Source organism: Microbacterium sp. bgisy207 (assembly GCF_057706855.1).
The window spans coordinates 1-57,671 of record NZ_JBYIPB010000014.1 but is presented as its reverse complement, the minus strand read 5'-3'; the positions used below and the strand labels follow the sequence as shown (position 1 = coordinate 57,671).

The following is a 57,671-nucleotide window of genomic DNA, read 5'->3' as shown; positions in this document are numbered from 1 at the left end:
TGCGGGCTCCGGAGCATTTCGCCCCGGAAACGAAAGAGGATCACATCCCACCCGCGCTTGCCGCTCAAGGCTACCGGGTCCACGCACTCCGCTCCGTCTCGCACCATGTGTGTTCGACGGGGTAGCGCTCGACATCCACGGTCGAGCGGGAGGGTGCAGAAAGCCGGTGCAGCGCGCCGTGCGGGTGGAGTGCTCTGATCTCACCCGCGGCGCACCCCGTGTCGCGGTGCCTTCCACCCGCACGAAGAGGAGTTCCGCATCAGCGATCCCCGCATCAACGAGCGCATTCGCGTGCCCGAGGTCCGCTTGGTCGGTCCCGGCGGCGAGCAGGTCGGTGTCGTTCGCATCGAAGTCGCGCAGCGTCTGGCACAAGAGGCCGATCTCGACCTGGTCGAGGTTGCCCCGAACTCGAAGCCGCCCGTGGTCAAGATCATGGACTACGGCAAGTTCAAGTACGAGGCTGCGCAGAAGGCGAAGGAAGCGCGACGCAACCAGGCCAACACGGTTCTCAAAGAGGTCCGGTTCCGCTTGAAGATCGAACCGCACGACTACGAGACCAAGCGCAAGCACGCGGAGTCGTTCCTCAAGGCCGGTGACAAGGTCAAGGCGATGATCCTGTTCCGCGGGCGTGAGCAGTCGCGTCCCGAACAGGGCGTGCGTCTGCTGCGTCGGTTCGCGGAGGATGTCGCCGAATGGGGCACCGTCGAATCCAACCCCACGATCGACGGCCGCAACATGACGATGGTGATCGCGCCGCACAAGAACAAGTCCGAGGCGAAGGCCGAGCAGAACGCTCAGCGCGCAGCCACCAAGGAGGCCGCGCGCCAGTCCGCCCGAGGCGACAGCACCGAGCCGACGGCCGCTCCCGCCGAGTAGGCCCCCCAGACTCCCGCCCGGCGGGAACACACAACGAAGGATAAGAAGATGCCGAAGCAGAAGACCCACTCGGGTGCCAAGAAGCGCTTCAAGGTCACCGGAACCGGGAAGATCAAGAAGCAGCAGGCGAACCTCCGCCACAACTTCGAAGGCAAGCCCACCAAGCGCACGCGCCGTCTGTCGGCGGACAAGATGCTCGCCCCCGGTGACGCGAAGGTCGCCAAGAAGCTTCTGGGCATCTGAGCGCCCCGGCACGAACAGGAACGAAACGAAATGGCTAGAGTCAAGCGGGCTGTCAACGCCCACAAGAAGCGTCGCGTCATCCTCGAGCGCGCATCCGGCTACCGCGGACAGCGTTCGCGCCTGTACCGCAAGGCGAAGGAGCAGGTCACCCACTCGCTCGTCTACGCGTACCGCGACCGCCGCAAGCGCAAGGGCGACTTCCGTCGCCTGTGGATCCAGCGCATCAACGCGGCGAGCCGCCAGAACGGTCTCACCTACAACCGCTTCATCCAGGGTCTGAACCTGGCGGGCGTGCAGGTCGACCGCCGGATGCTGGCAGAGCTCGCCGTCAACGAGCCGAAGGTCTTCGCCTCGCTCGTGGACACCGCCAAGAAGGCACTGCCCAGCGACGTCAACGCACCCAAGTCCGCCTGAGCGGCCGAACAGTGCGCGAAGGGCGCCTCCGGATCGGAGGCGCCCTTCGCGTGCGTGAGGGGACGGTACCCCTAAACTGGGCGCGTGCTGGAGAATCCGCGATCGCCGCGCGTGCGCGCGGTCGCGAAGCTGTCCAAGCGCAGCGCCCGGCAAGAGACCGGACTCTTCCTGCTCGAGGGACCGCAGGCTGTCCGAGAAGCCCTCACGTATCGTCCCGATGCACTGGTGGAGCTCTACACGACGCCCGCCGCGCTCGACCGTCACACAGACATCCGTGAGGCCGCACGCGAGTCGGGTCTGGACATCGATCTCGCCAGCGAAGCGGTCCTCGACGCCATGGCCGACACCGTCACCCCCCAGGGGATCGTCGCCGTCGCCCGGCAGACCCCGTCCACCGTGGCGGAGGTGTTCGACGCACTGCCCCGGCTGGTCGCCATCTGCGAGCAGGTGCGTGATCCGGGCAACCTCGGCACCATCATCCGCGCCGCCGACGCCGCCGGTGCGGACGCCGTCGTCCTGACGGGCAAGTCCGTCGACCCGTACAACCCGAAGGTCGTGCGTTCGACGACGGGTTCGCTGTTTCACCTGCCGATCGCGGTCGGTGTGGAACTGCCCGAGGCGGTGGAGCGGGCACATGCTGCCGGCATCCGGGTCGTTGCCGCAGATGTGGACGGCACCGACTTCCTGGCCTCGCGGGACCTGCTGGCGGAGCCGACGGCGTGGCTGTTCGGCAACGAGGCGCGCGGTCTCGAGGAGGATGCCCTCTCGCACGCGGACCTGTCGCTGCGTCTGCCGATCTACGGCAAAGCCGAATCGCTCAATCTCGCGACGGCGGCGAGCGTGTGCCTGTACGAGACGGCCTTCGCGCAGCGCTCGGTCCGCGTGGGTGCGCCCGGCTGATCGCCTCCTGGCGCGTCGGTAGACTCGTCTCTCGTGTCTGATGCTGCCGGCCCCGAGGCTTCTCGCCCTCCCGTGATCACCCCCGAGGCGGTGGAGTCCGCTGTCTCCGATGCGCTGACAGCGATCGCCGCCGCCGACGACACCGCCTCGCTCAAGGCTGCTCGCGCGGCCCATGTCGGCGAGGGGTCGCCGCTTGCCCGCCTCAATGCGACGCTTCGCGATGTCGCCCCCGACCGCAAGGCCGAGTTCGGAAAGCTCATCGGGCAGGCGCGCGGTCGAGTCACGCAGGCGCTCGGTGCCCGCGAAGCGGAGGTCGAGGCCGCCGAACTGCGGGCCCGACTGGAGGCAGAGGCCATCGACGTCACCGCGCTGCCCACGCGCGCCCGCGTCGGCGCCCGGCATCCACTGACCCTTCTCCAGGAGGAGATCGCGGATGTGTTCGTCGGGATGGGCTGGGAGGTCGCCGAAGGCCCCGAGCTCGAACACGAGTGGTTCAACTTCGACGCCCTGAACTTCGACGTCGACCACCCCGCGCGCCAGATGCAGGACACGTTCTTCGTCGACCCCGTGGATCGGCATCTGGTCATGCGCACACACACGAGCCCCGTGCAGGTGCGTTCGATGCTCGACCGCGAGCTGCCCGTCTACGTCGTGTGCCCCGGGCGGGTGTACCGGACCGACGAGTTCGACGCCACCCACCTGCCGGTCTTCTCGCAGGTCGAGGGCCTCGTGATCGACAAGGGCATCACGATGGCCCACTTGAAGGGCACTCTCGACCACTTCGCGCGCGTCCTGTTCGGACCCGAGGCCAAGACCCGCCTGCGCACGAACTACTTTCCGTTCACCGAGCCCTCCGCCGAGCTCGATCTCTGGCACCCCACCTTCAAGGGTGGCGCCCGCTGGATCGAGTGGGGCGGGTGCGGCATGGTCAACCCGAACGTCCTGCGCGCGGCGGGCATCGACCCGGAGGAGTACTCCGGCTTCGCCTTCGGCATGGGGATCGAGCGCACGCTCATGTTCCGCAGCGACGTCAAGGACATGCGGGACATGGCCGAGGGTGATATCCGCTTCAGCGAGCAGTTCGGGATGGTGGTGTGATGCGCGTTCCGCTGTCGTGGCTGCGTGAGTTCGTCGAGGTTCCCGCCGAGGCGACGCCGGAGGACATTCTGGCCTCGCTCGTGTCGGTCGGGTTCGAGGAGGAGGACATCCACCGCTTCGAGCTGTCCGGCCCGATCGTTGTCGGCGAGGTGCTCGAGTTCGTCGCTGAGCCCCAGTCCAACGGCAAGACGATCCGGTGGTGCCAGGTCCGGGTCGCCGACGGCGAGGGCACGGATGCCGAGCCTGCCGTCCGCGGCATCGTGTGCGGCGCCAGCAACTTCTTCGTCGGCGACAAGGTCGTCGTGACCCTCCCGGGTGCGGTGCTTCCCGGACCCTTCCCGATCGCGGCGCGCAAGACCTACGGGCACGTGTCGGATGGGATGATCGCTTCGGCCAAGGAGCTCGGACTCGGGCAGGACCACTCCGGCATCCTTCGGCTGGTCGAACTCGGCATCGATGCTCCCGTCGGGTCGGACGCGATCGCGCTGCTGGGACTGGACGATGAAGCGGTCGAGATCAACGTGACTCCCGACCGCGGCTACGCCCTGTCGATCCGCGGTGTCGCCCGGGAATACGCACACGCGACCGGCGCTGCGTTCCGCGACCCGGCCGACCGGCCGTGGCCGGAGGTCGACCCGGGAGAGGGTTTCCCGCTCAGCGTCGAGGACGCGAGTCCCATTCGTGGTCGGGTCGGTGCCACTGAGTTCGTTGCCCGCCTGGTGCGCGACGTGGATGCCTCCAAGCCCACTCCGCCGTGGATGATCACCCGGCTGGCCCTGGCCGGCATCCGTCCCCTCGGCATCCTGATCGACATCACCAACTACGTGATGCTCGAGCTGGGAAACCCCATCCACGGCTACGACTACGACGCCCTGCGCGGGGGCATCACCGTCCGCCGCGCCCGTGCCGGCGAGAAGCTCGAGACACTCGACGGGCAGGTCCGCACGCTCGACCCCGAGGACCTGCTCATCACCGACGAGTCCGGACCCATCGGGCTGGCGGGTGTCATGGGCGGAGCAACCACCGAGATGGGCCCCGCCACCCGCAACGTCCTGATCGAGGCCGCGACCTTTGACCCCGTCTCGATCGCGCGTACGGCCCGCCGCCACAAGCTCCCCTCGGAAGCGTCGCGCCGTTTCGAACGGGGCGTCGATCCCGCCATCCCGTTCGTCGCCGCACGCCGCGTCGCCGATCTCATGGTGCAGCTGGCCGGGGGGACACTCGATGAGTCGTTCGGCGGCGCCCTTCGCGCAGGCCATGAGCAGCCGGCGATCGAGCTGCCCCGTGGATTCGTGTCCGGGCTCATCGGTGTCGACTACACCCCGGATCAGATCGTCGAGGCACTGCGTCTGATCGGCTGCGACCTCGAGGACGCCGGGGTGGACCCGAGCGCGCCCTGGCTCGTCTTCCCACCGTCGTGGCGCCCGGACCTCACCGACCGGTGGACACTGGCCGAGGAGGTCGCGCGGATCCACGGGCTCGACCAGGTGCCCTCCGTCCTGCCGACGCCGCCCTCCGGCCGCGGGCTGACGCCTGCCCAGCGTGCGCGGCGCCGCGTCTCCAACGCCCTGGCCGCGGCCGGCTACGTCGAGACGCCGTCGTTCCCGTTCGCGACCGCCGAGGACAACGACCTCCACGGCAGTGCCGACGGTTCGCGCCTCCCGAGCGTCAAACTCGCCAATCCGCTCGACGGCCAGCTTCCGTTCCTGCGCCGCTCGCTCATTCCGGGACTGCTTCAGGTCGCCCACCGCAACCTCTCGCGCGGTCTCGTGGATCTTGCCCTGTTCGAGACCGGCGTCGTGTTCCTGCCGTCCGAGGGAGTCGAGTACGGCACACCGTTCGTTCCGCCCCTGGGCGTTCGGCCGGATGCGTCCACGCTCGCCGCGCTCGACGCCTCGATCCCACCGCAGCCGCGTCACGTCGCGATTCTGCTGACGGGCATGCGCGTCGCGAAGCAGCCCGGGCAAGCTCCGGAACCGGCAGACCTCGCCGACGTCGTCGATGCGGTTCGCACCGTGGCCGCGGCGGCCGGGGTCGACGTGCACATCGTGCAGACGCGGCGCGCGGCGCTGCATCCGGGCCGTGCGGGCGAGGTCCGGGTCGGCGATGTCGCGATCGGCTACGTCGGCGAACTCCTGCCTTCCGTCGCGGCCGCCGCCGACCTGCCCGGTCGCGTCGTCGTCGCCGAGCTCGATCTCGACGCGGCGCTGTCCCTCGCGGGGGAGCGGGTCGTGGCGGCCTCCCTGTCCGGTTTTCCCGCCGCGACGCAGGATGTCTCCCTCGTGGTGTCGACGCAGATCCCGGCCGGAGACGTCGAGGCTGCGCTTGTCGCGGGCAGCGGCGACCTGCTCGAGGCGGTCCGGCTCGTCGACGACTACCGTGGGACCGGCATCCCGGAGGGGACGAAGAGCCTGACCTTCGCTCTGCGCTTCCGTGCGCCGGATCGCACCCTCACGGCAGCGGAGGCGACGGAGGCAAAGCTCGCCGGCGTCGCCGTCGCTGCGGAGCGCGTCGGAGCCCGCATCCGCGAGTGACGCATCGCGCGCCCGCCTCCGGTGGCGCGGCGACGCGGAAGCCAGATCCCACGGCAGCATGATCGGCCCGCTACGCTGGCGGACGGGTCTGGGCACGGGTGCCGGGCCCCCCTTTCGACGACGACCTGGACAGGAGTTGTGGCGATGTCCTCGTTCTTGTACCGGGTAGGACGCTTCGCCGCCCGCCGACGATGGACGGTCATCCTGGTGTGGCTGGCCGTCGTGGTCGGCGCCTCGGCGCTGGCCGGTGCCTTGGGCAACCACCTCCAGTCGAGCTTCACCGTTCCGGGCACCCAGGCGCAGTCCGCCCTGGATGCCCTCGAGCAGCGATTCCCGCAGATCAGCGGCGCGAGTGCGAAAGTCGTCGTCGCGGCGCCGTCGGGCGAGGATGTCTCGACGAGCCAGGATCTCGTCGTGGCAGCCTGTGAGGACATCGCCGCGCTCGAGGACGTCGTGGCCGTCACCTGCCCGTACCCGATGGCCGCAAGCGGGTCGACTGCCGCGTCGGATGGTGCCGCATCGCAGATCTCCGCGAACGGCGACATGGCGTTCATCTCGGTGCAGCTGTCGGTCGCCGCAACAGATATCCCCGATACGCTCGTGAGCTCCGTGTCGGCGGCCACGGAGCCGCTCGCGAATGCCGGACTGACCGTTGCGGTGTCGGGGTTGGCTGCCAGTTCGTCATCCGGAGTCGACTGGACCGAACTCATCGGGATGGGTGTCGCGTACCTTGTCCTGGCCATCACGTTCGGATCCCTCATCGCCGCGGGCATTCCGCTGGTGACCGCGGCGCTGGGCGTCGGGCTGTCCGCGAGCGCCATCACGATCGTCGCCGCGCTCGCGCCCGTTTCGTCGACGGCGCCGGTCCTCGCGACGATGCTGGGGCTTGCCGTCGGCATCGATTACGCGCTCCTGATCACCTCGCGGCACCGTGACAATCTGCGCGAGGGGATGGATCCCGCCGAGTCGGTCGCGGTCGCGATCGCGACAGCGGGCACCGCCGTCGTCTTCGCCGGAATGACCGTCATGATCGCTCTGGTCGGGCTGGGAGTGGCGGGCATACCGTTCCTCACCGTCATGGGGCTCGGTGCTGCCGGCGCCGTCCTGACCGCGCTCCTGGTCGCGGTGACGCTGCTCCCGGCGATCCTCTCGCTCCTGGGACACCGACTGGTTCCGCGAGGTCGCGCCGCGCGCCACGGCACTGCTCCGGTGCGTACCGCGCGGTGGGTGAAGATCGTCACCGCTCAGCCTCTGCTCACGGCGATCGGTGTTGCGGCGGCACTGGCGGTGCTCGCCATTCCGGCATCCGGACTGCGGCTGACCCTCCCGGATGCCGGGTACGACCCGCCGGGGTCCGAGGCACGGGTCGCCTACGACCTGCTCGACACCGGCTTCGGCCCCGGATTCAACGGGCCGCTGCTCGTGACGGCCGATATCTCTCGGACGCTTCAGATCGAGCAGGCGCTCGACGCCCTCGACGATGCGTTCCAGAACGTTCCCGGCGTTGCTGCGGTATCGCAGGCGTTCCCCAACGAAGCGCTCGATATGGCTGTCGTGACGATCACTCCCGACAGTTCGCCCTCCTCCGACCAGACCGCCCAGCTCGTCCAGACCCTGCGCGACCAGGCACCGGCGTTCGAGGCGGCCCACGGATTCACGTACGAGATCACGGGTCAGACAGCTCTTGCGATCGACATCTCCGACCGGCTCGCGGCCGCGATGCTGCCGTTCGCGATCGTCGTCGTCGGCTTGAGCCTGGTCCTGCTCACAATCATGTTCCGCTCCCTCGCGGTGCCGATCACGGCGACGTTCGGGTACCTGCTGACCGTGGGCGCAGGCCTGGGGGTTGCCACTGTCGTCTTCGAATGGGGGTGGGGCGCGTCGCTGCTCGGAGTCGGCAAGGTCGGACCAGTCATCAGCTTCATGCCGATCCTCGTCATGGCGGTGCTGTTCGGACTCGCCATGGACTACCACGTGTTCCTCGTCTCCCGGATGCGGGAACGATTCGTCGACTCCGGGGATGCGCGTGCGTCCGTTCTCGACGGCTTCTCGGCGTCGGCGCGTGTCATCACCGTGGCCGCGCTCATCATGTTCTCGGTGTTCTTCTCCTTCGTGCCCGGCGGAAACGCCATCATCCAGCCGATCGCCCTTGCGCTGGCCATCGGCGTGCTCATCGACGCCTTCGTCGTGCGGATGACGCTTATTCCCGCGCTCATGGCACTGCTGGGCGCGCACGCCTGGTGGCTTCCGCGGTGGCTCGACGCTCTCCTCCCGGATGCCGATATCGAGGGTGAGGCGGTTCGTCGGATGCTCGACCAGCGGGCGTGGCGCGAGGCCGACAGGGACGTCCGCGGCGACGGCATCCACGCGCACGAGGCAACGTTCGGCGACTCCGCACCGGTCACCGTGGATCTTCCGCGGGCCGGCGTGCTGGTCGTTCACGGCCCCGAGGCCGCGGCAGTATGCGCGGGCCTGGCCGGGCGCCTGCCCGACATCCGTGGCGATCTGGCCGTGGGCGGCCGCCTCATCCCGTTCGAGCGTGAACCGCTCTCACGCGTATCGACCCTCGTCCCCGCGATTCCGGCCCCGACCGATGCGAGCACTCTCGCGGAGCACGTGCGCCGCCTCATCCGACTCGACGGGGGAAAGGGCGATCGGCGGGCGCGCGCGCGTCGCGCGATCGAGATCTGGAGCGACTTGCGTGCTGACCCACGGGTGCTCGAGCAGATCGACGTGCCGATGTCGCTGCTCGACGAGAGCCAGCGCTGGACGCTCGATGCCGCCGCAGCGCTTGCGTGCGCAGCCGACGTGACGGTGCTGGACATGCGCCGCCGGCCCGACCAGGCGGCGCTGCTGGAGAGCGTCCTGCGGGCCGCATCCTCGTCGACGACGCTCGTGCTCGCCGTGGACGACGCCCTCGTCGACCTGGCCGCCCTCCCTGCCGTCGCAACGTCGGTGCGACGCGAAGTGCGCGTTGTTCGAGCGCTGCATACCGCGAGCAGCCGCGGCGCCCTCGAACCTGCGAGCGAGGTGATCGTGTGACCGGGTTATCGAGCCTGCTGGTCGGTGGGGGACGCGGAAGGGCGATCGCGCTCGCGGTCTTCGCGATCGTCATCCCGCTGCTGGTGATGCTGACGCTCCTGCCGCGTCCGACCCAGGAACAGGTGCCGGTCGCGGTCGTGAACCTCGATGTCCCGATCGAGAACGGCGGTACTCCCGTGGCCGCCGGCAAGCTCGTAACCGAGAATCTGCTCACCGCAAACGACGGCATCGCCTGGACCCTGACGGATGCGGCGACAGCCGATCAGGGTCTCGCCATGGGCACGTACCTCGCGGTCGTCACGATTCCCGCAGACTTCTCGAAGGATGTCGCAACTCTCGGCACCGATGCGCCGACTCAGGCCCAGCTGAGCGTGCAGACCAGCACCCGCCACGGATATCTCTCGGGTGTGCTCGCCGAGGCCCTGGCCGCGGGCTTGCCGCGGGGCGTCGAGGCTCAGCTGACCTCCGGGTACGTGACGGGCACGCTGGATGCGTTCGCCGAGCTACACAGCGGCATCAGCCAGGCCGCCGGGGGAGCGGGAGAGCTCGCGACCGGCATCCGGGGCGCCGCCGACGGCGCGCAGATCCTGACACAGGGACAGCGAGAGCTCGTCACGGGCTTGGAGGGCATCGGTACGGTCCTGCGCGCCCTGCCGGACGGGGTCCGCGATCTGGGTGCGCTCAGCGCGGCAGCCGGGTCGGATGCCGCGGCCCTGGCCGGCTCACTGGCCGGCGCCGCGCTCGAGGCGGAGGCACTCTCGCTCGCGCAGGATCTCGGAGTCGCCGACCTCGACGTGATCGCCGCGCTGATCTCGGCCGACCCGACCGCCCCCGCGGGCGATCTGCTCGACGATATCCTCGCGCTGCGCGCCGGTGCGGCAGCGATCGCCGCCGACCTGGACGGCCAGGCCGGCGCTCTGGCGAGCGATGCCGTCGACGCGGCAGAGCTTGCCGTCGGCGCGGATGTCGTCGCCGACCTGGCAGGCCCCGCGGCATCGGCACTCACAGAACTCGCCACCGCGCAACAGGCCGCGGTGGCGGGCGCGTCGGATCTGGCAACGGGCATGGCCGACCTCGCGAGCGGACTCGACGCCGCCGCGGCCGGGGCTGCCGACCTGGCGGGCGGACTGGATGCTGCGGCATCCGACATCCCCGACTACTCCGCCGCCCAGCAGCAGAGCATCGCGAACGTCGTCGCCTCACCCATCGGGGTCACGACCACGAGCATCGGGGGGCCCGACACCGCGCTCGCCGCCGCGGTCGCCGCACTGGCGCCGGTATCGCTGTGGCTCGGCGCGCTCGCGACGTTCCTGGTGGTCGCGCCGTTCGCGCGGGCCTCGCTGATCACCCCCGCGACCCCGGCGCACCTCGCGGCGGACGCCGCGCTCGTGGTGATCGGCGTCGCCGCCGTGCAGTCGCTGCTGGTCTGGCTCGGCATCGCCGTCCTGGGCGTCGCCCCCGACCGCATCGCGGTGGCCTTCGCGCTCACGCTTGCCGCGGCCGTGTCTTTCGCCCTGTTCCACCAGGCCCTCACGGCGCTGTTCGGCCGCGCCGGACTCATCGTGTCGGTGCTGGCGCTGGGCATCCAGCTCGTGGCCGCCGGCACGCTGCAGCCGGTCACCGACGGGTCGCTCGCCGCCACGCCGTTCTCGATCCTCCCGCTGAGTCTTGCCTTGCAGGGGGCGGACGCGCTGGTCGGAGGGTCGCTGCACGAGGTCCTCGGAACGGCGATCGGTCTGCTCTTGTGGAGCGTGCTCGCGTTCGTTGGCACGATCGTCGGTGTCCGTCGCGCGCGGGCGCGGGCGGTGAGCGCGCTGCTGCCGGCGTGACCTATGACCTAGACCCGTGTCGATTTGCGGCGCGGGCGCCCGGATCGGTACTCTCGCGACATGTTCTCGGCACGGCACGGCTTCGTCGCTCCCGCGGCGACAGTCGCCATGCTGCGCCGACGCCTGGGCGGTCGCCGACTCTAGGCGACCCCGCTGCGCGCGCGTGCGTGAGCGGCGTCGCCACCTCCGGCTCAGACCCCGTGCTTCGATGCACGACAGACCCAGACAATAAGGTGGAAGCCATGACCTACTCGGTCGCCGTCTCGGGCGCATCCGGATACGCCGGCGGCGAGATCCTGCGGCTGCTGGCCCAGCATCCCGATGTCGAGATCCGCACCGTCACCGCCCACTCCAACGCGGGACAGCCGCTTGCCGTCCATCAGCCGCACCTGCGGTCGCTGGCGCACCTGACGCTGCAAGAGACCACCCCGGAGGTTCTCGCCGGCCACGACATCGTCGTGCTGGCACTGCCGCACGGGCAGTCCGGTCAGTACACGGATGCCTTGGACGAGGTGCCGCTGGTCATCGACGCCGGTGCGGACCACCGATTGCGCGACGCGTCAGCGTGGCAGCAGTTCTACGACGGCCCGCACCACGCCCCGTGGACGTACGGAGTCCCGGAGCTTCCCGTCGGAGGAGGCAAGATCCGCGACAGCCTGGTCGGTGCGACCCGGATCGCTGCTCCCGGCTGCAACGCGTCGACCGTGAGCCTGTCGCTTGCCCCCGGCGTCGCGGCGGGCGTCATCGATTCGAGCGACATCGTCAGCGTCCTCGCGGTGGGGCCGTCGGGGGCGGGCAAGAGCCTCAAACCGCACCTCCTGGCCAGTGAAGTGCTCGGCAGCGCGAACCCGTACGCGGTGGGCGGCACCCACCGGCATATCCCCGAGATCCGTCAGGCGCTCGAGGATGCGGGAGCCGCTGACGTGCGGATCTCGTTCACCCCCGTCATCGTGCCGATGGCGCGGGGGATCCTCGCGACCTCGACGGCTCCCCTCGCGGCGGATGCGACGGATGCCGACATCCGCGCGGCGTGGGAGGCAGCGTACGCCGACGAACCGTTCGTCCAGCTCCTGCCTGACGGCCACTTCCCTCGGACAGCGGACGTCGTCGGGGCCAACACGGCGCTCCTCGGTCTTGCCGTCGACAGATCTGCGGGTCGAGTGGTGGTGGTCGCGGCAGTGGACAACCTCGTCAAGGGAACCGCAGGCGCCGCCGTGCAGTCCATGAACATCGCGCTCGGCCTCCCGGAAGGCCGCGCCCTCACCATGAACGGAGTCGCGCCGTGAGCGTCACCGCGCCCGCAGGGTTCCACGCGGCGGGGGTCGCCGCCGGGCTCAAGTCCACCGGCAATCCCGACGTCGCCGTCGTCGTCAATCGCGGCCCGCGGAAAGTCGGGGCGGCGGTGTTCACCAGCAACCGTGCCAAGGCGAACCCGATCCTCTGGTCCCAGCAGGCGATCCGGGACGGCGTGGTGGAAGCGATCGTGCTCAACTCCGGCGGCGCGAACTGCTTCACCGGATCGTTCGGTTTCCAGACCGCTCACCTCACTGCGGAGCGGGCTGCCGAACTGCTCGGGGTGAGCGCGGGGGACATCCAGGTGTGCTCGACGGGTCTGATCGGCACGGGCGACCAGGCCTTCCGCGATCGGGTGCTCGCGGGAACCGAGGCCGCGATCAGCGCGCTCTCGGCCGACGGCGGCGGCGACGCGGCCCGGGCGATCATGACGACCGACTCGCGGCCGAAAGAGTCGACCCACCGCGGCGAGGGCTGGACGATCGGCGGCATGGCCAAGGGGGCGGGGATGCTCGCGCCGGGGCTGGCCACCATGCTCGTGGTGCTCACGACCGACGCGGTGCTCACCGCTGACGAGGCCGACCGGCACCTGCGGGCCGCGACCCGCGTGAGCTTTGACCGGCTCGATTCCGACGGCTGCATGTCGACGAACGACCAGGTCACGCTGATGGCCAGCGGCGCCAGCGGCGTCGTGCCGGATCCCGATGCCTTCCGGGCCGCGATCATCGCCGTCTGCACGGACCTGGCGATCCAGCTCCAGTCCGACGCCGAGGGCGCCAGCCATGACATCGCCATCGAGGTGATCCACGCGGCATCCGAGGACGACGCGGTCGAGGTAGGGCGCGCGGTCGCCCGGAACAACCTTTTCAAGGCGGCGATCTTCGGCAACGACCCCAACTGGGGGCGGGTGCTCGCGGCGATCGGTACGACGGCTGCCGAGTTCGACCCCTACGCCGTGGACGTCACGATGAACGGCGTCCGCGTCTGCTCGGCCGGAGAGCCCGACCAGCCGCGGGAGCTCGTGGACCTCACGCCGCGCGCGACGACGGTGCTCATCGACCTGAAGGCCGGCGAGGCCTCGGCGACCATCTACACGAACGATCTGACCCACGACTACGTCCACGAGAACAGCGCCTACTCGTCATGACCGACCTGCAAGAGACCACTCCCGATGAAGCCGCCGAGAAGGCGGCCGTCCTGATCGAGTCGCTCCCGTGGCTCAAGCGCTTCCGCGACCAGATCGTCGTGGTCAAGTACGGCGGCAACGCGATGGTGTCCGAGCAGTTGCAACGCACTGTGGCCGAGGACATCGCCTACCTCCGATATGTCGGCGTCAAGCCTGTCGTCGTGCACGGCGGCGGCCCCCAGATCTCGCGGATGCTCGATCGCCTCGACATTCCGAGCGAGTTCCAGGGTGGTTACCGCGTGACGAGCACCGAGGCGATCTCGGTCGTGAGAATGGTGCTGACCGGGCACATCAACCCGCAGCTGGTCTCGCAGATCAACGCGCACGGTCCGTTCGCCAGCGGTCTGTCCGGGGAGGACGCGGGGCTGTTCGGGGGGCGTCGGCGCGGCGTGGTCGTCAACGGCGAAGAGGTCGACCTCGGTTCGGTGGGCGATGTCGTCGAAGTGAATCCCGCAGCCGTCCTGGATCATCTCGCCGCCGGTCGAATCCCCGTCGTCTCTTCCATCGCTCCCGACCTTGACCGGCCGGGGCACACACTCAACGTGAACGCTGACGCTGCCGCCGCCGCGCTCGCTGTCGCGCTCGATGCCGCCAAGCTCGTCATCCTCACCGATGTCCCGGGCCTGTACGCGGACTGGCCCAACCGTGACTCGCTCGTCTCGCACCTCACGTCGACGGAACTGCGGCGGATGATGCCCAGCCTCGAGTCGGGGATGGTGCCCAAGATGCAGGCGTGCCTGGATGCGGTGGACGGGGGAGTGGATACTGCCGCGATCATCGATGGTCGTGTGCCTCACTCCCTGCTGATCGAAGTGTTCACGAGCAAAGGCATTGGAACCGAAGTGGTGCGCGGATGAGCGGGCACCCGAGACGAGGAGAAGCGCAATGACCGACGGAACGATGACACAGGCGTCGTGGCTGCACGATGCCCGCCGTGATCTTCTGGCCAACGCCGGTGACCGTCTCGCCCTGTTCGTTCGCGGCGAGGGTGCGTATCTGTGGGATGACACCGGCAAGCGCTACCTGGACTTCCTCGCAGGCATCGCGGTCAACTCTCTCGGACACGCGCACCCGGCGTTCGTCGAGGCGATCGCGGCGCAGGCGGCGACGCTGGCTCACGTGTCGAACTACTTCGCGACCCCGCCGCAGCTCGCGCTCGCGGCTCGACTCAAGCGCCTCGCCGGCACGGGCGAGTCCGGGCGCGTCTACTTCTCCAACTCCGGCGCCGAGGCCAACGAAGCGGCGTTCAAGCTCGCCCGGCTCCACGGCGCGCCCCGAGACGGCGGCCCCGGTCGCCCCCGGATCCTCGCGCTGACGGATGCCTTCCACGGCCGGACCATGGGGACGCTCGCCCTGACCGGCAAGCCCTGGATGCAGGAGCCCTTCCTACCGATGGTTCCCGGGGTCGAGTTCCTCGACTCGACGATCGACGCGCTCGAGGCCGCCCTCGACGACTCGGTCGCGGCGCTCATTCTCGAGCCGATCAAGGGCGAGGCGGGGGTTCTGCCCCTTCCCGAGGGCTATCTCGAAGCCGCCCGCGACCTCACCCGCCGGCATGGCGCCCTGCTCATCCTCGACGAGATCCAGACCGGTGCCGGGCGCACAGGTGAATGGTTCGCGTTCCAGCACGCCGGCATCACCCCTGATGCGATCACGGTCGCCAAGGGCATCGGTGGGGGCTTCCCGATCGGTGCGCTCATCACCTACGGCGACGCCAGCGAGCTGTTCTACCCCGGCACGCACGGCTCGACCTTCGGCGGCAACGCGTTGGGAACCGCGGTCGCCGGTGCCGTGCTCGATGAGATCGAGCGCGGCGACCTGCTGGCCAATGCGCGTACGCGCGGTGCCCAGCTGCGCGAGGGGATCCTCGGGATCGGCTCGCCGCTGGTCACCGGATGCCGCGGGCAGGGCCTTCTCCTGGGCGTTGCGCTCGCGCGTCCGGTCGCAAAGGCTGTCGTCGCCGCCGCTCAGGAGCATGGGCTCATCGTCAATGCGCCCAACGACGAGACGATCCGGATCGCGCCCGCCCTGACCATCGGCGACGTCGAGGTCGATGAGTTCCTGTCCCTGTTCACTGCCGCGCTGGCTACGGTGGCCGATGCTCTGATGCTCGACGAGGTAACCGGGCAATCCACCGATGAGAGGGAGGCTGCACGATGACCCGCCACCTGCTGCGCGACGACGACCTCACGCCCGAGGAGCAGGCCGAGATCCTGGCGCTCGCGGCGGAGTTGAAGAAGGACCGCTGGAAGGTCCAGCCGCTGGCCGGTCCCCAGACCGTGGCGGTGATCTTCGACAAGTCGTCCACGCGGACCCGCGTCTCGTTCGCGGTCGGAATCGCCGACCTCGGTGGATCGCCCCTGATCATCTCGACCGCCAACAGTCAGCTCGGCGGCAAGGAGACCCCGGCCGACACAGCCCGCGTGCTCGAGCGCCAGGTCGCCGCCATCGTGTGGCGCACCTACGCTCAGGCCGGTCTGGAGGAGATGGCTGCCGGCACGCGCGTTCCCGTCATCAACGCCCTCAGCGACGACTTCCATCCGTGCCAGATCCTCGCCGACCTCCTGACGATCAAGGAGCACAAGGGCGAGCTCAGAGGTCTGACGCTGGCCTTCTTCGGCGACGGTCGCACCAACATGGGGCAGTCCTACGTCTTGGGCGGGGTCACCGCGGGGATGCATGTGCGGGTCGCGTCTCCGGTCGAGTACGCGCCGCGAGAGGATGTCGTGGCCGACGCCGACCGCCGCGGAGCACAGACCGGGGGATCCGTGGTCCTCTACACCGACCCCAACGAGGCGGCAGCCGGCGCCGACATCATCGTCACGGACACGTGGGTGTCGATGGGCAAGGAGGACGAGAAACTCCAGCGCCTGCGCGACCTCACACCCTACAAGGTGTCGCAGGAACTCATGAGCCTTGCCAAAGACGATGCGATCTTCATCCATTGTCTGCCCGCAGATCGCGGCTACGAGGTAGACGCCGAGGTCATCGACGGACCGCAGAGTGTCGTGTGGGACGAAGCCGAGAACCGGCTCCACGCGCAGAAGGCACTGCTGGTGTGGCTGCTGCAGCAGCAGTAGGAGCGCGGGTCGTCGCGAACCTGCGCCGCCTCGACGGACCACCGAGGATCCCCGGGATCGATCTGGCACGCGGACTGGCCGTCATCGGGATGCTCGCCGCGCACCTGTACGAGTTGCCCGAGGTCGTGTGGACCGATCCCACGACGTGGGGCGGGATCGCCGGTGGCCGGTCATCGATCCTGTTCGCGACGCTTGCCGGTGTCTCGATCTCGATCGTGACGGCCGGCCCGGGGGCTCCGCGACGGCCCGGGCGATGGCTTGCCTGGCGCGCTCTGGTGCTGTGGGTTCTCGGCATCATCCTGATCCTCACGGGCGTCCCGGTGTTCGTCATCCTGCCCGCGTACGCGATTCTCTTCGCGGCGGCGATCCCGTTCGTGGGCGTTCGGCGCGGGGTGCTGTGGATCTGGGCGGGCGCGATCGCGCTCGTCGTTCCCTGGGTGCTCCCGCCGATCGAGTCCGCCGCCTTCTGGGACAGCGCACCGGGAGAGGCGGTGTTCCTGCTGACGGGCTGGGCATACCCGGCGCCGCTGTGGCTGGCCTTCCTCCTCGCGGGCATGGCCATCGGGAGGCTCGATCTCACCCGGCCCGCCGTGCTGTGGGCCCTCACTGGAGCGGGCCTGGTGCTCGCGCTGGGCGCGGAGACCCTCGCTGCCGTCGTGCCGGTGGGCGGCACGGGCTACCTGGCCCAGGTCTGGCGTGCCACCGCGCACAGCGGCGGCATCCTGGAAGTGTGGGGATCCGGGGGCTTCGTCGTCGCGGTGATGGCGCTCTGTATCCTCGTGTGCCGGACTGTGCTGCGGGCATTGCTGCTTCCCCTGCGCACGCTGGGCGCCATGCCGTTGACCGCATACTCGGCGCAGATCCTCGTCTGGGCGGCATGGGCGTTCCTCGCGCTGGGGACCACATCCGATCTCTTCGGGTTCCGCGCGCTGCATCCGTTCTGGCCGATGACGCTGGGGATCGTCGCCGCCTGCTTCGTCTGGGCGCTGCTGCTCGGGCGCGGCCCGCTCGAGCGGCTCGTCGACACGGTCTCCCGTCCGCGCGCGGATAGGCTGGCACGATGACCGCGACGGGTGATGCAACGCACGACGGCGCCCTGTGGGGCGCACGGTTCGCCTCGGGACCCTCGCCAGAGCTGGCGGCCCTGAGCGTCTCGACCCACTTCGACTGGGCGCTGGCCGCATACGACATCCAGGGGTCGAAAGCGCATGCCTCGGCGTTGGAAGCCGCGGGTTATCTCTCGCGCGACGACGCGGATCGGATGCGCGCCGGTCTTGACGAGCTCGCCGCCGCGGTCGCCGGTGGCAGGGTGGTCGCGCGCCCCCAGGACGAGGACGTGCACGGTGCCCTCGAGCAGGCGCTGATCGAGCTGATCGGCCCGGAACTCGGCGGGAAGCTGCGGGCAGGCCGCAGCCGGAACGACCAGATCGCCACGCTCGTCCGGATGTACCTGCTCGACCACGCGCGGACGATCGTGCGGGAGATCGTCCGCCTGATCGACGCGATCGTCGCACAGGCCGAGGCGCATCCCACCGCCATCATGCCCGGACGGACCCATCTGCAGCATGCGCAGCCGATCCTGCTGGCGCACCACCTTCTTGCGCACGCATGGCCTCTCGTGCGCGATCTCGAGCGGCTTCGCGACTGGTCTGCACGGGCGTCCGTTTCGCCGTACGGTGGGGGAGCTCTCGCCGGGTCGACCCTGGGTCTTGATCCCGCCCTCGTCGCCGCCGAGCTGGGTCTGTCGCGCCCCGCGGAGAATTCCCTCGATGGCACCGCCGCGCGCGATGTCGTCGCCGAGTTCGCGTTCGTCGCGGCTCAGATCGGTGTCGACCTGTCTCGTTTCGCCGAGGACATCATCATGTGGAACACCCGCGAGTTCGGCTTTGTCACCCTGGACGACGCGTACTCCACGGGGTCGAGCATCATGCCGCAGAAGAAGAACCCCGACATCGCGGAACTCGCGCGGGGGAAGGCGGGCCGGCTCATCGGAAACCTCACGGGGCTCCTTGCGACGCTCAAGGGGTTGCCGCTGGCATACAACCGCGACCTGCAGGAAGACAAGGAGCCGGTCTTCGACTCGGTGAGCACGCTGGAGCTCGTGCTCCCCGCCTTCGCGGGGATGGTCGCGACCCTGCGCTTCGACAGCGACCGGATGGCCGAGCTGGCGCCGCAGGGGTTCTCGTTGGCGACGGATGTCGCGGAGTGGCTGGTGCGGCAGGGGGTGCCGTTCCGGGACGCGCACGAGATCTCCGGTCGCCTCGTGCAGGTGTGCGAGGCCCGCGGGATCGGCCTCGAGGATGCGGATGACGACCTCCTCGCCGGGGTGTCACCGATGCTCACTCCCCGCGTTCGTGATGTGCTGACGATCGAGGGGTCGGTGCGCAGCCGGTCCGGTCGCGGGGGTACCGCACCGGATCGTGTCGCGGAGCAGCGCGAGGAACTCATCGCGCGGGTGCAGGCGCTCGCGCACGCGTTCGAGGTCTGACCGCGATCGCCGTGCCGGTCGGCGGCTCACCACACCGCGAGCCTGACCAACGCACCCACGACGGCGGCCCAGATGAGGCTCGCGAGCGTTCCGATGATGAAGCGTTCGCGGGCTTCGGCAGACGCCAGTTCCGAGAATCGTCCGATGCCTTTGACGGCGACGACGACCGCGATCGCCTCGGGGTAGCCCGCCACGATCGCGAGGGTGACAGCCAGCCGCTCGAGGTAGCCGATGGTGGTGCCGCCGCGCATGACTTCGTGCGGCCGCTCGTGGTCGTCATCCGTCGCCGAGGGCACGATGATTCCGCCCGCGTCGCCGTCCTGCACGCGGCCCCGGGTCGCGAGGGTGAGCACGTGGCGGGTGATCGGGTTACCGCCGAGCACCGCCAGCGCGGTGCCGAGAAGACCGAGGATGAGCCCCATCAGCAGGGGCACGTTCTGCGGCAGCACCGCCACGACCAGGATGCCGAGCACGACCAATCCCGCCGAGATGCTCAGCGGCAGAGTGCGTGGCTGCCGGATGCTCACCAGCACGAGAGCGAGCGCGGCGCACATCGCGAGGAACAGGAAGATCGAGACGACCGCGGCGATGAGAGCTTCAGGGACGGCGAGCAGCATGGGTCCATGCTGTCACGCACCTCCGTCACGGATGCCGGACAGGTGCGTCAGGGTGTCGGAGCATTGCCGGCCGCGCTCAGCGCACGCACGAGCGCGGGCAGCGCGCCCTCCTCGATTCGGAGACCGGCGGCGCGTGCGCGAAGGCTCACGGCGGCGGCCGTCACCCCCAGTGCCTGTGCCGCATCGCGCTGCGTCATTCCTTGGGCCAGCAGGTCGTACACCTCCCATCCTTCGTCTGTCCGACGATCGCGCACGTCGATCAGGAGACGGATGAGGGCCTGCGCGTCGGAGGCGTGGGGCGAGGCATCCGGGGCGATCGACAGCCGACCGGGAGCGCGCTTGGCGTCACCCACCGCGTCGCGCGCGCGGATGAACGCCGACCCGCGTGCCGCCCGGATCGAGGTGGGGTAGGGCTCTTCCACGTCACCGATGCCCAGGCCGATGCTCCAGCGTTGACTGCGGCTGAGCGCCAGGATGATCGCCAGCGCCGCGTCCGCATCCGCGACCGCGACCTGGATCTCATCTCCGATGGTGCGCTCGGGCCCCAGGACGGGGGCGTCGGGAGCGGCTGCCCTGACGATCTCGAGTGCGCGGGGGACGAGGTCGTCGGAGATCCGACTCCCTCGTTGGTCCGCGGTGATGACGAACACGTGCGCCTCCGATGCCGTTGCCTTCAGACAAGCATACATGCTTAATCAAGCCGAAGTTAGTTTCCATACTTATTATCTGTCCCGCGTTGGGTGCGGGCCGCTGATAATCTGGCATCCGTGCCGGAGTTCGAGACCGATGTCCCCATCCGTGCGTTGGCGCCGGCGAACGATCCGACATTCGAGTCGGTGTGGGACGAGATCGTCTGGAGAGGTCTTGTTCATGTCTCGACCGACCAGACCGCGCTTCGTGACCTCCTCTCCGCGGGGAGCGTCACCTACTACTGCGGCTTTGATCCGACCGCGCCCAGCCTGCATCTGGGCAACCTCGTCCAGTTGCTGCTGCTTCGTCGTCTCCAGCTCGCCGGCCACAGGCCCCTCGGGTTGGTCGGCGGGTCTACGGGGCTGATCGGCGATCCTCGCCCCACGGCGGAGCGGACGCTGAACACGCCCGAGACCGTTGCCGAGTGGGTCACGCGGCTGCGCGGCCAGGTGGAGCGCTTCCTCAGTTTCGAGGGCGAGAACGCGGCGCGAATCGTCAACAACCTCGACTGGACGGCGCCGCTGTCGGCGATCGATTTCTTGCGCGAGATCGGCAAGCACTACCGAGTCGGCACGATGCTCAAGAAGGATGCCGTCAGTGCGCGATTGAACTCCGAAGCCGGCATCAGCTACACGGAGTTCAGCTACCAGATCCTGCAGGGTATGGATTTCCTCGAGCTGTACCGCAGCTACGGATGTGTGTTGCAGACGGGCGGCAGCGATCAGTGGGGGAACCTCACCAGCGGTGTCGACCTTATCCATCACGTCGAGCACACGTCGGTACACGCGATCGGTACGCCCCTGATCACCAACAGCGACGGCACGAAGTTCGGCAAGAGTGAAGGCAACGCGATCTGGCTGGACGCCCAGATGTGCAGCCCGTACCGGATGTACCAGTTCTGGCTCAACACCGATGACGCGGACGTCATCGCGCGATTGAAGATCTTCACCTTCCTGACCCGCGAGGAGATCGAGGAGTACGAGCGGCTCGTCGAGGTCGAGCCCTATCGTCGTGCGGCGCAGAAGCGCCTCGCCCTCGAAGTGACAGCCACAGTTCACGGGGCGGCGGCTACCGCAGCCGTGGTCGCCGCCTCTGAGGCCCTGTTCGGTCAAGGGGATCTCACGGCACTCGACGCGAGCGTCTTGCGCAGCGCCCTGGAGGAGCTGCCGCATGTCGAGGCGACCGCCGAGACGACCGTGGTCGAAGCGCTCGTATCGACCGGGCTGGTCTCGAGCCTCTCGGAGGCGCGCCGCGCGATCGCCCAGGGGGGCGTGTCACTGGACGGGGTTCGGGTCGAGGACGATGGCGCCGTCGTGACCGGTGCATTGCCCGGGGGAGTGTCCGTCCTGCGCCGAGGCAAGAAGACGCTCGCTGGCGTCTTCGTGCGCGGCTGAACGCCCGCATTTCCGGGTGTCGCGCCGCCGGAGCTGCGCCGTCGGGCGGCGCGACACGCCCGGGATGCGGTCAGGATTTGTCCCGCCGTTCATATCCGCGTAATGTCTTTCTTGTTCGCCCCAAAGGAGCGCGGTGAGGCTGAGAGCCTCCCCTCCTCAAGCGGAGAACCACCCCCCACCACACAGACTCCTTGAGAGTCGGGGACCTTCGGGTCTACGATGGGGGTCCGCTCTTCGCGGTGGTCTTGTCGACCGCTCGAGCGAGTCTCAGACTCGTCGGACGCCGATTTGACAGCGACGAAGAAACGGATAAGATAGAGAAGTTGCCCTGCGGGGAGGCCGAGAGGCCGAAAGCAGGAGCATCCGATCCTTGAGAACTCAACAGCGTGCACTTGTCAAATGCCAAAAAACCTCGATTCAGCTTCGGCTGAATGAGATTCCTTTGGATCAAAGTCCGGCACTTCGGTGCCGGCAACGGATAGTCAGCAATGACATCCCTTTGGTCAGATCAAACTCGCTGCTTCAGTCAATTTCCGGCTGATCGCAGCAACATTCTTTCACGGAGAGTTTGATCCTGGCTCAGGATGAACGCTGGCGGCGTGCTTAACACATGCAAGTCGAACGGTGAAGCAGAGCTTGCTCTGTGGATCAGTGGCGAACGGGTGAGTAACACGTGAGCAATCTGCCCCTGACTCTGGGATAAGCGCTGGAAACGGCGTCTAATACCGGATACGAGCTGCGAAGGCATCTTCAGCAGCTGGAAAGAATTTCGGTCAGGGATGAGCTCGCGGCCTATCAGCTTGTTGGTGAGGTAACGGCTCACCAAGGCGTCGACGGGTAGCCGGCCTGAGAGGGTGACCGGCCACACTGGGACTGAGACACGGCCCAGACTCCTACGGGAGGCAGCAGTGGGGAATATTGCACAATGGGCGAAAGCCTGATGCAGCAACGCCGCGTGAGGGACGACGGCCTTCGGGTTGTAAACCTCTTTTAGCAGGAAAGAAGCGAAAGTGACGGTACCTGCAGAAAAAGCGCCGGCTAACTACGTGCCAGCAGCCGCGGTAATACGTAGGGCGCAAGCGTTATCCGGAATTATTGGGCGTAAAGAGCTCGTAGGCGGTCTGTCGCGTCTGCTGTGAAAACCCGAGGCTCAACCTCGGGCCTGCAGTGGGTACGGGCAGACTAGAGTGCGGTAGGGGAGATTGGAATTCCTGGTGTAGCGGTGGAATGCGCAGATATCAGGAGGAACACCGATGGCGAAGGCAGATCTCTGGGCCGTAACTGACGCTGAGGAGCGAAAGGGTGGGGAGCAAACAGGCTTAGATACCCTGGTAGTCCACCCCGTAAACGTTGGGAACTAGTTGTGGGGTCCATTCCACGGATTCCGTGACGCAGCTAACGCATTAAGTTCCCCGCCTGGGGAGTACGGCCGCAAGGCTAAAACTCAAAGGAATTGACGGGGACCCGCACAAGCGGCGGAGCATGCGGATTAATTCGATGCAACGCGAAGAACCTTACCAAGGCTTGACATATACGAGAACGCTGCAGAAATGTAGAACTCTTTGGACACTCGTAAACAGGTGGTGCATGGTTGTCGTCAGCTCGTGTCGTGAGATGTTGGGTTAAGTCCCGCAACGAGCGCAACCCTCGTTCTATGTTGCCAGCACGTAATGGTGGGAACTCATGGGATACTGCCGGGGTCAACTCGGAGGAAGGTGGGGATGACGTCAAATCATCATGCCCCTTATGTCTTGGGCTTCACGCATGCTACAATGGCCGGTACAAAGGGCTGCAATACCGCGAGGTGGAGCGAATCCCAAAAAGCCGGTCCCAGTTCGGATTGAGGTCTGCAACTCGACCTCATGAAGTCGGAGTCGCTAGTAATCGCAGATCAGCAACGCTGCGGTGAATACGTTCCCGGGTCTTGTACACACCGCCCGTCAAGTCATGAAAGTCGGTAACACCTGAAGCCGGTGGCCCAACCCTTGTGGAGGGAGCCGTCGAAGGTGGGATCGGTAATTAGGACTAAGTCGTAACAAGGTAGCCGTACCGGAAGGTGCGGCTGGATCACCTCCTTTCTAAGGAGCATCTGGCACCCTCGGGTGTCCAGGCGCCGGATCGAGACACACGTTCTCGCCGGTTAGCTCATGGGTGGAACATTTGACGAGGTGTCGATCGCAGATCGCCCCGCTCAGTACGTCCTTCGGGACGGGAACCGCGGATCGTGAACGACCGGCACATGCACGCTGTTGGGTCCTGAGGGACCGGATGCCGCGAAAGCGGCAGCTGAACCTCAGGGCCTTTTCTGGCGGTCGCAGTGCGACACGCGGAGAGGGTACCGCCCGTACTTTGAGAACTACACAGTGGACGCGAGCATCTTAGAGACGATCCTTCGGGATCGTTTCACAAAGATGATCTATATAGATCATTAGTCAATTTCAGATCCGAGCTTCGGCTCGGATCCCGATTCTTGACGAACTCATGTGATTTCAAGTCTTTAAGAGCAAACGGTGGATGCCTTGGCATCTGGAGCCGAAGAAGGACGTAGCAATCTGCGATAAGCCTCGGGGAGTGGATAAGCACACTTTGATCCGAGGATCTCCGAATGGGGAAACCCCGCTGGGCGGCGTGCCGACCCAGTGACTCCCGCCTGAATATATAGGGCGGGTAGAGGGAACGTGGGGAAGTGAAACATCTCAGTACCCACAGGAAGAGAAAGCAACCGCGATTCCGTTAGTAGTGGCGAGCGAAACCGGAACAGGCTAAACCGAGTACGTGTGATATCCGGCAGGAGTTGCGTATTCGGGGTTGTGGGACTTTTCATGCTGTTCTGCCGAGCAGCAGGCGTTACAAGAAGGTATAGACGAATGGCATTGAAAGGCCAGTCATAGAGGGTGCCAACCCCGTAGTCGAAATGCCTCCCTTGGCGCGAAGAGTATCCCAAGTAGCACGGGGCCCGAGAAATCCCGTGTGAATCTGTCAGGACCACCTGATAAGCCTAAATACTCCCAGATGACCGATAGCGGACAAGTACCGTGAGGGAAAGGTGAAAAGTACCCCGGGAGGGGAGTGAAATAGTACCTGAAACCGTTTGCTTACAAACCGTTGGAGCAGCCCTAGCAGCTGTGACAGCGTGCCTTTTGAAGAATGAGCCTGCGAGTTAGCGATATGTGGCGAGGTTAACCCGTGTGGGGTAGCCGTAGCGAAAGCGAGTCTGAATAGGGCGATTCAGTCGCATGTCCTAGACCCGAAGCGAAGTGATCTATCCATGGCCAGGCTGAAGCGACGGTAAGACGTCGTGGAGGGCCGAACCCACTTAGGTTGAAAACTGAGGGGATGAGCTGTGGATAGGGGTGAAAGGCCAATCAAACTTCGTGATAGCTGGTTCTCTCCGAAATGCATTTAGGTGCAGCGTTGCGTGTTTCTTGCCGGAGGTAGAGCTACTGGATGGCCGATGGGCCCTACAAGGTTACTGACGTCAGCCAAACTCCGAATGCCGGTAAGTGAGAGCGCAGCAGTGAGACTGTGGGGGATAAGCTTCATAGTCGAGAGGGAAACAACCCAGACCACCAACTAAGGTCCCTAAGCGCGTGCTAAGTGGGAAAGGATGTGGAGTTGCTCAGACAACCAGGAGGTTGGCTTAGAAGCAGCCACCCTTGAAAGAGTGCGTAATAGCTCACTGGTCAAGTGATTCCGCGCCGACAATGTAACGGGGCTCAAGCACGCCACCGAAGTTGTGGCATTGACATTATTGGTAGGCCTTCGTGGTCCAGCCGTGTTGATGGGTAGGAGAGCGTCGTGTGGCCAGCGAAGCGGCGGTGTGAACCAGCCGTGGAGGCTACACGAGTGAGAATGCAGGCATGAGTAGCGAAAGACATGTGAGAAACATGTCCTCCGAAAGACCAAGGGTTCCAGGGTCAAGCTAATCTTCCCTGGGTAAGTCGGGACCTAAGGCGAGGCCGACAGGCGTAGTCGATGGACAACGGGTTGATATTCCCGTACCGGCGAAGAACCGCCCCAATCAATCCAGTGGTGCTAAGTGCCCGAATCCCTTTGTACGATCCCTTCGGGGTGAGGCATTGGGCCTAGCGCACGACCCCATGCTGGTGCGGTTAGCGTATTAACAGGTGTGACGCAGGAAGGTAGCCCAAGCCAGGCGATGGTTGTCCTGGTGCAAGTGCGTAGGCTGAGTGATAGGCAAATCCGTCACTCGTTCGGCCGAGACACGATGCGGATAAAAAGTGGGTGATCCTATGCTGCCGAGAAAAGCATCGACGCGAGGTTCTAGCCGCCCGTACCCCAAACCGACTCAGGTGGTCAGGTAGAGAATACCAAGGAGATCGAGAGAATCGTGGTTAAGGAACTCGGCAAAATGCCCCCGTAACTTCGGGAGAAGGGGGGCCTTCGACGTATTAGGACTTGCTCCGAAAGCGTTTGGAGGCCGCAGAGACTAGTGGGTAGCGACTGTTTACTAAAAACACAGGTCCGTGCCAAGTCGCAAGACGATGTATACGGACTGACGCCTGCCCGGTGCTGGAAGGTTAAGAGGACGGGTTAGCGCAAGCGAAGCTCAGAATTTAAGCCCCAGTAAACGGCGGTGGTAACTATAACCATCCTAAGGTAGCGAAATTCCTTGTCGGGTAAGTTCCGACCTGCACGAATGGCGTAACGACTTCCCAACTGTCTCAACCGCGAACTCGGCGAAATTGCACTACGAGTAAAGATGCTCGTTACGCGCAGCAGGACGGAAAGACCCCGTGACCTTTACTACAGCTTGGTATTGGTGTTCGGTGTGGCTTGTGTAGGATAGGTGGGAGACTTTGAAGCAGGGACGCCAGTTCTTGTGGAGTCATTGTTGAAATACCACTCTGGTCACTCTGGATGTCTAACTTAGAACCGTAATCCGGTTCAGGGACAGTGCCTGGTGGGTAGTTTAACTGGGGCGGTTGCCTCCCAAAAAGTAACGGAGGCGCCCAAAGGTTCCCTCAACCTGGTTGGCAATCAGGTGGCGAGTGTAAGTGCACAAGGGAGCTTGACTGTGAGACTGACAGGTCGAGCAGGGACGAAAGTCGGGACTAGTGATCCGGCAGTGGCTTGTGGAAGCGCTGTCGCTCAACGGATAAAAGGTACCTCGGGGATAACAGGCTGATCTTGCCCAAGAGTCCATATCGACGGCATGGTTTGGCACCTCGATGTCGGCTCGTCGCATCCTGGGGCTGGAGTAGGTCCCAAGGGTTGGGCTGTTCGCCCATTAAAGCGGTACGCGAGCTGGGTTTAGAACGTCGTGAGACAGTTCGGTCCCTATCCGCTGCGCGCGTAGGAAGTTTGAGAGGATCTGACCCTAGTACGAGAGGACCGGGTTGGACGAACCTCTGGTGTGTCAGTTGTTCCGCCAGGAGCACCGCTGATTAGCTACGTTCGGGATGGATAACCGCTGAAAGCATCTAAGCGGGAAGCCGGCCTCAAGATGAGACTTCCATGCCTACGGGCGAGAGGCTCCCAGCAGACTACTGGGTTGATAGGCCGGATGTGGAAGCGTGGCAACACGTGGAGCTGACCGGTACTAATAAGCCGATGACTTGATAACACACCCTTTGAGGTGTTCGCGTCCACTGAGTGGTTCTCGATGTACGGTCGAGAACCGCATGACAATGACTTTGTTGTGCAGACTGAAACATCAATAGTGTTTCGGCGGCCATAGCGAGAGGGAAACGCCCGGTTACATTCCGAACCCGGAAGCTAAGCCTCTCAGCGCCGATGGTACTGCAGGGGGGACCCTGTGGGAGAGTAGGACACCGCCGGACTTCTTTCGAGAAATGGCCACCCAACGTTGGGTGGCCATTTCGCGTTAACGCACTTGTGCAGCCTGTAGTGCACACGACGTGGAAGGATCTGGCAGACATGGTGGACGACAGCCCCACGAGCGCGGATGACCCGGCGCGCCGTCCTGGCGGCGATCGGTCCCCGCGGCGAGACGGTTCGGGTCGAGCCGACCGAACAGACCGTTCTGGTCAGGGTCGTCAGGGCCGAGCTGAGCGCACGCCCCGCGGCGATGGTGCGCCGCGCGCCGGATCCGGCGGCAGACCCCATCGCGCGGCGGGCAGCCGCGACGGTGCCTCGGCCTCACGGCGCGGCGAAGACCGCGGGCGCCCGGACCGTGGTGATCGTCCGCACCGGCGTGACGGTGGTGATCGTCCGCAGCGGCGTGACGGTGGTGATCGTCCGCAGCGGCGTGACGGTGGTGCTCGTCCGCAGCGGCGTGACGGTGGCGACCGGCCCCAGCGCAGGCCCGGCGGCGGCCGTCCCTCAGCGGGTGGTCGTGCTGACCGACCGGTTCGCGACGAGGCGCCTCGTGAGCGAGCCCCGGAGATTCCGGAGGACGTCACCGCTCGTGACCTGCCGCCGGCAGCGCGGAATGAGCTGAAGACGCTGAGCAAGGAGAACGCCGATGCCGTCGCACGCCATCTGGCGATGGCGGCTCAGCTGATCGACACCGATCCGTCCCTTGCTCACGAGCATGCGCAAGCCGCCGTGAAGCGCGCGGGTCGTATCGCTGTGGTGCGCGAGACCGCAGCGATCACGGCGTATGCGAACGAGGATTTCGCGCTCGCACTCCGTGAGCTGCGCACGTACCGCCGGATTTCGGGCAAGGACGATCAGATCGCGCTCCTCGTTGACAGTGAGCGGGGCGTCGGGCGTCCCGATCGCGCGCTCGAAGCCGGCCGCGCCGTCGATCGCTCGGCGCTGCCGCCCGCCGTTCGGGCCGAGCTGGCGATCGCGATGTCGGGTGCGCGATTGGATCTTGGGGAGCCGGAACGCGCGCTGAGCGAGCTGGACATTCCCGAGCTGGATCCCGACCGCGCCTTCGAGTGGTCGCCGGCGCTCTTCGCCGCACGAGCGACGGTACTCGAGGAGCTCGGACGCGACGAGGAGGCGGCTCAGTGGCGTCGCCGCGCCGTCGTTGCCGCGGAGGCCCTCGATGCCGCCGCGGGCGTTGCGGAGAGCGAGGAGATCTTCGTCGAGGACATCGCGCCCGAGGATGCTGTGTCTGAAGACATCGCGCCCGAGGACGTCGCGCCGGACGACGTCGCGCCCGAAGACGTCGCGCCGGAGGATGCCGCGCCGGAGGATGCCGCGCCGGAGGATGCCGCGCCGCAGGACATCGCCCCGGAGCATGCTGCGCGAGAGGATGCCGCGGCGCCGGACGCCGGCGGTGCTGCCGATTCCGGGGGCGAGCCTGCCGCGGATTCCGCCCGGCCGGACACCGCCGACGGCGCGCGCTGATGGTGCTGTTCTCCCGCCGTGCGCGGGCGGCGACGCCGCTCGATGACGTCGACGTCGTGCTTGCCGACCTTGACGGCGTCGTCTATGCCGGGGCCGGGGCCCTTCCGTGGGCCGTCGAGAGCCTGACCGCACTGGGCGATCGTCGTCTGGGGTTCATCACGAACAATGCGTCACGCACGGATGCCTCGGTCGCCGCGCACCTTCGGGAGCTCGGCATCCCCGCAGCGCCCGACGATATCGTGACCAGTCCGCAGGCCGCGACGCGCCTGCTTCGGGAGCGCGTCGAGCCGGGCGCCACGATCCTCGTGGTGGGCGGTGAGGGGCTGGTCGTCGAACTGGAGAAGGCAGGGTTCGTCGTGACCCGCAGTGCGGATGACGCGCCAGCCGCCGTCGTGCAGGGATTCGCGCCCGACGTCGGGTGGGCGCAGCTTGCCGAGGCGGCCTTCGCCCTCAAGGTCCCCGAGGACGAGGGTGGCATCCCGTGGATCGCGACCAACACGGACTGGACGATCCCGCAGGCTCGCGGCATCGCTCCCGGGAACGGCACGCTCGTGTCCGCCGTGCACACCGCGGTCGGTCGCCTGGCAACCGTCGCGGGCAAGCCCGAGACGCCGATCTTCGAGGAGGCGGTGGCGCGGTTCGGGGCTCAGCATCCCCTGTTCATCGGCGATCGCCTCGATACCGATATCCTCGGTGCCTGCCGTGCGGGCATCGCGTCCGCGCTCGTGCTGACGGGCATCGACCGGCCCAAGCATGTGCTGGCGGCGCCCGCCGGGTCTCAGCCGACGTACATCCTCGGTGATCTTCGCGAGCTCGCGGAGCCCTATCCGGAAGCGGTCACCCGCGACGCCGTCACCGAGGTGCGGGGCGCGCGCGTGCGCATCGACGGTCCGGACGTGACGATCCTTGCGGAGGGGGAGCGCCCGATCGATCTCTTGCGTGCGGGGGCTGCGGCGATCTGGGGCACGGGGCGCGCGATCTTCGGTTTCCGCGTGCCGGAGCGGCTCTACGCCGATCCGTTCCACCGACCCTGATCGCGCGCGCCGTCCACGCGCCCGCCTGTCATGGCTGGCCGCCCGTAGGGTGGGTGTCATGCTCAGCGAAGACCTTCCTGACACGGATGCCGCGCCGGCTGGCTCCGCGCCCCGCGCCGCCGACCCGGACGCGGGCGCCTCGTCGCCGCCGCGCAACGAGGACCTCGCGCCCGACGGCGACCTCAGACCCGATGAGGACCTGCTGTCGCGACTGGAGATCGTCGAGTCGCAGCCGCTGGCCGATCGTGCCGCCGCCTACGAGGCGATTCACGAGGACCTGGCCCGCCGGCTCGAGCAGAGCCCCGAGTCACCTCGCCCCTGATCGCGCTCCGATGACACCCCGATTGGATGCGGAGCTTGCTGCTCGCGGGCTGGCTCGCTCGCGCACCCACGCCGCACGGCTGATCACCGCAGGGAGCGTCACCGTCGACGGTCGCGGGATCGTGAAGCCGTCGACGACCGTGGATTCGGCATCCGTGATCGAGGTCGCAGCCGACGACCACTATGTGAGCCGGGGCGCGCACAAGCTCGTCGCTGCGCTGGATGCTTTCGGCGTGGACGTCGCCGGACGGGCCGCGCTCGACCTGGGCGCGTCGACCGGCGGATTCACGCAGGTCCTGCGCGAGCGCGGCGCGACCCCGGTCGTTGCCGTCGACGTCGGGCACGGGCAGCTCGCGCCGGCGATCGCCGCCGATCCCGCCGTGGTCTCGGTCGAGGGATTCAACGTCCGGTACATGGATCCCCACACCCTGCGCGAGGCATCGGGCATCGCGGACCAACCGCAGCTCGTGGTGGGGGACCTCTCCTTCATCTCGCTCGCGCACGTGATCCCCGCGATCTGCCGGGTCGCGTCGCCGGATGCCGACATCGTCCTGCTCATCAAGCCGCAGTTCGAAGTGGGGCGCACCGGTGTGCGAGAAGGCATCGTGACGGATGCCGCGCGCCGCGCCGATGCGGTCATGGGTATCCTCTGGGCTGCCTGGGATGCGGGGCTCGGAGCCGCCGGCGTCATCTCCTCCCCGCTCATCGGCACCCACGGCAATCTCGAGTACCTCGCGCATCTGACCGCGTCACGAGGGAGCAATCCGACAGAATGGATCAGCACGGTGAATCAGCTGACGGGAGCGCGATGACCGACGAGGGCCGGAACATCCTCGTGGTCGTGCACGCCCGCCGACCCGAGACCGTCCATGCCGCCGCCCGCGTGATCGGCGCCCTGCGCGATGCCGGCGCGACACCCGTGATCTCCTCCGAGGATCGCGCAGAGCTCGGGTCTTCGGTCCCCGGGCCGTTGGCGACGCTCGGGGCCGATGTCGCTGTCGCCGACATCGAACTCGCGATCGTCCTCGGTGGCGATGGCACGATCCTGCGCGCGGCCGAGCTCGTCCGTGAGGGGAGCGCGCCGGTGCTGGGCATCAACATGGGCCACGTGGGTTTTCTCGCCGAGATCGAGCGCGACGACATGGACGAGGCCGTGCGACGGGTCATCGACCGTGACTACACCGTCGAGGAACGTCTCGCCCTGCACGTGCGCATCAAGGACCGGGACGAGCGGGTCATCTATGAGACGTGGGCGTTGAACGAGGCCACCGTCGAGAAGGCCAGCCGGGAACGGATGCTCGAGGTCGTGATCGAGATCGATGGCCGGCCGTTGTCCTCGTTCGGGTGCGACGGGGTCGTCGTGTCGACCCCCACCGGCTCGACCGCATACAACTTCTCCGCGGGCGGCCCTGTCATCTGGCCCAGCGTCCAGGCGATCGCGGTGGTGCCGCTGTCGGCTCACGCCCTCTTCGCCAAGCCGCTGGTGATCGCTCCCGAGCACACGGTGGCGATCGAGTTGCTCGAGCGCAACAACGGGACGGGCATCCTGTGGTGCGACGGCCGACGCTCGCACGATCTTCCCGCGGGCGCGCGGGTGGTCGTGCGCCGCTCCGAGCGCCCGGTACGTCTGGCGCGCCTGCATCCGGCGTCGTTCACCGACCGGCTGGTCAAGAAGTTCCGCCTGCCGGTCGAAGGCTGGCGCGGTCCGTCGACCCCCTCGGAGAACCCGTGATCGAGCAGATGACGCTGCGAGACCTCGGCGTGATCGCTGAGGCGACCCTGCCGATCGGGCCGGGATTCACCGCGATCACGGGTGAGACCGGCGCGGGCAAGACCATGGTCGTGACGGGACTCGGGCTCCTTCTCGGTCAGCGCTCCGACACCGGCGCCATCCGTGCGGGTGCCGCGCAGGCATCCGTGGAGGGCGTCTGGATCGTGCCCCCGGATGGAACCGCGGCAGCCCGGGTGCGCGAGGCAGGAGCGGACGTCGAACCCATCGACGACACGCGCGCGGAGCTGATCATCGGGCGAACGATTTCGAGCGAAGGCCGTAGCCGGGCCGCGGTCGGCGGCCGGTCTGCTCCCGCCGCCGTGCTCGCGGACTTGGCCGATGAACTCGTTGTGGTCCACGGCCAGTCGGACCAGTTGCGGCTGCGCTCGGCGGCGGCCCAGCGTGACGCGCTCGACCGATTCGGAGGAGCGGAGATCTCCCGGGCCCTCGAGGCGTATCGCGAGCGGTTCGCGGACTGGGAGCGTCTTGATCAGGAGCTCACGGCTCTTGTCGCCGATCGTGACTCTCGGGCTGCGGAAGCCGAAGAGCTCCGCGCCGCGATCGCGGTGATCGAGGCGACAGCTCCACGTGCGGGCGAGGATGCCGAGCTGACGCAGCGAGCGGAGCGTCTGGCCAACGCCGAGGCGCTTCGGGAGGCTGCCGCGCTGGCACACGCTGCCCTCAGCGCCGACGACGACGCTGCAGCTGACGCGACGACTCTGGTGGGGGAGGCCCGTCGCGCACTGGAACGTGCCGCGGGCAGTGACCCGGCGCTGGAGCGTCTGGCCGAGCAGATCGCCGACATCGGATACCGGCTCGTCGACGTCTCTGCCTCGCTTGCCGGGTACCTCGCCGATCTGGACGAGTCGGGTCCGCACGAGCTCGCTGCCGTCGAGGAGCGACGCGCGACGCTCGCGGAGCTCGTACGCGCGCATGGCTCGCTCGAGGGGGCGATCGCACTCCTGGACAGCGGGTCGGCGCGTCTTGCCGAGCTCGACGACGACGGCGACCGGATCGAACGGCTCACCCGGGAGCGGGAGGCCGCGGCATCCGCTCTCGACGACGCCGCCGCTGCCCTCACGGCAGCGCGCACCGCTGCAGCGTCTCGACTGTCGGGGCTGGTCACCGCCGAGCTTCACGCGCTGGCGATGCCGGATGCCGAGGTCGAGGTCGAGGTCTCTCCCGCGCCCCCGAGCCGGTCGGGCCGCGACGACGTCGCGATCCTGCTTGCGCCCCACCCGGGTGCCTCGCCGCGACCGGTCTCCCGCAGCGCGTCGGGCGGGGAGCTCAGTCGCGTCATGCTCGCGATCGAGGTCGTGATCGCCGGCGTCGACGCCGTGCCGACCTTCGTCTTCGACGAGGTGGATGCCGGTATCGGCGGCGCCGCAGCGATCGAGGTGGGCCGGCGCCTGGCACGCCTGGCGCAGACGTCGCAGGTGATCGCGGTGACCCACCTCGCGCAGGTCGCGGCGTTCGCGAACAACCATCTCAGCGTCATCAAGGCCAGCGACGGCGCGGTCACCGCATCCGGAGTGCATCAACTCACCGGCGCCGACCGCGAAGCCGAGATGGCGCGACTGCTGTCGGGAATGCCAGACTCCGAGGCAGCCCTCACCCATGCCCGCGAGTTGCTCAGCCTGGGCGCGGCTGCCGACTGATAGGATCGAAGCCCGTGATGCAGACCCCGAGTGACTCGCACGGTTCCCCTTCGGATGACGCCCCGGCGCCCGGATCCCCCACCGTCGCAGAGGCCACCTCGGGCCCCTCGACCACGAAGCACATCTTCGTCACCGGAGGTGTCGTCTCGTCCCTCGGGAAGGGACTGACCGCAGCGAGCCTGGGAAACCTCCTCACCGCGCGGGGGCTGCGGGTCGTGATGCAGAAGCTCGACCCGTACCTGAACGTCGACCCGGGAACGATGAACCCGTTCCAGCACGGCGAGGTCTTCGTCACCGACGACGGAGCCGAGACCGACCTCGACATCGGCCATTACGAGCGTTTCCTCGACATCGACCTCAGTCAGGCTGCGAACGTGACGACCGGTCAGATCTATTCGCAGGTCATCGCGCGGGAGCGCCGCGGCGAGTACCTCGGCGACACCGTGCAGGTCATTCCGCACATCACCGACGAGATCAAGCGGCGGATGCGTCTGCAGGCGACCGAGGATCCGCAACCGGATGTCATCATCACGGAGATCGGCGGCACGGTCGGCGACATCGAATCGCAGCCCTTCATCGAGTCGGCGCGTCAGATCCGTCACGAGCTGGGACGGAAGAACGTCTTCTTCGTTCACGTCTCGCTCGTGCCGTTCATGGGCGCCTCGGGGGAGCAGAAGACGAAACCGACCCAGCATTCCGTGGCGACGTTGCGTTCCATCGGCATCCAGCCCGACGCTCTCGTGCTGCGCAGCGACCGTCCCGTCACCGAGGCGAACAAACGCAAGATCGCCCTCATGTGCGACGTCGACGAGGCTGCCGTGGTCAACGCCGTCGATGTGCCGAGCATCTACGACATCCCGACGATGCTCCACGAACAGGGCCTCGATGACTACATCGTGGACGCGCTCGACATCAGCAAGGCCGGCCGGGTGGACTGGACACGCTGGAACCGCGTGCTGCAGGCGGTGCACAACCCCAAGCACGAAGTCACCATTGGGCTGGTGGGCAAGTACATCGACCTGCCCGATGCCTACCTCTCGGTCACCGAGGCTCTCAAGGCCGGCGGGTTCGCGCACGAGACTCAGGTGCGCATCACGTGGATCCCCTCCGACCTGTGCGAGACCCCGGAGGGCGCCGCGAAGGCGCTGGCATCCGTCGACGGCATCGTCGTCCCGGGCGGTTTCGGCATCCGCGGCATCGAGGGAAAGCTGGGCGCGCTGCGCTTCGCTCGCGAGCAGGGCATCCCCACGCTGGGCCTGTGCCTGGGTCTGCAGTGCATGGTGATCGAGTACGCGCGGAACGTGGCGGACCTTCCGGGGGCGTCGTCGAGTGAGTTCGACCCCGAGACGGAGTTCCCCGTCATCGCCACGATGGCCGAACAGGTCGAGATCATCGACCACGGCGATCTCGGCGGAACGATGCGTCTCGGGCTCTACCCGGCGCGGCTGGATGAGGGGTCGATCGCCGCGGAGGTGTACGGGACCACGCAGGTCTCGGAGCGGCATCGGCACCGGTACGAGGTCAACAACGCGTACCGGGACCGCCTCGCTACTGCGGGACTGCGGTTCTCGGGCCTGTCACCCGACCGCAACCTCGTCGAGTACGTCGAGTTGCCGCGGGACGTGCACCCGTACTACATCGCAACCCAGGCGCACCCCGAGCTGCGCTCGCGGCCGACGGCGCCGCATCCGCTGTTTCGCGGACTCGTCGGGGCAGCCCTCGACCGGCACCGGGCGAGCGAGCTGTTCGATGTCGAATCGGATGAGTGAGACCGTGGCTGCCGCTCCTCGGGACGAACCCTTCGAGGCGCACGTCGTCTCGTCGTCGCTCGTGCACACCGGACGGGTGTGGGATGTCCGCAGCGACACCGTGCGCTACGGCGATGCCGAGTTCGTCCGCGAGTACGTCGACCACCCGGGCGCGGCGGCTGTCGTCGCGATCGATGACGCCCAGCGCGTGCTGCTGATCCAGCAGTATCGGCATCCGATCCGGCACCGCGACTGGGAGATACCTGCCGGACTCCTCGACGTCTCCGGCGAAGCGCCGATGATGACCGCGCAGCGAGAACTCGCGGAGGAGGCCGACCTGGTCGCCACGTCGTGGCAGCCCCTCGTGAGCATCTTCACGACGCCCGGAGGAAACGACGAGATCGTGCATCTGTTCCTCGCCCGCGGATTGAGCGCGGCACCCGAGGTCCACGCGCGAGAAGACGAGGAAGCCGACATCCGGCTCGAGTGGGTGCCGTTGGATCAGGTCGTCACCGGAATTCTCGATGGAAGCCTGCGCAACGGCATCCTCTCGGTGGGGGTCCTCGCGGCCGCAGAAGTGCTGCGTCGCGAAGCCCGGGGCTGAAGATGCAGCTCGATCGGGCGATCGACGCCTACCTGCGTCACGTCACGATCGAGCGGGGGCTGTCTGCCCACACCATAGCGGCCTACCGCCGCGACCTCTCGCCGTACCGCCAGTGGTTGGGGGAGCGGGACATCGACGACTCCGCACAGGTCACACCCGCCCTCGTCCGTGACTTCATCGCCGAGCGCGCGGCATCGGACCCGCCTCCCGCGGCAACGAGCCTTGCCCGCCTCCAGTCGTCGGTGCGAGGACTGCACCGGTTCCTCGTGGTCGAGGGGATCGACGCCCTCGACCCCACGACCCACATGACGCCGCCGAAGACGCCCCGTCGCTTGCCCAAGGCCCTCACGATCACGCAGGTCGAAACGCTGCTGGCCGCCGCAGGTCCGGAGCCGGCAGAGGCATCACCGGGAGATCTCATCGCGCTGCGAGACCGGGCCCTGCTCGAGCTGCTCTACGCGACGGGAGCGCGGGTCTCGGAGGCGGTGGGAGTGGATGTCGACGATGTCACCGACGGAGACATCCTTCGAGTACGCGGAAAGGGGTCCAAAGAGCGCATCGTGCCCATCGGGTCTTACGCACGCGCGGCGGTGGATGCCTACCTGACGCGCGCGCGGCCCGAGCTCGCGCGGCGCGGCAGGTCGAGCCCGCGGCTGTTCCTCGGGGCGCGCGGTGCACCGCTGTCGCGGCAGAGCGCCTGGCTGATCATCCAGGCCGCCGCCGAACGCGCGCAGCTGGACGCGCACGTGTCACCGCATACGCTGCGCCACTCGTTCGCGACGCACCTGCTGCAGGGCGGCGCGGACGTGCGGGTCGTGCAGGAACTCCTCGGTCACGCATCCGTCGCGACGACTCAGATCTACACCCACGTGAGCGTCGACGCCCTGCGGGATGTCTACGCGACCTCGCACCCGCGCGCGCGGTGATTGCGCGCCTCAGGCAGGCAGTCGCTTGCTCCACGCGCGCGCCGTCTCGGAGACGAGCACGTCCCAGTCGGTCGGGTGGATGCCGAACGTCGCCTCGGTCTCGGTCGCGTCCACCTCGAACGGGGCATCGAACTGATAGAGCACCCCGTTGACCTCGCGAAGGACAGGGACGAACACGCCGCCGACCCGCAGCAGCCACCGGGGCACGACTCGCAGTCGTGGATCGGGAGCGCCCGCGGCGCGGCTGAGGTCGGTGAGCGCCTGACGCACGCTCATAGCGGGATTCGTCGGGACAAGCCACGGGCGCCCCCACGCGCGTTCGTCGCGCCCCAGCGTCGCGAGCGTCCGAGCGACATCATCGATGGCCGTCCAGGCGTGCGGCACATCGGGGTCCGCGAACACGGATGCGGTCTTGGCAGCCAGCGTGGAATGTGCGTATCTGGCGAGCAGCCCGCTCGCGACCGGGAGTGTCGGGCCGATGTAGTCCGATGCCCGAGCCTCCGTCGCGCGGACGCGACCGTCCTCGTGGGCTCGTCGTGCGTCCTCCCACATCGCGGCGCGCAGAGCACCCTTGTGGTCGGACGGATGCAGCGGCGTCCTCGCTGTCATCGGTGCTGTGACGGGTCCGTACCCGTAGAGGTTCGACATCGTCACGAGCACCGCGCCGGTCGCCTCGGCAGCCGCCAGAAGTGCGGACGCCAGCGGCGGCCAGCGTCGCTCCCATTCGGTGTAGTCTCCGGGGTTGGCGCAGTTGTAGATCGCGGCGGCGCCGGCGGCGATTCGCGTCAGGGCATCCGCGTCGGAGGCATCGGCGGCGACCGCGGTGACGCCCTCGAGGGATCGCGCGCTGCCCGATCGGGTGACGACGATGACCTGCTCGGCCTCGTCAGCCAGCAGGCGTGCGAGCGCGGAACCGATGGGGCCCGCTCCGACGATGACATGTGGGGCCGGGGGCATGCCCCGAGTGTAGGCCGCGCGCCGCGCGGCACGCCTCGCGGCCGGTGAACGCTCGGTGACTAGAATCGGGGCACGACATGGCGAAGGCAGGAGAGTCGGTGGCGGGCAGCAAGCCGGGGACAAAGCGCAACGGAGCAGCATCCGGGGCGGCAGCGTCCGCCGATTCCGACATCCTCGGACCGACCGGCCGTCCCTACCGGGGCTTCGACACTCCGCCACCTCTCCAGACCCACGGGCCCGCTCGCATCATTGCGCTATGCAACCAGAAGGGCGGCGTCGGCAAGACCACGACGACGATCAACCTCGCCGCCTCGCTCGCGGAGTACGGGCGCACCGTGCTGGCCGTCGACTTCGACCCGCAGGGCGCGCTCTCGGCGGGGCTCGGCATCCCGACGCATGACATCACGACCGTCTACGACTTGCTGCTGGATCCCAAACGTGACCCGCACGACGCGATCGTGAGCACGTCGGTGGACGGTCTCGATGTCATCCCCGCAAACATCGACCTCTCCGCGGCGGAGGTGCACCTCGTCAATGAGGTGGCCCGCGAGACGATCCTTTCGCGCGTGCTCCGGAAGGTCGCGGGGGAGTATGACGTCATCCTCATCGACTGCCAGCCCTCGCTCGGTCTGCTCACGGTCAACGCCCTGACCGCGAGTCACGGGGTCATCGTCCCGCTGGAGTGCGAATACTTCGCGCTGCGGGGTGTCGCGCTGCTGATCGAGACGATCGACAAGGTGCGGGATCGTCTGAACCCCGACATCCGTCTCGACGGGCTGCTGGCCACGATGTATGACCCCCGCACACTGCACTCGCGGGAAGTGCTCGAACGCGTCGTGGAGGCCTTCGGCGACGATGTCCTCGAGACCGTGATCGGTCGCACCGTGAAGTTCCCGGATGCATCAGTCTCGGGCATGCCGATCACGACGTTCGCTCCCGAACACGCCGCGGCGCAGGCCTACCTGCGGCTCGCGCGAGAGCTCGTCGCCCGTGGCGCTGTCGCCTGACCCCGACGTCGCACCCGACGCGCCTGACGTAGCCGACGCGCCCGGACCCGCGGCGGCCGGGATGACGGAGACCGGCGACGGGTTCCGGGTCTCGCTGGACGTGTTCGACGGCCCGTTCGATCTGCTCCTGACCCTCATCACGAAGCGGGAACTCGACATCACCGATGTCGCCCTGAGCGCGGTCACGAACGAGTTCATCGCCCACGTGCGCGCCCTCGGACCCGATCACGACCTCGACGAATCGTCGCAGTTCCTGGTCGTGGCGGCCACGCTCCTGGACATGAAGGTGGCGGGTCTGCTTCCGCAGGGGGAGCTGGTGGATGCTGAGAGTGTCGCTCTCTTGGAGGCGCGAGATCTGCTGTTCGCGCGGCTCCTGCAGTACCGCGCGTTCAAGGAGGTCTCAGCCTGGTTCGGTCGAAGCCTCGTCCGCGAGGACCGTCGCCACGCACGCACGGTGCGGCTGGACGCGAAGTATCGCGAAGCCGTACCCGAACTGGTCTGGACCCTCTCCCCGGAGGATTTCGCGGCCCTCGCGATGCTCGCGTTCGCGCCCAAGGAGATCCCGCAGGTCGGGCTCGATCATCTGCATGCGCCGCTTGTCAGCATCCGGGAACAGGCGGCCGTCGTCGTCACTCTCCTGCGGGATGCGGGCTCGCTGAACTTCCGAGACCTGATCGCGGGCGTGGATCAGCCCGGGATCGTCGTGGCCCGGTTCCTTTCGGTTCTCGAGCTGTACCGGCATGCGGCGCTCTCGTTCGAGCAGCTGGAGCCGTTGGGGGAGCTGACGCTGCGATGGACCGCCGAGCGGTGGTCCGACGAGAATCTTGCGACACTGGGAGCCGACTATGACCGATGACACTTCTCCGCCGCCGGTCGCCGATATCACGCGGCGGCTCGAGGCGATCATGATGATCCTCGATGAGCCGCACAGCCTCGTGAGCCTCGCATCGGCCGTGGGCGCGCCGGTTCCCGCCGTACGTCAAGCGATCGAGACCCTCGTGGCCGACTACGACGGCGAGAGCGGCGGACCGCGCCGCGGGTTCGAACTGCGCGAGGTCGGCGGCGGCTGGCGGCTGTACGTGCGCGAAGAGTTCGATGACCTCGTGAGCGAGTTCGTGGGGACCCAGGCGCCCTCGCGGCTGTCGCAGGCGGCGCTCGAGACCCTCGCGGTGATTGCGTACAAGCAGCCGGTCACGCGCGGACAGGTCGCCGCGATCCGCGCCGTCAACGTCGACTCGGTCGTCCGCACCCTTCTTGCGCGCGGGCTGATCACCGAGGTGTTCACCGACCCCGACACGGGCGCCATCCACTACGGCACGACGGATGCGCTGCTGGTGAACCTCGGGATCAACTCGCTCGACGAGCTGCCCCACATCTCGCCTCTGCTCGACGACGGAGCCGACGGTTTCGCGGGGGAGTCGATCCGATGACGGGCCCGGATGTCGGCGGGCCCGGTGAGGAAGGCGTGCGCCTGCAGAAGGTGCTTGCCGCCGCGGGGGTCGCATCCCGTCGCGTGTCGGAGCAGCTCATCGCGGCCGGCCGCGTGCGCGTGAACGGTCGGGTCGTGACCGAGCTCGGATCTCGTATCGATCCGACGACGGACCTCGTGGATGTCGACGGGGTCGCGGTCCAGCTCGACGAGAGCAAGCGGTACGTCATGCTCAACAAGCCGCGCGGTGTCGTCAGCTCAATGCGCGATGAGCGCGGCAGACCGGATCTGCAGCAGTACACACGGGAATGGACCGAGCGGCTTTTCAACGTCGGGCGACTGGATGCCGACACGAGCGGGCTTCTCGTCCTCACGAACGACGGCGACCTGGCTCACGTCCTCTCCCACCCCTCGTTCGGTGTCACGAAGGTATACATCGCCAAGGTCGAGGGGCGCGTGACTGCCCAGACGATCTCCCGGCTGACGAAGGGCATCACGCTCGAGGACGGTCCGATCGCCGCAGACAAGGCGCGGCTGTTGTCGACATCCGATGCCGGGGGCGGTTCGCTCGTCGAGCTCACGCTGCATTCGGGGCGCAACCGCATCGTGCGCCGCATGATGGCCGAGGTCGGCCATCCGGTCGTGGAGCTGGTGCGCCGCCAGTTCGGGCCCCTGCACCTGGGGAGCCTGCCCGTCGGGGCAGTGAGGGAGTTGACTACAGTGGAACGCGGCGCATTGCTGACTCTCGCGCGCCGCGAGGTCGACGACTCTTCGTCTGCCGATTCCCAGGAGACCTCCCCGTGACCACCACCGATCCGTTCGCCCTCCCCGGCGGCGATGCGTTGACGCCGCGCGTGACCGGCACGGTCCGTGTCGTCGGTGCGGGGCTTCTCGGCGCAAGCGTCGGTCACGCCCTGCGAGCGCTGGGTGTGGATGTCGTGCTCGAGGACTCTTCGCCGTCGCAGTTGCGTTTGGCGATCGACTACGGTGCGGGCCGGGCGGCGCGCCCGGACGATGTCCCGGCGCTGATCGTCGTCGCGGTTCCACCGGATGTCGTCGCCGACGTCGTGGAGCGAGAACTGCGTACCTACCCCGAGGCTGTCGTGACGGACGTTGCGAGTGTCAAGCTGGAACCGCTTCGGGAACTGCTCGAACGGGGTGTGGACCTCACCCACTACATCGGTTCGCACCCGCTTGCCGGTCGTGAACGCGGCGGCGCGATCGCGGCGCGCGCGGATCTGTTCGTCGGTCGCCCGTGGGTGGTGTGTCGCGACGGAAAGACCCCGGCATCCGACCTCGCTCTCGTCGAGGCGCTGGCGCTCGATCTCGGCGCGATGCCGATCGAGATGAGTCCCGAGGATCACGACCGCTCGGTCGCGCTCGTCTCCCACGTACCTCAGTTGGTCGCGAGCCTGCTGGCGGGACGGTTCACCGATGCGCCTGAGGGCGCGCTGCGGCTCGCCGGCCAGGGAGTGCGGGACACGACGCGGATCGCTGCGTCCGCGCCCGAACTGTGGGTGCAGATCCTCGCCGCCAATTCCGCGCCCGTCGTCGATATCCTCGATGCGCTGTCGCAGGACCTCGCGACCGTCGCCGCGGCGTTGCGTTCCCCGGAGCTCCCCGGCGCGCGCCGGGAGATCGCCGACACGATCCGCCGCGGCAACGTGGGTGTGGAGCGGCTGCCGGGCAAGCACGGTCAGAACCGTCGGTTCGCGTCGCTCGTGGTGATGGTCGATGACACCGCGGGGCAGCTCGGGCGCCTGTTCGGCGATCTCGGCGCCCTCCAGGTCAACGTCGAGGACTTCCGGCTCGAGCATTCTCCCGGAGCCCCCTTCGGCCTTGCCGAGATAGCCGTCGCGCCTTCCGTGCTGCGCGATGCGACCGCCGGTCTCGAAGAGCGCGGATGGAAGATCGCGAGCACCACCAATGACTGATTCCTCCCCCTTCGTCGCAGAGCCGGCCGAGTCCGACGTCGTGATCGTCGCGGTGGACGGGCCCGCAGGAAGCGGCAAGTCCAGCGTCTCGAAGCAGGTCGCCCGGGCCCTCGGCTTCGGCTACCTCGACACGGGAGCCGCCTACCGCGCTCTGGCGTGGCACGCGCTGGCACGCGAGGTCGACACCTCCGACGCCACCGCGGTGCTCGAGGCGGCGAGCGATTTCGATTTCCGCATCTCGCTCGACCCCGACGACTATTGGGTGCGATCGGGGGAGACGGATGTCACCGCGGCCATCCGTGAGCAGCGGGTGACGGATGCCGTCAGCGGCGTCGCTCGCGTGCCCGCCGTTCGCCGGGCGATCACCGCGGCGTTTCGACGTGTGATCGCGGCATCCGGACGCCCGGGAGTGGTCGTGGAAGGGCGAGACATCACGACGGTCGTTGCCCCCGATGCCCCCGCGCGGATTCTGTTGACTGCAGAGCCGGCGGTTCGCGCGGCCCGCCGGAGTGCGGAGCTCACCGGATCGACGGCGGCGGAGGTCGCCGAGGCGCTGCGACGACGAGACTCCTCCGACTCCACCGTGGTCGATTTCCTGACCGCAGCGCCGGGTGTGGTCGTCGTCGATTCGACCGCGCTCGATTTCGATGAGACGGTGGCCGAGGTGCTCGCCGTTGCCCGCCGGGAGCTGGCGCACGCCGCGGACGGGCGCGAACGCGCCAGCGGCACCGACGGGAAGGACTGATGATGAACGACATCCGGGACGATTTCGACGACGAGGCGGCAGGCGACGACAACCTCGCGGACACGCTCGCGGATCTCGACGACGAGCTTGCCGAGCAGCGCGCGGCGGCCCTGCGCGCATCGCTCGAGGACTACGACCTGGACGAGGACGACGCTGCCGTGCTGGCGGGACTCGCTGCCGGCGAGGACGGGATCGAATATCTGCCCGCACTGCCCGTGGTCGCGATCGTCGGGCGGCCGAACGTCGGGAAGTCCGCGCTCGTGAACCGCATCCTCGGCCGGCGCGAAGCGGTCGTCGAGGACACGCCGGGCGTGACCCGCGACCGTGTCACCTACAAGGCCGAGTGGATGGACCGGCGCTTCACGCTGGTCGACACGGGCGGGTGGGAACCCGACGCGAAGGGGATCGACCGCTCGGTCGCGGCGCAGGCGGAGGTCGCGATCGATCTGTCGGATGTCGTGCTGTTCGTCGTGGACGCGATGGTCGGGGCGACCTCGACCGACGAGCACGTCGTGAAGCTGCTGCGGCGCAGCGGCAAGCCCGTGTTCCTCGTCGCCAACAAGATCGACGACGCCCGGCAGGAGCCCGAGGCGGCCGCGCTGTGGAACCTGGGGCTCGGGGAGCCGCATCCGGTCTCGGCCATCCACGGGCGCGGCGTTGCCGATCTGCTCGACGAGCTCATGAAGGTGCTCCCGGATGTCTCGGCTGTCGCCAAGCACGAGATCGGCGGGCCGCGTCGGGTCGCGATCCTCGGCCGCCCGAACGTCGGCAAATCATCGCTGCTCAACAAAGCGGCGGGAGAGGAGCGCGTCGTCGTCAACGACCTGGCCGGCACGACGCGGGACCCCGTCGATGAGGTTGTCGAGATCGGGGGAAGCCTGTGGACCTTCGTCGACACCGCCGGCATCCGTCGTCGGGTGCACCTGCAGCAGGGCGCTGACTTCTATGCGTCGCTTCGAACGTCGGCCGCGCTCGAGAAGGCGGAAGTCGCCGTCGTCGTGCTCGATGTCGGCGAGCCGATCAGCGAGCAGGACGTGCGGATCATCGATCTCGTGCTGGAGTCGGGCCGCGCACTGGTGCTCGCGTACAACAAGTGGGATCTGCTGGCGACGCCGGAGCTGGAGAACCAGGATCGGCGTCGGTACCTCGAGCGCGAGATCGAGCAGGACCTCGCGCACGTGTCGTGGGCGCCCCGCGTCAACATCTCTGCGCGGACGGGCCGGCACCTCGAGAAGCTCGTTCCGGCGCTCGAGACCGCCCTCGCCTCGTGGGATCAGCGGATCCCCACCGGCAAGTTCAATGCGTTCCTCGCCGAGCTGGTCGCCGAGCACCCGCATCCGGTCCGGGGCGGCAAGCAACCCCGCATCCTGTTCGGCACGCAGGCGGCCACGCGCCCGCCGACCTTCGTGCTGTTCACGACCGGGTTCCTCGACCCGGGCTACCGCCGGTTCATTCAGCGGCGGCTGCGGGAGCTGTTCGGGTTCGAGGGCACGCCCATCGTGCTGAACATGCGGGTCCGGGAGCGTCGCCAGCGCTGACCGGCGCGCCTCAGTCGCCGTCGACCTTCGCGGGCGGCAGGTCCTGGAGGTGCGAGCGGTCGTCGCCGGGGTCTCCGGTTCCCTTGTCGGTCCCGCCGAAGTCGCGGTCTTCCCACTGTCCGTGCGTCTCCCCGTTTTCGGGGGTTTCGATCATTTCGTGGTCTTGTGCGTTTCCCATGGCGCCACCCGAGCACGTGCGTGTGGCCCAGACGAGGGTCTTGACATCCGGGCTCAGCGGGTGATCACGCGCATCACGGAGCCGTCGAACTCGTCCGCGACCGTGGTCACCAGGTCGGGGTGACCCGAGTGCGCGGGAACGGCGCGGTTGCTGCTCGCACGGGTACCGGTCGCCCGGGCCCGCTGCAGCGCCCACCGGGTGACCCCCTCGTCCCGCAGCTGCACTCCGAGCGCGCGGAGTCGAGCGGCATCGGTGAGGGACGGATGCACCGTCGTGCGCACCTCATAGTCCAGGGGGCGATCGCTCGGTTCACGCCGGCGCGCCGCGTCGAGGACGAGTCGCAGGGACCGCCACGCGTGCGTGCCGCTGCCGCGCCGTGCCGTGACCGTGGCGTAGTCGGCAGCGGATGCCTTGATGTCGAGGCCGACCCAGTCCACGGCAGGGAGCACGGCATCGAGCCGCTGGGGGAACGCCCCTGCGGTGTGAAACCCGATGCGCATGCCGATGCGCCTCGCGTCGAGCGCGGCAGCCCCGAGCGCGGCCTGCATCGTCGGCTCTCCGCCCGAGAAGACCACGCCGTCGAGGTGCGTTCGTCGCTCATCGAGAAAGCCCAGGACCTCGCGCCACTCCAGCACGCCGTCGCGGTGCGGATCGAGAAGATCAGGGTTGTGGCAGTAGACGCAGTCCCACGGGCATCCCTGCAGAAACACGGTCGCAACGAGGCGATCAGGCCAGTCCGACCCCGAGAACCGCGACAACCCTGCGATGCGCAGCGCACCGGCCGTGACGCTCATCGGCGCGCTCATGGCCGATGCGCCGCCACGGGCGGGATCTCGGGGGCGACTCGGGACGCGTCGAAGTAGACGCGCTCGGCCGCTTCGCCCTGCTTTCCGACGTTGAACGAGGACACGGGGCGGAAGTAGCCCATCACGCGGGTCCACACTTCGCTCTCGGCGCCGCAGTCCGGGCACTGCGGGTGATCGCCTGACACGTAGCCGTGACGCGGGCAGATGGAGAATGTCGGCGTCACGGTCAGGTACGGCAGGCGGAACTGTTCCAGCGACCGGCGTACGAGCGCCTTGCAGACGGCTGCCGACGCCACCGCTTCGCCCAGATACAGGTGAAGGACGGTGCCGCCGGTATAGAGCTGCTGCAGCGGCTCCTGCAGCGTCATCGCCTCGAAGGGATCGTCGGTGAAGCCGACCGGCAGTTGCGAGGAGTTCGTGTAGTACGGATGATCGGCGGTGCCGGCGTGACGGATGCCATCGGTGCCCTCGCCGAACCGCGCGATGTCCAGCCGTGCGAACCGGTAGGTCGCGCTCTCGGCCGGGGTCGCTTCGAGGTTGTACATGTGGCCGGTCTGCTCCTGTGTCTCCACCATGCGGGCACGGACATGTTCGAGCAGCCACGTCGCCAGTTCCCTGCCGTCGGCATCCGCGATGTCGTGAGCGTCGAGCGTGAAGTTGCGGACGAACTCGTTGATGCCGTTGACGCCGATCGTGGAGAAGTGGTCGTCGAGATTTCCGAGGTAGTGCTTCGTGTAGGGGAAAAGACCGCCCTCGATGTGTCTGCCGATCTCGGCGCGTTTGGCCTCGAGACTGTCGCGGGCGATATCGATCAGATCGTCGAGGCGGTCGAGGACGCCGTGACGGTCACCGGGGTAGAGGTAGCCGAGGCGCGCGCAGTTGATCGTGACGACACCGATCGATCCCGTCTGCTCCGCCGAACCGAACAACCCATTGCCGCGCTTGAGCAGTTCCGTCAGGTCGAGCTGCAGCCGGCAGCACATCGACCGGATCATGTGGGGGTCGAGGTCGGAGCTGATGAAGTTCTGGAAGTACGGGAGTCCGTACCGAGCGGTCATCGCGAACAGGGCGTCGACGTTGGGGTCGTCCCAGTCGAAGTCTCGCGTGATGTTGTAGGTCGGGATCGGGAAGGTGAAGGCGCGACCGTCCGCATCCCCCGCCGCATACACGTCGATGAACGCCCGATTGATGAGCGCCATCTCCTCGCGAAGATCGCCGTACACGAAGTCCTGCAGCACGCCGCCGATGAGCGGCCGTTGGGTGGCAAGGTCGTCAGGGCAGGTCCAGTCGAACGTGAGGTTCGTGAACGGAGTCTGCGTTCCCCACCGCGAAGGCACGTTGAGGTTGAAGACGAGTTCTTGCACGGCCTGTCTTACCTGTTCATATGACAGACCGTCGATGCGGACGAACGGGGCGAGGTAGGTGTCGACGGAGCTGAACGCCTGCGCGCCGGCCCACTCGTTCTGCAACGTCCCGAGGAAGTTCACCATCTGGCCTGCCGCTGCCGACAGGTGTCGAGGCGGTGCGGACGAAATCCGACCCGGGACGCCGTTGAACCCCTGCTCCAGCAGCGCGCGAAGCGACCACCCGGCACAGTAGCCCGCGAACATGTCGAGGTCGTGGATGTGGATGTCGCCCTCACGGTGCGCTGCCCCGGCGGCGGGGGAGTACACCTCGTCGAGCCAGTAGTTCGCGATGATCTTGCCCGCGGTGTTGAGGATCATTCCCCCGAGCGAGTAGCCCTGGTTGGCGTTGGCGTTCACCCGCCAGTCCGACCGTGAGAGGTACTCGTTGATCGTTTCGGATACCGCGACGGTTCGCGGCGACGCGGCGGTGCGGGCGGTCATTCGGTGCTCCTCGGGGCGGGCTTGCGTATCGGGGTGGTGATCACAGGATCGGTGGGGCTGCCACTATATGCAGGGTGCGTTCGTGAGTACGACACAATATGTGGTGGTGCACATGGTCAGACCACAGTCCTCGTCGCCTCGTTGTGGCGTCACACATGATCGCGTGTCGGTCCCGCCGTTCACGCGTCTCGGGAGTAGTGACGCTCAGAACGGTGCGGGTTCGCCGTCGGGCACGAAGCGTACGGCGGGTGCCGGAGTGTCGTCGTAGCGCCGGCCGATCGGACTGGTCCATTCGAGTGTGCCGTCCGCGCGTTGCGTGACAGTCCAGGCGGTGTGGTGTTTGAGGGTGTGATGTCGCCTGCACAGGTGAGGCTGTCGCATGAATCTGCAGGTGATCGAGCGCGTCTGGGGTGGGTTTATGCCTGGTCAGGGGATGATTAGGTGTGGTCGTGAATGTGCGTTTGGGTGATCGGGATCAGGGGTTTCTGCTGCCGCCGTCGGTGCGGGATTGGTTACCGGAGGATCATCTGGCGTTCTTTGTGATCGATGTGGTCGCGGAGTTGGATTTGACGGCGTTCTACGCCGCGTTCCGCGCTGACGGGCGCGGCGGGGCCGTCTACGACCCGGAGATGATGCTCGGCGTGCTGATCTACGCGTACTGCACCGGGGAGCGCTCCTCCCGTCGGATCGAGAAGCGCCTGGTCGAGGACGTCGCCTACCGGGTGATCGCGGTGAATCAGTCCCCCGATCACGCGACGTTGGCGCGGTTCCGGGCACGTCACCAGGACGCGATCGCAGGGCTGTTCTCCCAGGTCCTCGGGCTCTGCGTGAAGGCCGGGCTGGTGGACGCGGGACTGGTCGCGATCGACGGGACGAAGATCGAAGCGGACGCGTCGTACTTCGCCAACCGTACCCGCGACGAGCTGGCAGCTGCGGTCCTGGCCGAGGCGGCCGCCACCGACGCTGCGGAGGACGAGCAGCTCGGGGATCGCTCAGGGTCCGAGCTGCCGGACGACTGGGCTGGCGGGCAGGACCGGCGGGGCCGGATCCGGGCGGCGCTGGCAGAGCTGGAGGGTCAGCCGGCGCGGGACTACGAGGCGCGGGTCGCGGAGCGGGCGGCGAAGGAAGCCGCCACCGGGAAGGGCCTGAGAGGGCCGAAGCCGTTGAAGGAGCCGGCGCGGCGGGCACTGCCGCGGAGGGCGAACACGACCGATCCGCACTCGCGGATCATCGCCACCAATGGCACAGGGGTGATGCAGGGCTATAACGCCCAGACCGCCGCGACGACGGGGCAGATCGTCGTGGCCGCGGAGGTCACCGCGACCACGAACGACCAGCCCCACTTCATCCCGATGGCCCAAGCAGTCATGGAGAACCTCGCCGAGACCGGCGCCGGGAAGGTCTGCACGTTCGTCGCGGACGCGGGCTATTGGACGGCAGCCAGCGGCACTGCCGACGTCGGCGCGGACGTGTTGATCGCGACGCGGAAACCGGCCTGGCGTCGAGGCGAGACCCCCGATGATGACACGCTCGCCATCCTGGCGAAGGTGAACCGCGGGGAGCTGTCCCTTCGGCAGGCCGGGGACATCCTCGGCGTCTCTTACACCTGGGTCAGAGACAAGACCAAACGCTACTTCGGCAAAGACGGGCCACGGCAAGCCCGCACCGCCCAACCCGAACCCGACGAATGGATGCCCGTGATCGAGAAACTCGCCCGAGGAGAGATCTCCCAGCGGGCCGCGATCGACGAACTCCAGGTCTCCCAGGGGCGGGTCAAGGCCATGCTCGCCCACGTCCGAGGCGAAGCTGTCGAGCCGGAGATCGCCCGCCGGGCCATGGACGCCAAGCTCGCCACCGAAACAGGGTCCGAGGCCTACCGGAAACGGCAGCACAGCATCGAACCCGTCTTCGGAAACATCAAAGCCAACCTCGGCTACCGACGCTTCACACGACGAGGAATACCCGCAGTCCACGCCGAATGGCGGCTGATCTGCAGCGCCCACAACCTCCTCAAACTCCACACCGCGACCACCGCCTGAACGACGGGCACCCCGCCCCGCCGCCCCCGGCTCATCCGAACCCGAGCAGATTCATGCGACAGCCTCAGGTGTGCGAGATTCCTCGATTCCGTGGGTCCGCCGCGGGCAGCGTCGGCGGTGTGGTCGATGTCGCACAGTCGGGCGGGGCGGCGGCATCCGGGGAACCGACAGTGCTCGTCGCGGGCGGAGAGGTAGCGCTTCAGTTTTCTGTCGGGTCGGTATCGGTCCACCGCGACGGGCAGGCCGGTTTCGGCGTCGGTGAAGACGCGGTCCCATCCGGGAGCCTGGGTGGCGAGATCGCGAACGAGGGCGGGATCGACGGGTCCGTAGCCGGCGAGGATGCCGGGCTCGTCGGTGACTCCGGCGAGGGAGCGGAGCGGGATCGTGACCTGGACGCGACCCGTGATCCGCGCCGTGACGTCGGGGTCACCGTGCCCGGTAGGGGTTGCTGTCAGGAGGAGGTCGGTGAGGGCGTCGGCGCGGAGTTGATCCATCGTGCGCGCTTCGATCCGGCCGGCTTCGTCGGATTCCTCAGCGCCGGCAGTGCTCACATCGTGGTCGACGGTGGCTGCTGTCGCGCTCTGCTCTTCGGCGCGGTTCGCGTTGGGCCGCTCAACCGTGTCGCTATCGCGGACGTGGCGGGCGATCTGGGTGAGACGGTCGTGGATTGCGTAAGCGAGGGGCGCGGGGAGATCTGCGACTAAGCGGGCCAGTCCGTCGCTCAGGTCGTGCACGACGACGGTGCGGGCCTGGGTGGCGAGGCGGCGCAGCTGCGCAGGAGAGTCGGGATCGAGCGTCGCGGCGATCGCGCGCGCGGCGGCCCGCAGGCGGTTCGGAGTCTCATGACGCGCGATGTCGAGGACGAGCTTCTCGTACCGCGAGCGGGCGCGGTCATCGCCGATTCCGGCTCCCGCGTCGACGATGACACGCACATGCGCGGCATCCACATCCCCGCGCTCCCACGCGACCTGCGTGTCGGGGAACCGGTCGGTGAGAGTCGTCGCCTCACCCATTCGGGTCTGTACGGTGCGGTCGCTCACCCTCATGGCGGCGCCCAGCTCGGCGGCGATCTCGCGGATGCCGAGATCCGACCCGGACCGAGATGCTCCGAGTTCTCCGGCCCGCTCGAGCGCGAGATCGACCCCGTACGCCAGCAGCCGCGCTTCCCTCGCCTGCAATGCCGCGATCTTCCGTCGCGTTTCCGCGACATCCGCGACCAATGCCCGCATCCGTCCGTGGACACGCGAGCCGCCTCGAGCTCGTGCCCGGATGGAGGAGGTGAGGGATGCGGGGTCGCCCATGCTGCTCCGAGGATCGAGGAGCCGGATGGCTCCGCCGGAAGCGCTCTTTGGGCACGTGCGCTGGTACAGATGAGTATAGAACAAAGTTTCGAGTAATACAAGTCGCCGGCGCATCGCGAGTGTGTCGGGGGGAGAGTCGGAGGACCTTGGACCCTGATGCGCCCGATACCCCCGGGAGTACCGTCGGGACGGGATGCGAGGACGGGCGCCCGACCACCTCCGGCGTCCGCATCCGGATGCCACCGCTGAGCCACATGAAGGAGAACGCCATGAAGATCGTCGTCGTCGGAGGAGTCGCCGGAGGGGCATCCGTTGCTGCCCGTGCCCGTCGCCTGGACGAGTCAGCCGAGATCGTGGTGCTCGAGCGCGGCGACTATGTCTCGTTCGCCAACTGTGGCCTGCCCTACCACATCGGTGGCGTGATCGCCGATCGGAGTCGCCTCCTGCTGCAGACGCCCGAGAGCCTGCGTGAGTCTCTCGACATCGACGTCCGGGTCGGGCAGGACGTCATCGCCGTGGACCGAGCCGCGAAGACCGTCACCGTGCGCGAAGTCGCCACCGGCCGCGAGTACACCGAGGCCTACGACGCCCTCGCCCTATGCCAGGGGGCCGACCCGTTGCAGCTTCCGCTTCCCGGGATCGACCTTCCCGGCATCCATACGCTGCGAAACATCGCCGACATGGATGCCATCAAGTCGCGCCTCGACGAAGCGTTGGCCGCCGCTGCGGCGAAGGGCCGCGCCGCCAAGACGGTGGTCATCGGTGCCGGCTACATCGGCATCGAGATGGCCGAGAACCTCATCCATCGTGGGTCCGACGTGACAATCGTCGAGCTCGCCGACCAGATCCTTCCGCCGCTCGACAAGGACGTGTCCATCCCGGTCGAGCAACACGCACGCGGACGCGGCGTCGAGCTGCAGTTGGGCACGGCCGCCGCTGCCTTCACGCAGGCATCCGACGGGATGCTGCGCGTCGAACTCAACAACGGGCAGTCTCTCGTCGCTGACCTCGTGGTGCTCTCGGCGGGGGTTCGCCCGAACGTGAGTCTGGCCCAGCAGGCGGGACTGGAGATCGGCGAGCGCGGCGGCATCGTCGTCGACACGCACATGCGCACGTCCGACCCGCACATCTGGGCAGCGGGGGATGCCGTCGAGACGGCGCACACCGTGCTCCCTGGGCGGTGGGTCACTCCGCTGGCGGGGCCAGCGAACCGCGAGGCACGCGTCGTGGCCGAGAACATCTGCGGACGAGACACGGAGTATCTCTCGACGCAGGGCACCTCCATCGTCAAGGTGTTCGACATGACCGCCGGCGCGACAGGCGCCAATGAGCGGCAACTCGAGCGTGCCGGCGTGGACTACCTGACCGCGCACGTGCATCCGTCCGGCCACGCCGGCTACTACCCGGGCACTGCCCAGATGCACATCAAGGTGACGTTCGCGCCCTCGGACGGGAGGCTGCTGGGCGCTCAGATCGCGGGGTTCGACGGCGTCGACAAGCGCCTCGACGTCTTCGCCACCGCGATCCGACTCGGCGCGACGGTACACGATCTCGAGCACCTCGAGCTCGCGTACGCGCCGCCGTTCGGGTCGGCGAAGGATCCGGTCAACATGGCGGGGTTCGTCGCGAGTAACGTCCTCAGCGGCGACCTGAAGCTCTGGTACGCGAAGGACTATCCGGCCGCGACCGAAGGATGCCGCATCATCGATGTTCGCACCGAGGTCGAGTACGAGATCTGGCACATCCCCGGGGCGGAGAATGTGCCGCTCGGGACGATCCGCGAGGCGTGCGAGACCTGGGAACGTGACGTCCCGATCCGCCTGTACTGCGCCGTCGGTTTCCGCAGCTACCTCGCGTACCGCGCGCTCGTCCAGCGCGGTTTCACGGATGTGCGGACGCTCTCCGGCGGCTCGACGACGTTCCGCTTCTTCCATGATCTCGAACCCGTCGGGTTCGTGGCCAAGCCCGCCGAGATCCACTACGCCGAGGCATCCGACCTGCTCGCCCAGGCGAAGGGAACCGGCCAGGTGGTCGACCTCGACTGCACGGGGCTTGCGTGTCCTGGCCCGATCATGAGGCTGACCAAGCAGATGGATGAGCTGCAACCCGGCGACGACGTCGTGGTGCACGTCTCGGATCCGGGCTTCGCGCACGACGCTCCCGCGTGGGCAGGCAGCCACGGCCACGAGATGCTCTCGATCTCACCGGAGGGTCCCGGCTATGTCGCGACGTTCCGCAAGGGCGCTGCCCCCGACCGGTCGGGCACGTCCGTGCAGAAGCTGAACCAGACCTCGTTCGTCGTGTTCTCGGGCGACCTCGACAAGGCCATCGCGGCGTTCATCATCGCCAATGGAGCGCTCGCGATGGGGCAGAAGGTCTCGATGTTCTTCACGTTTTGGGGGCTGAACATGCTCCGTCGGCACGATGCGCCGCCGCGCGACAAGAAGCTCATGGATCGGATGTTCGCGATGATGATGCCGTCCGGATCCGATCACCTGCCGTTGTCGCAGATGAACATGGCGGGCATGGGACCCAAGATGATCAAGGACGTGATGCGCCAGCACAACGTCCCGACGCTCGAGGAGCTCATGGAATCGGCGCGCGAGGGCGGCGCGCAGCTGGTGGCCTGCACGATGACGATGGACCTGCTGGGCATCGCCGAGAGCGACCTGCAGGAGGGCATCGACTTCGGCGGCGTCGCCACGTTCCTGGGGGAGGCGCAGAAGTCCGGAACGACCCTGTTCATCTAGGGCTCCGTCGCGCACCGAGCTTCGGTGGCGTCGCGATGCGGGGGTGAGGAGATGGATGTCGCAGAGTGGCGCGACCGAAGCTGGTGAGGAGGGCGCAGGAGTGCGACGGGTGCGGCGCGGTCTGTGACAGGCTGAGATCGTGACGATCGAACCCCCGGAGCCCGGCTCGCCCCGCCGCCCCGCGGGTCCGCGCGATCCGGGTGATGCCTGGGTGATCGCACCGACGGGGGAGCGCTACTGGGGCCGGTTCGGCGCAGCTGGTCTTCTTGCGGTAGATGCCGAGCGCGGCATCCTGCTGCAGCATCGCGTCGGCTGGAGTCATCACGGCGGCACCTGGGCGCTGCCCGGTGGTGCGCGGCACGAGGGCGAAGGTGCCGGGGCAGCTGCGCTCCGAGAGGCGCACGAAGAGGCCTCGGTGCCGCAGGATGCTGTGCGCCAGCGATTCTGGAGCGTGCTGGATCTCGGGGTCTGGACCTACACGACCGTGATTGCGGATGTCTTGGTGGCGTTCGATCCGCACATCGGGGATGCCGAGAGCGTCGCCCTCGAGTGGGTCGCGGTGGACGCCGTCGACGGCCGCCCGCTGCATCCGGCTTTCGCGTCGGCGTGGACGCACCTGCGTCCCTTGTTGTCGGTGCGCCCCGCTGTCGTGATCGATGCGGCGAACGTCGTGGGCTCAGTCCCCGACGGATGGTGGCGCGACCGGGCTGGGGCCGCGGGCAGGCTCATCGATCGGGTGAGGCAGTGGCGCGAACGTGGGGTGGATGCCGCGAAGCTCGAGCTCCCCGGTTCGCTGTGGTTTCCGGAGGTGTCGGTTGTGCTCGAGGGCCAGGCGACGCGTGCGCTCGCGGGTGACGATCACGCAGAGACCGACATCCGGGTCGTGCCCGCGCCCGGTGAAGGGGACGACGAGATCGTCGCCGAAACCCGGCGTCGCATCGCGAGTGGCGAGCAGGTCATCGTCGTGACGAGCGACCGAGGACTCGCCGACCGGGCCGGTGACGAAGGCGCCCGGGTGGTCGGTGCCGGCTGGCTGCTCGGTCAACTCGACGAGAGTGCGTGAACCGGGACTTACTCGGCTGAGCGCCCTCTCAGGCGATCGATGTCGCGCCGCTCCCGCTTGGTGGGTCTGCCCGCACCGCGGTCGCGGACCGGCACGAACGGCGTCTCCTCCCGTGAGGGACGCGGGGGCGTTCGCTCGTCGACGGCGAGCGCCGCTGCCGGTGCGCCGACCCGCTTGGTGAGCAGTTGCTTGACGACCAGGATGCGGTCGAATCCGGCAATGCGGACGCGCAACTCATCGCCGATCCGCACCGGCTGGGCGGCCTTCGCGCGCTCGCCGCCGACGCGGACGTGGCCCGCACGGCAGGCTGCTGTCGCTGCGGACCGGGTCTTGTAGACCCGAACGGCCCACAGCCAGGCATCCACGCGAACGGAATCCGTCACGCCCTCGATTCTCTCGCGGCGCGCGCTGCGTGGGTTGCGATCACGGCTCCGACGGCGATGAGCCCCTGCCCGAGCGTGTAGGTGATCATGACCAGCGCGCTGCTTCCCGACGGCATGGTCTCGGGCAGGAAGAGCCGGAACGCCAGCACGGTATCGGAGATGAGGAAGAACGCCCCGCCCCATGCGATGGCGGGGTGGCAACGAGTCGAGAGCACGGCCGTTCCGCCCAGCACGAGCCCGTAGGCGGCGACGGCTATCGCGAGCGCACCGAGGAATGGCCACAGATAGACGACGAGGACGACCCACCACACGACGTACACCGCTGACCACCACGGCAGCGCCCGCACGGAGAGGAACCGCCAGAACAGCACGATGTAGGCCACGTGCGCCAGGCCGAAGCACAGGAGCATCGCGGGCAGCTCGTCATCGAGGAACGGGAAGAACGTGGCAGCACCGTCGCCGAGCCATGACAGCGCCAGCGCCAGGAACAACAGCGTGTACGGCGATCCCCACTGCGACCCGCGGCCGCCCCAGAGCACCGCGAGAGCCAGGACCGGCATGAGCGCGAGCTTGGTCGGCGCGCTCACGGCATCCCACCCGGCCAGAAGCGCTGTGACGTGCACGATCGAGACCGCGACGTAGGGAAGGAACCCCCACCACCATCGCGGGGAGAGAGCGGATGCGGCGACTCGGGTCGCGGCGGCATCGGTGGTCACAGACACTCCTTCGTGAGGAACCGCTCCCACCCTAGTGCGACGGGAGGTGTCGGAGGGTAGCGCTCGCCGCGTGGCGATCGCGACAATGGCAGATGGAAGGGAGTCAGAAATGGCGGAGTCCTCGGTTGTCACATGCCCCTCGTGCGGGGCGAAGAACCGCGTGCCGTCGGCCCGGTCGGGGAGAGTTCGCTGCGCCTCGTGCCACACCGATCTTCCCTGGCTCGTGGAGGCGGACGACACGTCGTTCGATGCGGTCGTGGGAGACGCGACCCTTCCCGTTCTCGTCGACGTGTGGGCACCCTGGTGCGGTCCGTGCCGGATGGTCTCGCCGATCGTCGAGCAGATGTCGCGCGAATTCGCCGGAAAGCTGAAGGTCGTCAAGGTGAACTCTGACGAGTCTCCGCGTGTCTCGCAGCGTCACGGCATCCAGAGCATTCCGACGCTCCTGCTGTACCGGAACGGCGCCGAACAGTCGAGGCAAATCGGGGCGCTCCCGGCACCGCAGCTGCGTCAGTGGGTGGCCGGCCAGGTCGGTTGACGCCGCCGATTCTCGGCTGGCCGCGCGACCGGCTAAGATAGTGGAGTTGTCCGCGCCTCGGTGCGGACTCCGGGATGTGGCGCAGCTTGGTAGCGCACTTGACTGGGGGTCAAGGGGTCGCAGGTTCAAATCCTGTCATCCCGACCAGGTGAGGCTTACTGCAAACACCGACCCTATGGGCCGGGTTTGGAGGAGCTTCCAGGGTCAACGAAGTAAGGGAGTCGCCCATGTGGGCGGCTCCCTTCTTCTTCGTCTGGTAGTGCTTGGCCCGGGTTATCGGCAAGAAATGGTGGATGGGTCGGGCGTGTCAGTGTTCGCCGATCCATCCTGAGCGGTGCCAGAGGCCTTCTGCGGCGTCGAGGCCTGTGCCGTAGAGCTCGGGCCCGAGGGGTTCCTCGGTCTTCGGTGGGGGCGCTGGCTGTGGGGTCTGGGCGTGCTGGTGGGCGCGGTCCAGGGGGACTTCGCGGAGCAGCAGGAACCATTCTGCGGCGCGGCGGCGGTGCTCGATGGTCATCCCGCGGTGGTGGCGCAGCAGATGTCTGATCTGCGCGTTGATGCCGCCCTCGAGCGGGGATGTGGTGCGGGGGTTGCCGTGCTGGAGGAACGTGAATACGTGTCCGGCTTCGGCGGCGCGGTGCAGGATCGCCCATGCCTTGCGGAGGCGGAGGTGAGTGAACCCGAAGTGGCCGTTGTCGTAGAGGGTGCGCTCCTTGGTGAGGTGTCCGAACTGCTGCCACCACGCTTCGAGGGTGAGTCGCCAGGCGATCGCGGCGTCGATGTCGTGGATGTCGCTGAGGGTCATCGCGATCTGACGTAGCGCTCGGCCGGCTTTCAGACGTGGATTCCTTGTCAGCTCGCGGGTCACGTTCATCTGCAGGTGGAAGATGCACCGTTGCACGGCCGTGTCGGGCCAGGTGTTGGCCAGGGCGGAGCGGACCCCGGAGCCACCGTCGGTGACGACGACCTCCGGTGGCGGGACCTGGGTGAACAGTGCCTCCCACGCGGCCGTGGACTCGCGGGCGGCCCATTGCCAGGCGATCACGTGTCCGGTGTCTGACAGGGCGATCAGCAGGCACCAGGACCCGATCCAGATTCCGTCGACCAGGACGGCGTCGTGGACTTCGCCGGTGACCGGCATGACCGGTTCCAGGTCCCAGCACCAGGCCGTCTGATCGCGGAAGGATCGGCCGGTGCCGCCATCGAGGTCCGCTTGCGTGTGTTTCCCCGTCAGCCAGGTCAGGAACCGGTGGAGTTGCTCACGACGGGTGACGTCTGGGCGGCGGCGAACGCTCGAGGACCCGCAGCCTCTGCAACGCCACCGCTGTGTTCCCGAGGGATGACGGCCGTTCTTCACCAGCCGGGAGCCGCATACCAGACACAAGGTCGTGTTCGACGGAAGGTCCACGACTA

General features: G+C 67.7%; 47 protein-coding genes, 1 tRNA gene and 3 rRNA genes. 41 read left to right on the top strand and 10 right to left on the bottom strand.

The window, feature by feature from the left end; genetic code table 11:
- Nucleotides 1-285 precede the first annotated feature (285 nt).
- The 15 genes from infC (at nt 286) to argH (ending at nt 18,983) form a co-directional block, all read left to right on the top strand.
- Nucleotides 286-876 carry a translation initiation factor IF-3 gene (gene infC, locus AC3ENO_RS12935; RefSeq protein ID WP_434971031.1) on the top strand — a complete coding sequence of 197 codons (591 nt, stop codon included), beginning with the start codon at nt 286-288 and terminating at the stop codon, nt 874-876.
- Nucleotides 877-924: 48 nt separating this feature from the next.
- Nucleotides 925-1,119 (top strand): 50S ribosomal protein L35, encoded by a 195-nt coding sequence (gene rpmI, locus AC3ENO_RS12930; protein ID WP_228177767.1) that lies wholly within the window; start codon nt 925-927, stop codon nt 1,117-1,119.
- Nucleotides 1,120-1,149: 30 nt separating this feature from the next.
- Nucleotides 1,150-1,533, top strand: coding sequence for a 50S ribosomal protein L20 (gene rplT, locus AC3ENO_RS12925; RefSeq protein WP_228177768.1), 384 nt, complete (start codon nt 1,150-1,152; stop codon nt 1,531-1,533).
- Between the two features lie 84 nt (nt 1,534-1,617).
- Nucleotides 1,618-2,433 carry a TrmH family RNA methyltransferase gene (locus AC3ENO_RS12920; protein WP_434971007.1) on the top strand — a complete coding sequence of 272 codons (816 nt, stop codon included), beginning with the start codon at nt 1,618-1,620 and terminating at the stop codon, nt 2,431-2,433.
- A gap of 33 nt (nt 2,434-2,466) precedes the next feature.
- Nucleotides 2,467-3,531 (top strand): phenylalanine--tRNA ligase subunit alpha, encoded by a 1,065-nt coding sequence (gene pheS, locus AC3ENO_RS12915; protein ID WP_434971006.1) that lies wholly within the window; start codon nt 2,467-2,469, stop codon nt 3,529-3,531.
- Nucleotides 3,531-6,065, top strand: a complete 2,535-nt coding sequence (gene pheT, locus AC3ENO_RS12910; RefSeq protein WP_434971005.1) for a phenylalanine--tRNA ligase subunit beta — start codon at nt 3,531-3,533, stop codon at nt 6,063-6,065. The genes pheS and pheT overlap by 1 nt, the downstream gene beginning before the upstream one ends.
- 144 nt (nt 6,066-6,209) lie before the next feature.
- Nucleotides 6,210-9,107 (top strand): MMPL family transporter, encoded by a 2,898-nt coding sequence (locus AC3ENO_RS12905; protein ID WP_434971004.1) that lies wholly within the window; start codon nt 6,210-6,212, stop codon nt 9,105-9,107.
- Nucleotides 9,104-10,936, top strand: a complete 1,833-nt coding sequence (locus AC3ENO_RS12900; protein WP_434971003.1) for a YhgE/Pip family protein — start codon at nt 9,104-9,106, stop codon at nt 10,934-10,936. The genes AC3ENO_RS12905 and AC3ENO_RS12900 overlap by 4 nt, the downstream gene beginning before the upstream one ends.
- 242 nt (nt 10,937-11,178) lie before the next feature.
- A complete protein-coding gene (gene argC, locus AC3ENO_RS12895) occupies nt 11,179-12,222 on the top strand; it encodes an N-acetyl-gamma-glutamyl-phosphate reductase (protein ID WP_434971002.1) in 1,044 nt (347 codons plus the stop codon).
- Nucleotides 12,219-13,376: a bifunctional glutamate N-acetyltransferase/amino-acid acetyltransferase ArgJ gene (gene argJ / locus AC3ENO_RS12890; RefSeq protein ID WP_434971001.1), complete on the top strand. Its 1,158-nt coding sequence runs from the start codon at nt 12,219-12,221 to the stop codon at nt 13,374-13,376. The genes argC and argJ overlap by 4 nt, the downstream gene beginning before the upstream one ends.
- Nucleotides 13,373-14,272 carry an acetylglutamate kinase gene (argB, locus tag AC3ENO_RS12885; RefSeq protein ID WP_434971000.1) on the top strand — a complete coding sequence of 300 codons (900 nt, stop codon included), beginning with the start codon at nt 13,373-13,375 and terminating at the stop codon, nt 14,270-14,272. Before argJ ends, argB begins: the two co-directional genes overlap by 4 nt.
- Nucleotides 14,273-14,300: 28 nt before the next feature.
- On the top strand, nt 14,301-15,575 hold the full coding sequence (locus tag AC3ENO_RS12880) for an acetylornithine transaminase (RefSeq protein ID WP_434970999.1): 1,275 nt from the start codon (nt 14,301-14,303) through the stop codon (nt 15,573-15,575).
- Nucleotides 15,572-16,495: an ornithine carbamoyltransferase gene (argF, locus tag AC3ENO_RS12875; protein WP_434970998.1), complete on the top strand. Its 924-nt coding sequence runs from the start codon at nt 15,572-15,574 to the stop codon at nt 16,493-16,495. The genes AC3ENO_RS12880 and argF overlap by 4 nt, the downstream gene beginning before the upstream one ends.
- On the top strand, nt 16,474-17,559 hold the full coding sequence (locus AC3ENO_RS12870) for a heparan-alpha-glucosaminide N-acetyltransferase domain-containing protein (RefSeq protein ID WP_434970997.1): 1,086 nt from the start codon (nt 16,474-16,476) through the stop codon (nt 17,557-17,559). The genes argF and AC3ENO_RS12870 overlap by 22 nt, the downstream gene beginning before the upstream one ends.
- On the top strand, nt 17,556-18,983 hold the full coding sequence (argH, locus tag AC3ENO_RS12865; protein ID WP_434970996.1) for an argininosuccinate lyase: 1,428 nt from the start codon (nt 17,556-17,558) through the stop codon (nt 18,981-18,983). Before AC3ENO_RS12870 ends, argH begins: the two co-directional genes overlap by 4 nt.
- A 26-nt stretch (nt 18,984-19,009) precedes the next feature.
- Here argH and AC3ENO_RS12860 read toward each other — a convergent pair whose 3' ends face one another.
- Nucleotides 19,010-19,600 (bottom strand): hypothetical protein, encoded by a 591-nt coding sequence (locus AC3ENO_RS12860; protein ID WP_434970995.1) that lies wholly within the window; start codon nt 19,598-19,600, stop codon nt 19,010-19,012.
- A gap of 47 nt (nt 19,601-19,647) precedes the next feature.
- Nucleotides 19,648-20,289 carry a DNA-binding protein gene (locus AC3ENO_RS12855; protein ID WP_434970994.1) on the bottom strand — a complete coding sequence of 214 codons (642 nt, stop codon included), beginning with the start codon at nt 20,287-20,289 and terminating at the stop codon, nt 19,648-19,650.
- Nucleotides 20,290-20,367: 78 nt separating this feature from the next.
- Here AC3ENO_RS12855 and tyrS point away from each other — a divergent pair, with 78 nt between their 5' ends.
- From tyrS to xerD, 14 genes are all read left to right on the top strand, one after another.
- Complete coding sequence (gene tyrS / locus AC3ENO_RS12850; RefSeq protein WP_434970993.1) at nt 20,368-21,684, top strand: tyrosine--tRNA ligase; 1,317 nt, start codon at nt 20,368-20,370, stop codon at nt 21,682-21,684.
- 556 nt (nt 21,685-22,240) lie between these two features.
- Nucleotides 22,241-23,762, top strand: a 16S ribosomal RNA gene (locus AC3ENO_RS12845).
- Nucleotides 23,763-24,171: 409 nt separating this feature from the next.
- A 23S ribosomal RNA gene (locus tag AC3ENO_RS12840) occupies nt 24,172-27,271 on the top strand.
- A 100-nt stretch (nt 27,272-27,371) separates the two neighbouring features.
- A 5S ribosomal RNA gene (gene rrf / locus AC3ENO_RS12835) occupies nt 27,372-27,488 on the top strand.
- Together the 16S, 23S and 5S rRNA genes form the textbook arrangement of a ribosomal RNA operon.
- Nucleotides 27,489-27,613: 125 nt before the next feature.
- Complete coding sequence (locus tag AC3ENO_RS12830; RefSeq protein ID WP_434970992.1) at nt 27,614-28,108, top strand: hypothetical protein; 495 nt, start codon at nt 27,614-27,616, stop codon at nt 28,106-28,108.
- Nucleotides 28,109-28,155: 47 nt separating this feature from the next.
- Complete coding sequence (locus AC3ENO_RS12825; RefSeq protein WP_434970991.1) at nt 28,156-28,968, top strand: hypothetical protein; 813 nt, start codon at nt 28,156-28,158, stop codon at nt 28,966-28,968.
- Nucleotides 28,968-30,002, top strand: a complete 1,035-nt coding sequence (locus AC3ENO_RS12820) for an HAD-IIA family hydrolase (RefSeq protein WP_434970990.1) — start codon at nt 28,968-28,970, stop codon at nt 30,000-30,002. Before AC3ENO_RS12825 ends, AC3ENO_RS12820 begins: the two co-directional genes overlap by 1 nt.
- Nucleotides 30,003-30,060: 58 nt before the next feature.
- Complete coding sequence (locus AC3ENO_RS12815; protein ID WP_434970989.1) at nt 30,061-30,324, top strand: hypothetical protein; 264 nt, start codon at nt 30,061-30,063, stop codon at nt 30,322-30,324.
- 10 nt (nt 30,325-30,334) lie between these two features.
- Nucleotides 30,335-31,135, top strand: a complete 801-nt coding sequence (locus tag AC3ENO_RS12810; protein WP_434970988.1) for a TlyA family RNA methyltransferase — start codon at nt 30,335-30,337, stop codon at nt 31,133-31,135.
- Entirely contained in the window at nt 31,132-32,055 is a 924-nt protein-coding gene (locus tag AC3ENO_RS12805; RefSeq protein WP_434970987.1) for an NAD kinase, read from the top strand. Before AC3ENO_RS12810 ends, AC3ENO_RS12805 begins: the two co-directional genes overlap by 4 nt.
- Nucleotides 32,052-33,752 carry a DNA repair protein RecN gene (gene recN, locus AC3ENO_RS12800; RefSeq protein ID WP_434970986.1) on the top strand — a complete coding sequence of 567 codons (1,701 nt, stop codon included), beginning with the start codon at nt 32,052-32,054 and terminating at the stop codon, nt 33,750-33,752. The genes AC3ENO_RS12805 and recN overlap by 4 nt, the downstream gene beginning before the upstream one ends.
- 17 nt (nt 33,753-33,769) lie before the next feature.
- A complete protein-coding gene (pyrG, locus tag AC3ENO_RS12795; RefSeq protein WP_434971030.1) occupies nt 33,770-35,521 on the top strand; it encodes a CTP synthase in 1,752 nt (583 codons plus the stop codon).
- A gap of 4 nt (nt 35,522-35,525) precedes the next feature.
- Nucleotides 35,526-36,104: an NUDIX domain-containing protein gene (locus AC3ENO_RS12790; protein ID WP_434970985.1), complete on the top strand. Its 579-nt coding sequence runs from the start codon at nt 35,526-35,528 to the stop codon at nt 36,102-36,104.
- Between the two features lie 2 nt (nt 36,105-36,106).
- Complete coding sequence (xerD, locus tag AC3ENO_RS12785) at nt 36,107-37,030, top strand: site-specific tyrosine recombinase XerD (RefSeq protein WP_434970984.1); 924 nt, start codon at nt 36,107-36,109, stop codon at nt 37,028-37,030.
- Nucleotides 37,031-37,039: 9 nt separating this feature from the next.
- On the opposite strand, the gene AC3ENO_RS12780 is transcribed toward xerD, so the two are convergent.
- A complete protein-coding gene (locus AC3ENO_RS12780) occupies nt 37,040-37,987 on the bottom strand; it encodes an NAD-dependent epimerase/dehydratase family protein (RefSeq protein ID WP_434970983.1) in 948 nt (315 codons plus the stop codon).
- 77 nt (nt 37,988-38,064) lie between these two features.
- Here AC3ENO_RS12780 and AC3ENO_RS12775 point away from each other — a divergent pair, with 77 nt between their 5' ends.
- The 7 genes from AC3ENO_RS12775 to der are packed head-to-tail and all read left to right on the top strand — an operon-like array spanning nt 38,065 to nt 44,640.
- Nucleotides 38,065-38,994, top strand: coding sequence for a ParA family protein (locus AC3ENO_RS12775; protein ID WP_434970982.1), 930 nt, complete (start codon nt 38,065-38,067; stop codon nt 38,992-38,994).
- Nucleotides 38,984-39,850, top strand: coding sequence for a segregation and condensation protein A (locus AC3ENO_RS12770; protein WP_434971029.1), 867 nt, complete (start codon nt 38,984-38,986; stop codon nt 39,848-39,850). The genes AC3ENO_RS12775 and AC3ENO_RS12770 overlap by 11 nt, the downstream gene beginning before the upstream one ends.
- Nucleotides 39,840-40,424, top strand: coding sequence for an SMC-Scp complex subunit ScpB (scpB, locus tag AC3ENO_RS12765; RefSeq protein WP_434970981.1), 585 nt, complete (start codon nt 39,840-39,842; stop codon nt 40,422-40,424). Before AC3ENO_RS12770 ends, scpB begins: the two co-directional genes overlap by 11 nt.
- Nucleotides 40,421-41,227 carry a pseudouridine synthase gene (locus tag AC3ENO_RS12760; protein ID WP_434970980.1) on the top strand — a complete coding sequence of 269 codons (807 nt, stop codon included), beginning with the start codon at nt 40,421-40,423 and terminating at the stop codon, nt 41,225-41,227. Before scpB ends, AC3ENO_RS12760 begins: the two co-directional genes overlap by 4 nt.
- Nucleotides 41,224-42,357: a prephenate dehydrogenase gene (locus AC3ENO_RS12755; protein ID WP_434970979.1), complete on the top strand. Its 1,134-nt coding sequence runs from the start codon at nt 41,224-41,226 to the stop codon at nt 42,355-42,357. Before AC3ENO_RS12760 ends, AC3ENO_RS12755 begins: the two co-directional genes overlap by 4 nt.
- Entirely contained in the window at nt 42,350-43,102 is a 753-nt protein-coding gene (gene cmk / locus AC3ENO_RS12750) for a (d)CMP kinase (protein ID WP_434970978.1), read from the top strand. The genes AC3ENO_RS12755 and cmk overlap by 8 nt, the downstream gene beginning before the upstream one ends.
- Nucleotides 43,102-44,640 (top strand): ribosome biogenesis GTPase Der, encoded by a 1,539-nt coding sequence (der, locus tag AC3ENO_RS12745; protein ID WP_434970977.1) that lies wholly within the window; start codon nt 43,102-43,104, stop codon nt 44,638-44,640. Before cmk ends, der begins: the two co-directional genes overlap by 1 nt.
- A 10-nt stretch (nt 44,641-44,650) precedes the next feature.
- Here the strand turns inward: der and AC3ENO_RS12740 are convergent, their stop codons facing one another.
- The 3 genes from AC3ENO_RS12740 to AC3ENO_RS12730 are packed head-to-tail and all read right to left on the bottom strand — an operon-like array spanning nt 44,651 to nt 47,471.
- Nucleotides 44,651-44,818, bottom strand: coding sequence for a hypothetical protein (locus AC3ENO_RS12740; protein WP_434970976.1), 168 nt, complete (start codon nt 44,816-44,818; stop codon nt 44,651-44,653).
- A 53-nt stretch (nt 44,819-44,871) separates the two neighbouring features.
- On the bottom strand, nt 44,872-45,624 hold the full coding sequence (locus AC3ENO_RS12735) for an anaerobic ribonucleoside-triphosphate reductase activating protein (protein ID WP_488185782.1): 753 nt from the start codon (nt 45,622-45,624) through the stop codon (nt 44,872-44,874).
- Complete coding sequence (locus AC3ENO_RS12730; RefSeq protein WP_434970974.1) at nt 45,621-47,471, bottom strand: ribonucleoside triphosphate reductase; 1,851 nt, start codon at nt 47,469-47,471, stop codon at nt 45,621-45,623. The genes AC3ENO_RS12735 and AC3ENO_RS12730 overlap by 4 nt, the downstream gene beginning before the upstream one ends.
- Nucleotides 47,472-47,920: 449 nt before the next feature.
- On the opposite strand from AC3ENO_RS12730, the gene AC3ENO_RS12725 reads away from it, so the two are divergent.
- Nucleotides 47,921-49,510 carry a transposase gene (locus AC3ENO_RS12725; RefSeq protein WP_488185781.1) on the top strand — a complete coding sequence of 530 codons (1,590 nt, stop codon included), beginning with the start codon at nt 47,921-47,923 and terminating at the stop codon, nt 49,508-49,510.
- Here AC3ENO_RS12725 and AC3ENO_RS12720 read toward each other — a convergent pair.
- A complete protein-coding gene (locus tag AC3ENO_RS12720; protein ID WP_434970972.1) occupies nt 49,405-50,811 on the bottom strand; it encodes an HNH endonuclease signature motif containing protein in 1,407 nt (468 codons plus the stop codon). The genes AC3ENO_RS12725 and AC3ENO_RS12720 overlap by 106 nt on opposite strands.
- Before the next feature lie 269 nt (nt 50,812-51,080).
- On the opposite strand from AC3ENO_RS12720, the gene AC3ENO_RS12715 reads away from it, so the two are divergent.
- On the top strand, nt 51,081-53,561 hold the full coding sequence (locus tag AC3ENO_RS12715) for an FAD-dependent oxidoreductase (protein ID WP_434970971.1): 2,481 nt from the start codon (nt 51,081-51,083) through the stop codon (nt 53,559-53,561).
- 139 nt (nt 53,562-53,700) lie between these two features.
- Nucleotides 53,701-54,624, top strand: a complete 924-nt coding sequence (locus tag AC3ENO_RS12710) for an NUDIX domain-containing protein (protein ID WP_434970970.1) — start codon at nt 53,701-53,703, stop codon at nt 54,622-54,624.
- Nucleotides 54,625-54,632: 8 nt separating this feature from the next.
- Here the strand turns inward: AC3ENO_RS12710 and AC3ENO_RS12705 are convergent, their stop codons facing one another.
- A complete protein-coding gene (locus tag AC3ENO_RS12705; protein WP_434970969.1) occupies nt 54,633-55,007 on the bottom strand; it encodes an RNA-binding S4 domain-containing protein in 375 nt (124 codons plus the stop codon).
- The gene (locus tag AC3ENO_RS12700; protein ID WP_434970968.1) at nt 55,004-55,723 is read right to left on the bottom strand and encodes a lysoplasmalogenase family protein; all 720 of its coding nucleotides are present in this window, start codon (nt 55,721-55,723) and stop codon (nt 55,004-55,006) included. The genes AC3ENO_RS12705 and AC3ENO_RS12700 overlap by 4 nt, the downstream gene beginning before the upstream one ends.
- 109 nt (nt 55,724-55,832) lie before the next feature.
- Here AC3ENO_RS12700 and trxA point away from each other — a divergent pair, with 109 nt between their 5' ends.
- Together trxA and AC3ENO_RS12690 are read left to right on the top strand one after the other, a co-directional pair.
- On the top strand, nt 55,833-56,261 hold the full coding sequence (trxA, locus tag AC3ENO_RS12695; RefSeq protein WP_488185780.1) for a thioredoxin: 429 nt from the start codon (nt 55,833-55,835) through the stop codon (nt 56,259-56,261).
- 70 nt (nt 56,262-56,331) lie between these two features.
- A tRNA-Pro gene (locus AC3ENO_RS12690) sits at nt 56,332-56,408 on the top strand.
- A 160-nt stretch (nt 56,409-56,568) separates the two neighbouring features.
- Here AC3ENO_RS12690 and AC3ENO_RS12685 read toward each other — a convergent pair.
- Nucleotides 56,569-57,666 (bottom strand): IS1249 family transposase, encoded by a 1,098-nt coding sequence (locus AC3ENO_RS12685; protein ID WP_488185783.1) that lies wholly within the window; start codon nt 57,664-57,666, stop codon nt 56,569-56,571.
- Between the last annotated feature and the right edge of the window lie 5 nt (nt 57,667-57,671).

Excerpts from the sequence above, each read along its gene's own strand:
- AC3ENO_RS12780 (WP_434970983.1), bottom strand. The coding sequence starts at position 37,987 with ATGCCCCCGGCCCCACATGTCATCGTCGGAGCGGGCCCCATCGGTTCC.
- AC3ENO_RS12855 (WP_434970994.1), bottom strand. The coding sequence starts at position 20,289 with ATGTATGCTTGTCTGAAGGCAACGGCATCGGAGGCGCACGTGTTCGTC.
- AC3ENO_RS12880 (WP_434970999.1), top strand. The coding sequence starts at position 14,301 with ATGACCGACGGAACGATGACACAGGCGTCGTGGCTGCACGATGCCCGC.
- pheT (WP_434971005.1), top strand. The coding sequence starts at position 3,531 with ATGCGCGTTCCGCTGTCGTGGCTGCGTGAGTTCGTCGAGGTTCCCGCC.
- AC3ENO_RS12720 (WP_434970972.1), bottom strand. The coding sequence starts at position 50,811 with ATGGGCGACCCCGCATCCCTCACCTCCTCCATCCGGGCACGAGCTCGA.
- AC3ENO_RS12740 (WP_434970976.1), bottom strand. The coding sequence starts at position 44,818 with ATGGGAAACGCACAAGACCACGAAATGATCGAAACCCCCGAAAACGGG.
- AC3ENO_RS12820 (WP_434970990.1), top strand. The coding sequence starts at position 28,968 with ATGGTGCTGTTCTCCCGCCGTGCGCGGGCGGCGACGCCGCTCGATGAC.
- AC3ENO_RS12735 (WP_488185782.1), bottom strand. The coding sequence starts at position 45,624 with ATGAGCGCGCCGATGAGCGTCACGGCCGGTGCGCTGCGCATCGCAGGG.
- AC3ENO_RS12860 (WP_434970995.1), bottom strand. The coding sequence starts at position 19,600 with ATGCTGCTCGCCGTCCCTGAAGCTCTCATCGCCGCGGTCGTCTCGATC.
- argH (WP_434970996.1), top strand. The coding sequence starts at position 17,556 with ATGACCGCGACGGGTGATGCAACGCACGACGGCGCCCTGTGGGGCGCA.
- AC3ENO_RS12815 (WP_434970989.1), top strand. The coding sequence starts at position 30,061 with ATGCTCAGCGAAGACCTTCCTGACACGGATGCCGCGCCGGCTGGCTCC.
- der (WP_434970977.1), top strand. The coding sequence starts at position 43,102 with ATGATGAACGACATCCGGGACGATTTCGACGACGAGGCGGCAGGCGAC.
- AC3ENO_RS12715 (WP_434970971.1), top strand. The coding sequence starts at position 51,081 with ATGAAGATCGTCGTCGTCGGAGGAGTCGCCGGAGGGGCATCCGTTGCT.
- cmk (WP_434970978.1), top strand. The coding sequence starts at position 42,350 with ATGACTGATTCCTCCCCCTTCGTCGCAGAGCCGGCCGAGTCCGACGTC.
- AC3ENO_RS12905 (WP_434971004.1), top strand. The coding sequence starts at position 6,210 with ATGTCCTCGTTCTTGTACCGGGTAGGACGCTTCGCCGCCCGCCGACGA.
- AC3ENO_RS12825 (WP_434970991.1), top strand. The coding sequence starts at position 28,156 with ATGGCGGCTCAGCTGATCGACACCGATCCGTCCCTTGCTCACGAGCAT.
- argB (WP_434971000.1), top strand. The coding sequence starts at position 13,373 with ATGACCGACCTGCAAGAGACCACTCCCGATGAAGCCGCCGAGAAGGCG.
- AC3ENO_RS12775 (WP_434970982.1), top strand. The coding sequence starts at position 38,065 with ATGGCGAAGGCAGGAGAGTCGGTGGCGGGCAGCAAGCCGGGGACAAAG.
- pyrG (WP_434971030.1), top strand. The coding sequence starts at position 33,770 with ATGCAGACCCCGAGTGACTCGCACGGTTCCCCTTCGGATGACGCCCCG.
- AC3ENO_RS12810 (WP_434970988.1), top strand. The coding sequence starts at position 30,335 with ATGACACCCCGATTGGATGCGGAGCTTGCTGCTCGCGGGCTGGCTCGC.
- rpmI (WP_228177767.1), top strand. The coding sequence starts at position 925 with ATGCCGAAGCAGAAGACCCACTCGGGTGCCAAGAAGCGCTTCAAGGTC.
- AC3ENO_RS12760 (WP_434970980.1), top strand. The coding sequence starts at position 40,421 with ATGACGGGCCCGGATGTCGGCGGGCCCGGTGAGGAAGGCGTGCGCCTG.
- trxA (WP_488185780.1), top strand. The coding sequence starts at position 55,833 with ATGGCGGAGTCCTCGGTTGTCACATGCCCCTCGTGCGGGGCGAAGAAC.
- argF (WP_434970998.1), top strand. The coding sequence starts at position 15,572 with ATGACCCGCCACCTGCTGCGCGACGACGACCTCACGCCCGAGGAGCAG.
- AC3ENO_RS12730 (WP_434970974.1), bottom strand. The coding sequence starts at position 47,471 with ATGACCGCCCGCACCGCCGCGTCGCCGCGAACCGTCGCGGTATCCGAA.
- argC (WP_434971002.1), top strand. The coding sequence starts at position 11,179 with ATGACCTACTCGGTCGCCGTCTCGGGCGCATCCGGATACGCCGGCGGC.
- rplT (WP_228177768.1), top strand. The coding sequence starts at position 1,150 with ATGGCTAGAGTCAAGCGGGCTGTCAACGCCCACAAGAAGCGTCGCGTC.
- scpB (WP_434970981.1), top strand. The coding sequence starts at position 39,840 with ATGACCGATGACACTTCTCCGCCGCCGGTCGCCGATATCACGCGGCGG.
- AC3ENO_RS12805 (WP_434970987.1), top strand. The coding sequence starts at position 31,132 with ATGACCGACGAGGGCCGGAACATCCTCGTGGTCGTGCACGCCCGCCGA.
- AC3ENO_RS12830 (WP_434970992.1), top strand. The coding sequence starts at position 27,614 with ATGACCCGGCGCGCCGTCCTGGCGGCGATCGGTCCCCGCGGCGAGACG.
- xerD (WP_434970984.1), top strand. The coding sequence starts at position 36,107 with ATGCAGCTCGATCGGGCGATCGACGCCTACCTGCGTCACGTCACGATC.